The sequence below is a fragment of the Clostridium ganghwense genome (assembly GCF_026735165.1).
In the GTDB taxonomy this organism is placed as follows: domain Bacteria; phylum Bacillota; class Clostridia; order Clostridiales; family Clostridiaceae; genus Clostridium_H; species Clostridium_H ganghwense.
The window spans coordinates 634,384-692,054 of the sequence record NZ_JAPQES010000001.1 but is presented as its reverse complement, the minus strand read 5'-3'; the positions used below and the strand labels follow the sequence as shown (position 1 = coordinate 692,054).

At 28.9% G+C, this 57,671-nt stretch carries 47 protein-coding genes, 3 riboswitches and 1 other annotated feature (2 of these 51 only partly in view); of the genes, 42 read left to right on the top strand and 5 right to left on the bottom strand.

Translation table 11 applies throughout. The features are described 5' to 3' along the window. From OXH55_RS03020 to OXH55_RS02935, 18 genes are all read left to right on the top strand, one after another. Positions 1–213, top strand: partial view of a flavodoxin gene (locus tag OXH55_RS03020; RefSeq protein ID WP_268047991.1) — the final stretch only. 219 nt of this gene lie to the left of the window's left edge; only the last 213 of its 432 coding nucleotides appear in the window; its start codon lies off the left edge, out of view; its stop codon occupies positions 211–213. Positions 214–393: 180 nt separating this feature from the next. Continuing rightward, positions 394–1,005 carry a DUF3793 family protein gene (locus OXH55_RS03015; protein ID WP_268047990.1) on the top strand — a complete coding sequence of 204 codons (612 nt, stop codon included), beginning with the start codon at positions 394–396 and terminating at the stop codon, positions 1,003–1,005. A 148-nt stretch (positions 1,006–1,153) separates the two neighbouring features. Beyond that, on the top strand, positions 1,154–1,378 hold the full coding sequence (locus OXH55_RS03010; protein ID WP_268047989.1) for a FeoA family protein: 225 nt from the start codon (positions 1,154–1,156) through the stop codon (positions 1,376–1,378). Positions 1,379–1,395: 17 nt separating this feature from the next. Next, on the top strand, positions 1,396–1,623 hold the full coding sequence (locus OXH55_RS03005) for a FeoA family protein (protein WP_268047988.1): 228 nt from the start codon (positions 1,396–1,398) through the stop codon (positions 1,621–1,623). Between the two features lie 118 nt (positions 1,624–1,741). Next, the gene (gene feoB / locus OXH55_RS03000) at positions 1,742–3,760 is read left to right on the top strand and encodes a ferrous iron transport protein B (RefSeq protein WP_268047987.1); all 2,019 of its coding nucleotides are present in this window, start codon (positions 1,742–1,744) and stop codon (positions 3,758–3,760) included. Positions 3,761–3,875: 115 nt separating this feature from the next. Next, on the top strand, positions 3,876–4,169 hold the full coding sequence (locus OXH55_RS02995; protein WP_268047986.1) for a DUF2325 domain-containing protein: 294 nt from the start codon (positions 3,876–3,878) through the stop codon (positions 4,167–4,169). 240 nt (positions 4,170–4,409) lie between these two features. Continuing rightward, positions 4,410–5,150 (top strand): elongation factor P 5-aminopentanone reductase, encoded by a 741-nt coding sequence (ymfI, locus tag OXH55_RS02990; RefSeq protein ID WP_268047985.1) that lies wholly within the window; start codon positions 4,410–4,412, stop codon positions 5,148–5,150. A gap of 65 nt (positions 5,151–5,215) precedes the next feature. After that, the gene (locus OXH55_RS02985; protein ID WP_268047984.1) at positions 5,216–6,859 is read left to right on the top strand and encodes a methyl-accepting chemotaxis protein; all 1,644 of its coding nucleotides are present in this window, start codon (positions 5,216–5,218) and stop codon (positions 6,857–6,859) included. Positions 6,860–7,061: 202 nt separating this feature from the next. Continuing rightward, positions 7,062–8,006 carry a ComEC/Rec2 family competence protein gene (locus OXH55_RS02980; RefSeq protein WP_268047983.1) on the top strand — a complete coding sequence of 315 codons (945 nt, stop codon included), beginning with the start codon at positions 7,062–7,064 and terminating at the stop codon, positions 8,004–8,006. Between the two features lie 158 nt (positions 8,007–8,164). Continuing rightward, a complete protein-coding gene (locus OXH55_RS02975) occupies positions 8,165–8,326 on the top strand; it encodes a zinc-ribbon domain-containing protein (protein WP_268047982.1) in 162 nt (53 codons plus the stop codon). A 567-nt stretch (positions 8,327–8,893) separates the two neighbouring features. Beyond that, a complete protein-coding gene (locus OXH55_RS02970; protein WP_268047981.1) occupies positions 8,894–10,624 on the top strand; it encodes a [Fe-Fe] hydrogenase large subunit C-terminal domain-containing protein in 1,731 nt (576 codons plus the stop codon). A 41-nt stretch (positions 10,625–10,665) separates the two neighbouring features. After that, positions 10,666–10,920, top strand: a complete 255-nt coding sequence (locus OXH55_RS02965; RefSeq protein ID WP_268047980.1) for a (2Fe-2S) ferredoxin domain-containing protein — start codon at positions 10,666–10,668, stop codon at positions 10,918–10,920. 34 nt (positions 10,921–10,954) lie between these two features. Beyond that, a complete protein-coding gene (locus OXH55_RS20090) occupies positions 10,955–12,691 on the top strand; it encodes a [Fe-Fe] hydrogenase large subunit C-terminal domain-containing protein (RefSeq protein ID WP_268047979.1) in 1,737 nt (578 codons plus the stop codon). Further along, on the top strand, positions 12,688–13,860 hold the full coding sequence (locus tag OXH55_RS02955) for a SpoIIE family protein phosphatase (RefSeq protein ID WP_268047978.1): 1,173 nt from the start codon (positions 12,688–12,690) through the stop codon (positions 13,858–13,860). Before OXH55_RS20090 ends, OXH55_RS02955 begins: the two co-directional genes overlap by 4 nt. Positions 13,861–13,951: 91 nt before the next feature. After that, positions 13,952–14,060, top strand: a riboswitch (SAM riboswitch). A 104-nt stretch (positions 14,061–14,164) separates the two neighbouring features. Next, the gene (gene metF / locus OXH55_RS02950; RefSeq protein WP_268047977.1) at positions 14,165–15,064 is read left to right on the top strand and encodes a methylenetetrahydrofolate reductase [NAD(P)H]; all 900 of its coding nucleotides are present in this window, start codon (positions 14,165–14,167) and stop codon (positions 15,062–15,064) included. A 31-nt stretch (positions 15,065–15,095) separates the two neighbouring features. Then, positions 15,096–15,551, top strand: coding sequence for an S-ribosylhomocysteine lyase (locus OXH55_RS02945; protein ID WP_268047976.1), 456 nt, complete (start codon positions 15,096–15,098; stop codon positions 15,549–15,551). Positions 15,552–15,589: 38 nt separating this feature from the next. Continuing rightward, positions 15,590–16,258 (top strand): methionine synthase, encoded by a 669-nt coding sequence (locus OXH55_RS02940; protein WP_268047975.1) that lies wholly within the window; start codon positions 15,590–15,592, stop codon positions 16,256–16,258. After that, positions 16,248–18,626, top strand: coding sequence for a homocysteine S-methyltransferase family protein (locus OXH55_RS02935; protein WP_268047974.1), 2,379 nt, complete (start codon positions 16,248–16,250; stop codon positions 18,624–18,626). Before OXH55_RS02940 ends, OXH55_RS02935 begins: the two co-directional genes overlap by 11 nt. 59 nt (positions 18,627–18,685) lie before the next feature. On the opposite strand, the gene OXH55_RS02930 is transcribed toward OXH55_RS02935, so the two are convergent. Then, positions 18,686–20,779 (bottom strand): M1 family metallopeptidase, encoded by a 2,094-nt coding sequence (locus OXH55_RS02930; protein ID WP_268047973.1) that lies wholly within the window; start codon positions 20,777–20,779, stop codon positions 18,686–18,688. 315 nt (positions 20,780–21,094) lie between these two features. Here OXH55_RS02930 and OXH55_RS02925 point away from each other — a divergent pair, with 315 nt between their 5' ends. Continuing rightward, positions 21,095–22,840: a glycoside hydrolase family protein gene (locus OXH55_RS02925; RefSeq protein WP_268047972.1), complete on the top strand. Its 1,746-nt coding sequence runs from the start codon at positions 21,095–21,097 to the stop codon at positions 22,838–22,840. Positions 22,841–22,946: 106 nt separating this feature from the next. Here OXH55_RS02925 and OXH55_RS02920 read toward each other — a convergent pair whose 3' ends face one another. The 3 genes from OXH55_RS02920 to OXH55_RS02910 all read right to left on the bottom strand — a co-directional run bounded on the left by OXH55_RS02920 (position 22,947) and on the right by OXH55_RS02910 (position 27,110). Then, positions 22,947–24,683: an NADH-dependent [FeFe] hydrogenase, group A6 gene (locus tag OXH55_RS02920; protein ID WP_268047971.1), complete on the bottom strand. Its 1,737-nt coding sequence runs from the start codon at positions 24,681–24,683 to the stop codon at positions 22,947–22,949. Between the two features lie 39 nt (positions 24,684–24,722). Continuing rightward, complete coding sequence (locus OXH55_RS02915; protein WP_418921825.1) at positions 24,723–26,552, bottom strand: NADH-ubiquinone oxidoreductase-F iron-sulfur binding region domain-containing protein; 1,830 nt, start codon at positions 26,550–26,552, stop codon at positions 24,723–24,725. A 69-nt stretch (positions 26,553–26,621) separates the two neighbouring features. Next, entirely contained in the window at positions 26,622–27,110 is a 489-nt protein-coding gene (locus tag OXH55_RS02910) for an NADH-quinone oxidoreductase subunit NuoE family protein (RefSeq protein WP_268047970.1), read from the bottom strand. 576 nt (positions 27,111–27,686) lie between these two features. On the opposite strand from OXH55_RS02910, the gene OXH55_RS02905 reads away from it, so the two are divergent. The 18 genes from OXH55_RS02905 (at position 27,687) to OXH55_RS02820 (ending at position 51,905) form a co-directional block, all read left to right on the top strand. After that, a complete protein-coding gene (locus OXH55_RS02905; RefSeq protein ID WP_268047969.1) occupies positions 27,687–28,733 on the top strand; it encodes a glycoside hydrolase family 65 protein in 1,047 nt (348 codons plus the stop codon). A 201-nt stretch (positions 28,734–28,934) separates the two neighbouring features. After that, positions 28,935–29,318 carry a hypothetical protein gene (locus OXH55_RS02900; protein WP_268047968.1) on the top strand — a complete coding sequence of 128 codons (384 nt, stop codon included), beginning with the start codon at positions 28,935–28,937 and terminating at the stop codon, positions 29,316–29,318. Between the two features lie 123 nt (positions 29,319–29,441). Beyond that, positions 29,442–30,284: a patatin-like phospholipase family protein gene (locus OXH55_RS02895; RefSeq protein ID WP_268047967.1), complete on the top strand. Its 843-nt coding sequence runs from the start codon at positions 29,442–29,444 to the stop codon at positions 30,282–30,284. A gap of 148 nt (positions 30,285–30,432) precedes the next feature. Then, positions 30,433–30,723, top strand: a complete 291-nt coding sequence (locus tag OXH55_RS02890; protein ID WP_268047966.1) for a hypothetical protein — start codon at positions 30,433–30,435, stop codon at positions 30,721–30,723. A 628-nt stretch (positions 30,724–31,351) separates the two neighbouring features. Beyond that, a complete protein-coding gene (locus OXH55_RS02885) occupies positions 31,352–32,047 on the top strand; it encodes a radical SAM protein (RefSeq protein WP_268049010.1) in 696 nt (231 codons plus the stop codon). After that, positions 32,048–32,545 carry a QueT transporter family protein gene (locus tag OXH55_RS02880; RefSeq protein ID WP_268047965.1) on the top strand — a complete coding sequence of 166 codons (498 nt, stop codon included), beginning with the start codon at positions 32,048–32,050 and terminating at the stop codon, positions 32,543–32,545. A 143-nt stretch (positions 32,546–32,688) separates the two neighbouring features. Next, entirely contained in the window at positions 32,689–35,181 is a 2,493-nt protein-coding gene (locus tag OXH55_RS02875) for a bifunctional diguanylate cyclase/phosphodiesterase (RefSeq protein WP_268047964.1), read from the top strand. A 191-nt stretch (positions 35,182–35,372) separates the two neighbouring features. Further along, positions 35,373–36,206: a 5'-methylthioadenosine/S-adenosylhomocysteine nucleosidase family protein gene (locus tag OXH55_RS02870; protein ID WP_268047963.1), complete on the top strand. Its 834-nt coding sequence runs from the start codon at positions 35,373–35,375 to the stop codon at positions 36,204–36,206. After that, positions 36,172–37,182, top strand: a complete 1,011-nt coding sequence (locus tag OXH55_RS02865) for an SPL family radical SAM protein (protein WP_268047962.1) — start codon at positions 36,172–36,174, stop codon at positions 37,180–37,182. The genes OXH55_RS02870 and OXH55_RS02865 overlap by 35 nt, the downstream gene beginning before the upstream one ends. A 15-nt stretch (positions 37,183–37,197) precedes the next feature. Beyond that, positions 37,198–37,890 (top strand): SDR family oxidoreductase, encoded by a 693-nt coding sequence (locus OXH55_RS02860; protein ID WP_268047961.1) that lies wholly within the window; start codon positions 37,198–37,200, stop codon positions 37,888–37,890. 88 nt (positions 37,891–37,978) lie between these two features. Continuing rightward, positions 37,979–40,279, top strand: coding sequence for an ATP-dependent Clp protease ATP-binding subunit (locus tag OXH55_RS02855; protein ID WP_268047960.1), 2,301 nt, complete (start codon positions 37,979–37,981; stop codon positions 40,277–40,279). Positions 40,280–40,478: 199 nt separating this feature from the next. After that, positions 40,479–41,432 (top strand): carbohydrate kinase family protein, encoded by a 954-nt coding sequence (locus OXH55_RS02850; RefSeq protein ID WP_268047959.1) that lies wholly within the window; start codon positions 40,479–40,481, stop codon positions 41,430–41,432. Between the two features lie 289 nt (positions 41,433–41,721). Next, on the top strand, positions 41,722–42,288 hold the full coding sequence (locus OXH55_RS02845) for a helix-turn-helix domain-containing protein (RefSeq protein WP_268049009.1): 567 nt from the start codon (positions 41,722–41,724) through the stop codon (positions 42,286–42,288). 12 nt (positions 42,289–42,300) lie between these two features. Next, positions 42,301–43,407, top strand: a complete 1,107-nt coding sequence (eutH, locus tag OXH55_RS02840; RefSeq protein WP_268047958.1) for an ethanolamine utilization protein EutH — start codon at positions 42,301–42,303, stop codon at positions 43,405–43,407. 75 nt (positions 43,408–43,482) lie between these two features. Further along, positions 43,483–45,264: an aminopeptidase P family protein gene (locus tag OXH55_RS02835; protein ID WP_268047957.1), complete on the top strand. Its 1,782-nt coding sequence runs from the start codon at positions 43,483–43,485 to the stop codon at positions 45,262–45,264. A gap of 274 nt (positions 45,265–45,538) precedes the next feature. Then, positions 45,539–46,324 (top strand): Na-translocating system protein MpsC family protein, encoded by a 786-nt coding sequence (locus OXH55_RS02830; RefSeq protein ID WP_268047956.1) that lies wholly within the window; start codon positions 45,539–45,541, stop codon positions 46,322–46,324. Positions 46,325–46,664: 340 nt separating this feature from the next. Continuing rightward, positions 46,665–46,748: riboswitch (cyclic di-GMP riboswitch) on the top strand. A 144-nt stretch (positions 46,749–46,892) separates the two neighbouring features. Continuing rightward, a complete protein-coding gene (locus OXH55_RS02825; RefSeq protein ID WP_268047955.1) occupies positions 46,893–50,795 on the top strand; it encodes an SdrD B-like domain-containing protein in 3,903 nt (1,300 codons plus the stop codon). Between the two features lie 154 nt (positions 50,796–50,949). Beyond that, positions 50,950–51,034, top strand: a riboswitch (cyclic di-GMP riboswitch). A gap of 13 nt (positions 51,035–51,047) precedes the next feature. Continuing rightward, positions 51,048–51,905, top strand: coding sequence for a transglutaminase-like domain-containing protein (locus OXH55_RS02820; protein WP_268047954.1), 858 nt, complete (start codon positions 51,048–51,050; stop codon positions 51,903–51,905). Positions 51,906–51,944: 39 nt separating this feature from the next. On the opposite strand, the gene OXH55_RS02815 is transcribed toward OXH55_RS02820, so the two are convergent. Continuing rightward, the gene (locus tag OXH55_RS02815; protein ID WP_268047953.1) at positions 51,945–52,589 is read right to left on the bottom strand and encodes a class D sortase; all 645 of its coding nucleotides are present in this window, start codon (positions 52,587–52,589) and stop codon (positions 51,945–51,947) included. Between the two features lie 389 nt (positions 52,590–52,978). Here OXH55_RS02815 and OXH55_RS02810 point away from each other — a divergent pair, with 389 nt between their 5' ends. The 5 genes from OXH55_RS02810 to OXH55_RS02790 all read left to right on the top strand — a co-directional run. Continuing rightward, the gene (locus tag OXH55_RS02810) at positions 52,979–53,647 is read left to right on the top strand and encodes a PspA/IM30 family protein (RefSeq protein ID WP_268047952.1); all 669 of its coding nucleotides are present in this window, start codon (positions 52,979–52,981) and stop codon (positions 53,645–53,647) included. Between the two features lie 57 nt (positions 53,648–53,704). Continuing rightward, complete coding sequence (locus OXH55_RS02805; RefSeq protein WP_268047951.1) at positions 53,705–54,367, top strand: DUF1292 domain-containing protein; 663 nt, start codon at positions 53,705–53,707, stop codon at positions 54,365–54,367. 18 nt (positions 54,368–54,385) lie between these two features. After that, complete coding sequence (locus OXH55_RS02800; RefSeq protein ID WP_268047950.1) at positions 54,386–55,105, top strand: hypothetical protein; 720 nt, start codon at positions 54,386–54,388, stop codon at positions 55,103–55,105. Between the two features lie 88 nt (positions 55,106–55,193). Further along, positions 55,194–55,417, top strand: a binding site (T-box leader). Between the two features lie 103 nt (positions 55,418–55,520). After that, positions 55,521–56,741, top strand: a complete 1,221-nt coding sequence (gene tyrS / locus OXH55_RS02795; RefSeq protein WP_268047949.1) for a tyrosine--tRNA ligase — start codon at positions 55,521–55,523, stop codon at positions 56,739–56,741. A gap of 269 nt (positions 56,742–57,010) precedes the next feature. Beyond that, positions 57,011–57,671: the beginning of a synaptonemal complex protein 1 gene (locus tag OXH55_RS02790; RefSeq protein ID WP_268047948.1), read on the top strand. It continues 1,040 nt past the right edge of the window; only the first 661 of its 1,701 coding nucleotides appear in the window; its start codon is at positions 57,011–57,013; its stop codon lies off the right edge, out of view.

Genomic DNA, 57,671 nt, shown 5'->3' with positions numbered 1-57,671 from the left:
GAGTCTATTGAATCAGTAGTTAAAGGTAAGAAACTAGCTTTATTTGGTTCTTATGGCTGGGGAGATGGAGAATGGATGAGAAATTGGGTTGAAAGAATGGAAAGTTGTGGAGCTCAATTGATTGACGATGAAGGATTAATGGCAAACTATGAACCAGATGAAGAAGTTCTTGGTAACTGCAAAGAACTTGGTGAAAGATTAGCAAGTGCATAATAATAACATAGTATATAGTATGGAGATTAATATAGGTGTGGAATTTTAAACATTAAAATTCCACACAGTTAAAAATTAATGATATTTTACTTTTGCAAAATTTTAATAAATTGATTTATAGATATACATAAAATATTTTCAAAATGAAGAAAAGTAAATGATTGAGGGAGGATGGATTTTATGAATGAAATTTTAATAAGAAAATTTATGAGCACAATAAATAACCAGGATGATAAAGATTATTTGATTTCAACAATAGTATATAGCTCAGCACCAACCATTGCAAAGGAAAAAGTATCTTCTCTCGTCATTTTTAACAATAGAAATGAAAGAAATTTATATAAATATTGGGAAAAATATAAAAAAGAAATAGAAATGAAGTTTCCACTAAAATTTTATGAACTTAAGAAGAATGATACAACTGTGGTTGTATTGTTTTATAATAAGAAAAAATTAGAAGGAATTTTATCACAGGAAAAAAATATTAATTTTTTAGAAAGATTTGGATATAAAAAAGATATGAATGCAGAAGAAAGCTTGAAATTACTAAGTAGTAGATATGAAAATGTTTGTCCTCACGAAATAGGTATCTTTCTAGGATATCCTATAGATGATGTTGTTGAATTTATAAATTGCCCTAATAAACAATGTCTCATGCTTGGATATTGGAAGGTATATCATAACCCTGAAAAAGCTAAGGATATATTTGAAAAATATGATATGGCTAAAGACAAAATGGTTAATTTGCTTATAGAAGGTATTGAACCTTATAGTGTTGTAAATAATTTTTAAAAATTTATTATTGACAAAGGCATTGAAAAAGAGTATCATTTACAATGAAGATGATAATGTTTATCATTTTCAAAAGAAAAAAGAAATCATTTGTATTTTATTAAGATTATTAAATGTTGTTCTGTTAATAGAGGGGGGACATGAATTTATGGCTAAAAGCTTAAATGAAGTTGGAGTAGGTTCTAAGACGAAAGTTACATCAATCTCAAAAGATAGTAATGTTAGAAGACGTTTGATGGATATGGGAATAATTCCAGGAATACAAGTTCAGATATCAGGAAAAGCACCGCTTGGAGATCCAATTGAAGTATTGATAAGAGGTTATAAACTTACACTTAGAAAAAATGAAGCTATGTGTATTACAGTAGAGTAGAATTAGGAGGGAGTATTATGCCAGCAATGCCTTTGATTTTTGTAAATAGAGGTGAAAAAGCTAGAGTAGAACAAATAAATGGCGGTGATACTTTTAGCAAAAAAATGATGGAAATGGGTTTTTACAAAGGAATGGAAATTGAAATTATAAGTAATGATAATGGGCCACTTATAATAGGATTAGATGGAAGTCGAATAGCTCTTGGAAGGGGTATGGCTCAAAGAATTATGGTTCAAGCTAGTTAATATTTAAAAAAAGTTAGTTAGCTTGAATTATAAAGAAAAATAATTTTTTTTGAGGAATTAATGATAATGAATATCATAATCATATAAAGAATTGGAATTAGTTGATAGGGGGAGAAGAATGAGTACAATAGCATTAGTAGGTAATCCTAATTGTGGAAAAACTACTTTATTTAATGCCTTGACAGGTTCAAGACAGCATGTTGGTAACTGGCCAGGAGTTACAGTAGAAAAAAAAGTTGGAAAATTAAAATACAAGGGTGAAGATCAAGAAATAGTTGACTTGCCAGGTACATACAGCCTTGGAGCATATTCGGAAGACGAAGTTGTTGCAAGAAACTTTATCATAAAGGATAAACCAGATGTAGTTATAAATGTAGTTGATGCAACAAATATTGAAAGAAATTTATATTTAACAACTCAGCTTCTTGAAATGGATGTAAAAGTAATTATTGCTTTAAATATGATGGATGAAGCTAAAGGTAGAAAAATATATATAGATGTAAAAAAATTATCAAAAGAATTAGGAGTACCAATTATTCCTATGGTTGCTACCAAAAAAGAAGGTATGGATAAGTTAATTGTGAAAATGGTGGAATATGCTAAAGTGGGAGAGGTTGAAAAAGTACAAATTACTTATGGAACAGAACTTCAAAAAGAAATTTCAATTTTAAAAGCAGCTATTGAAGAAAGTGCAGCTTCATTGCAATATCCATCAGAATGGACAGCTATAAAATTGTTAGAAAATGATGAGTATATGTTAAACAATGTAAAAGAAATTGGAAGCGTTAAAAAAATACTTTCTAAATTAGATACAAGCATTAAAAGCATAACAAAATCTCTAGGTTATGAACCAGAAATGGCAATTGTAGACAAGAGATATGAATTTATAGGAACAGTAGTAAATAAATCTGTAAAAAAGACAGAAAAATATGAAGAAACTAAGTCAGATAAGATTGATAAAATCGTTACTAATAAATGGTTAGGTATTCCTATATTTGGTTTAATAATGTATTTATTATATCAAGCAACTTTTGTTGGAGGACAATATTTATCAGATACATTAGATGAAGGAATGGGAAGTCTAGCTGAAACAGTAGGAAACATGCTTGCTAACTCTGGTGCTTCGGAGACGCTAACTTCATTTATAACTGATGGTCTTATAGGTGGTGTTGGTGCAGTTGTTGTATTTCTTCCAATAATAATGGTTATGTACTTTTTAATTGGTATATTAGAGGATAGTGGATATATGGCTAGAGCTGCTTATGTTATGGATAGAGTAATGAGAGCTTTAGGTCTTCATGGAAAAACTTTTGTATCAATGATAATTGGAAGTGGATGTAACGTTCCAGGAATTATGGCAGCAAGAACACTAGAAAGTAAAAAGGATAGAATGATAGCAATACTTATTAATCCTTTTGTTTCATGTGGTGCAAGATTACCTATATATTTGGTATTCACAGCAGCATTTTTCCCTAAAAAAGGTGGTACAGTGTTATTTGTTCTTTATGTAGTAGGAATTCTTGTTGCGTTATTAATGGGTAAAATATTTAGTAAAACTTTATTTAAAGGAGAGTCTTCTTATTTTGTAATGGAACTTCCTCCATATCGTATCCCATCTGCTAAAAATGCATTAATGCTTATGTGGGAAAAAGCAGGAGCATTTTTGAAAAAAGCAGGAATGATTATTTTCCCAGTTGTAACATTGCTTTGGATATTATCTGTACTTCCATTTGGTGTTGAACAGTATAGTGAAGCATCAATTTTAGGAAGATTAGGAGCAATGGTAGCACCAATATTTAAGCCAGCAGGATTTGGAACTTGGCAAGCAGGTGTAGGATTGTTTACAGGTATTGTAGCTAAAGAAGCAGTTGTTGCTACTCTTGGTATGGTATATGCTGGTGTTGAAGAAGGAGCTAAACTTACTACAGCAATACAAGGTGCATTTACTCCACTTACAGCATTTGCATTTATGATAATGACATTACTTTATACTCCATGTGCAGCTGCATTAGGAGCAATAAAAAGAGAAACAAATTCATATAAATGGACTTTATTTGCAGCAGCTTATACATTTGCAATAGGTTGGGTTGCAGCAGTGCTTGTGTTCCAAGTAGGAAGAATGCTTGGATTCCAATAAAAAAATAGAATAAAAATATAAGGATGGTCTACATGATCATCCTTATAAAATAAAGACAATTGATAATAATAATCAAATGAAAAATGAACATGAAATAAATCAGGAGGGGAAAGCAATGAGCGTTTTAGTTGTTGGCGGGGATAAATTAGGAAATATAAAGGATAATTTAAAGCAACGAGGATTTGAAGAAATAAGTCATTTATCAGGGCGTAAGAAAAGTCAAAAATCTATTAAGATACCTGAAAATACTGATATAGTTTTAGTGTTAACAGATTTTGTTAATCATCAAATAGCTAAAACTATAAAAAAACAAACAAAAGATCATAGTACTAAAATTTTATATGCTAAGAGATCATGGGTTCATATTGAAGAATCCTTAAAAAAATTTAATAATATGTCTTGTAATTAAATTAAAAGAACTTAAGTATAGATAACTTCTATCTTTAAGTTCTTTTTAATTTAATGTAATATGAATGTAATATTTTGTATTAAAATATGATGTAGAATATATTTTATAAGCATTAATAGATATGATGGATATGCTTAATAAGTAATTTTGTGGGGTAAAATGATTTTATTACCTTGATAAGAAAAGTGGTGAGTGATACAATTAAGGGTAGAGCGAAAAATTTATGAGGTGGGTGAAAAGGTGGATTTTCATGGAAAAATAGTATTAATTACAGGGGGAAGTAGAGGGATTGGAAAGAGTATAGCCTTAGAATTTGCAAAGCTTGGAGCTACTATAATTATTAATTATAAAAGTAATGATAAGGCAGCCGAAGAAACAATAGGTGCTATAAAAGCTTTAGGTGCTTATGCTTCAGCAATTAAAGGTGATATTAGTGACTATAACTTTGTTAAAAACATGACAGAAGATATAATAAATAGATTTGGAAAGATAGACATACTTGTAAATAATGCAGGAATATCTAAAATAGGACTTTTTATTGATATGCAGGAAGAAGATTTTGATAATATTATAGCAACAAACCTAAAGGGAGTATTTAATACTTGTCATAATGTTTCAAAATATATGATTAAGAATAAAAGAGGAAGTATAATCAATATTTCATCTATGTGGGGAGAAGTAGGAGCCTCTTGTGAAGTTTTATATTCTGCTTCAAAAGGCGGAGTAAATTCTTTTACAAAGGCACTAGGAAAAGAACTTGCCCCTTCTAGTATAAGAGTTAATGCAATACAACCAGGCGTTATAGACACTGAAATGAATAAGTGGTTAACTAAACAAGAAAAGGATAGTTTAATAGATGAAATACCTATGATGAAATTTGGGGAGGGAGAAGATGTAGCAAAACTTGTTACATTTTTAGCAAGCGATAATGCTAAGTATATAACAGCCCAAGTTATAACTGTTGACGGAGGATATATCTAAAGTAACAATTTAAAATTTAAATAAAAAATATAATTTATAATTAATTATATGAAGGGGAGTTTGCAATGTTAAATTCTTTTAAGAAAAAAATAACAGCTGGTTTTATTTTGGTAGCATTTATGTGTGTAATATTACTTACAGGAATTTCACTGTATGCTACAAATAAAGCATTAACAAATCAAATGGAAAAAACAGGACAAACTATTGGAACAATTGCTAGACATACTGTAAGTAAATTAAAAATTGATAAAACAAGTAAAATGAGTAAAATATTTAGTGAAATTCAAGAAGAAAGTAGTGATGACATCGTATATATATCTTTAGCGGATGAGAATACGAAACTATTAGCACATAGTGATTCTTCTAAAATAGGAACTACTGCTGTAAAAGATAAGATGTTTGATAGAGCGTTTAAGGGTGAAATAGTTGGTGGATATTATGAGAGGTCTAATGGAGAACATGTTTATAATGTTTCTATGCCTTTATATAATGGCGATAATGTTGTAGGAATAATTTCGGTGGGGATTTCTACCAAAGGAATGGAGGCAATTTTTAGCGACTATTTTAAATGGATATTAATTATTTCTTTTATAGTAATAGCTATAGCATTAGGAATAGCTTTAGTGATATCAAGAAATATAGTAAAACCAATGAATTTAATGGTTAAAAGAATGGAAAAGGTATCCGAAGGAGATTTTACTGTAGAGTTTCATGCTAAATCTAATGATGAAATTGGAAAACTTATGACTGCATTGGATTACGTGATGACTACATTAAGAGATGTTATAGGAAGGGTACAAACAGCAGCTGGTAATTTAGATAATGTTTCTCAAAACCTTAGTTCTTCAAGCGAAGAAATTACAGCTACTGGAGAAGAAGTATCAAGAAGTATTGAAGAAGTTGCAAAGGTTCAAACAGAACAATCAAGTACAATTAGCGATACTACTGAGTATGTAGAAAATTTTTCAGGACAATTAGATTTAATACATGACAGAATAAATAAGGTTTCAAAGAGCAGTAATAATGTTAAAGAGTCGGCTGATATAGGCTCAAAGGATCTTAAATCACTTGTTGCAGTAATTAATGATATGAGATCAGCTTTTGAATATTCTGCAGAAAAAATTACCTTCTTAGATAATAATGTAGGAAAGATAACAGAAGTAATGGATGTAATAAATGCAGTTGCAGAACAAACAAATCTTTTAGCATTAAATGCGGCTATTGAAGCAGCTAGAGCAGGAGAAGCCGGTAAAGGATTTTCAGTAGTGGCAGAAGAAATAAGAAAGCTTGCTGAACAAGTGCTAGATTCATCAAAAAGTATTACTGAATTAGTTCAAACCATAATGTCTAATACAAAAGAAGTATCACAGACTACTGAATTAGTATCAAATAAAATGAAAACAGAAATGAAGACTGTAGATACTACAGTAGAATCTTTTAAGAATATAGTTAAAGAGGTTGAAGAAACCTTACCATACATACAAAACGTGTATGAGGCTGTTGATAAGTCTATTGAAGAAAAGAATAAAATTGTTGAAACAATTGAAAATATAAATTGTGTTTCACAAGAGACTGCAGCAGCTACTGAGGAAATTGCTTCTTCAATTGAAACGCAATCAGCTTCTTTAGAAGAACTTTCAGCGTCAGCAGAAGAACTAACAAGTATGGCAGATGAATTTGCAGAAAAAGTTAGTAGGTTCAAGATATAGAATTTTTATTTGAAATAAGAAAATATAATACAGTAAAAGATGAAAAGCATGGGAGTATATAGAATATATATTCCTATGTTTTTTACTCTATATAAAAAATGTTCTCTAAGTAAATAAAATTAGCATGAAAGATAAAAGACAAATGAAGGAAGAATACGATATAATAACACTATAGACTAATAAATGTAGGAGGGAGCTAAAGATGAAACATTTTAAGAAAAATTTTAGAGCAAAAATAAACATAGGTATTATTATTTCATTATTAATAATGGCTATGTTAGCTTTATCTAGTTGCGGAAAAGCAGTTTCAAATCAAGCAAAAAATAATAATAAAACCAGAGAAACCAATAAAAACAATGAAGTGAGTTTAAATACTAATGGAAGTTTAAAAGTTCATTTTATAGATGTAGGACAAGCAGACAGCATTTTGATTACTGAAAATAATCACAATATGCTTATTGATGCAGGTAATAATGATGACAGTGAACTTGTTACAACATATCTAAAAAAACAAGGAATATCAAATCTAGATTATGTAGTAGGAACACATCCTCATGAGGATCATATAGGAGGACTTGATGCGGTAATAAATGAATTTAATATAGGAACTATATATATGCCTAAAAAAGTAGCTACAACTAAAACTTATAAGGATGTAATAAAAGCTATAAAGAACAAGAATATGAAAATAACTTTGCCAAAGAGAGGTAGTACATTTAAGTTAGGAGAGGCTACATGCACAATAGTAGCTCCAATAGAAAATAAGAAATATAAAGATACAAATGATTATTCTATTGTAATAAAATTAAGGTATAAAGATACAAGCTTTTTATTTACTGGAGATGCTGAAGGAGCTTCAGAAAAAGAAATATTAAAGGGTGGTTACGATATTAAAGTAGATGTATTGAAGGTAGGTCATCATGGAAGTAGAACTTCAACCATAGATGCATTCTTAAAGAAGGTATCACCTAAGTATGCAGTAATATCTTGTGGAAAAGAAAATAAGTATGGACATCCTCATAAAGAAACAATACAAAAGTTAAAAGATAAAAATATTCAATTATATAGAACTGATAAATCAGGTACAATAATTGCAATAAGTAATGGAAGTGAAATTAATTTTGATAAAAAACCTGTCGAAAAATAAATCTATAAATTTATTGAATATAGTATACTGATGTGTTAAACTAGATTGTATAGAAAATATGGCGATGAGGTATCATTACAAGGCATTTACATAAAATCTTTTTATAGTATAGTTATGATAAAGTAATCGCAAATTAGAAAAAAGAGGAGATTGTTATAATGGCAGACAAGACATTAGTTTGTAAAGATTGTGGAAATGAGTTCTTATTTACTGAAGGAGAACAGGCTTTTTACAAAGAAAAAGGATTCGAAAATGAACCTGTAAGATGCCCAGATTGCAGAAGAAAAAGAAAACAACAAAGAAATAACAATAGAAGATAATAAGAAAATAGATGACTGTTGTGTAGTATTACAACAGTCATTTTTAATTTTAGATTTTTAATTTTAGGGATATTTTTAGCAAAAAACAACAAAAAATAACTAGAGTACATTTATTTAATAAAATAATAAATGTACTCTAGTTATAAATCTGAGTAATTTCTATTTCCAATTTGTTAACTCCTCTTATAATTCAATTTTTTGGTGGTATCACCCCCATCTTTTTAAATCTTTCTAATATTTTTATAAATCTGCAACACCTCCACTGTATACTGTATTTGACTTAAGTTATTTTGTTTATGTATTTATAATACACCATAAATTGAAAGTTGTCAATATTCTGAAAAATAAAATTATAATTAAATTAGTAATAAATTCTATAAAAATAAACAATTAGAATTTATGGTGGTTTTCAATAGTGAAAAAAAAGCTTTATTGATTTATAATATGTATGTAAGATATTTGAAGATTAAGAATTTTAACAATGATATTTTAAGTACAAAAAAGTAAAGACTGGCAGTTAAAAATTAGATTAATAAAGAAAATTAAAAGTTTAGGAGAGGAAAAGTAATGAACTATATGAATTTTTCTAATGCTAGTTGTAAGAATTGTTATAAGTGTTTAAGATCATGTCCTGTTAAAGCAATAAGATTTAAAAATCAGCAGGCGGAAATAGTAGAAGAAAGGTGTATTGGATGTGGGCACTGTCTTGAAGTATGCCCTCAAAATGCTAGAGAAATTGTAAGTGATTTAGAAAAGGTAAAAAAGTTAATAGCTAGTGGTGAAAGGGGTATTGTAAGTATAGCACCCTCTTTTCCAGGATATTTTAATACTAAAGAAGGAAAAATAGTTGCTGCTTTAAAAAAATTAGGATTTTCTATTATTGAGGAGACTGCTATAGGGGCCGAAGCTGTATCTGATTTCTATAGAGAATATGTTGAAAATAATAAACTACAAAATTATATAACTACTTGTTGTCCATCAGCTAATTACTTGGTAGAAAAATATTTTTCAGAATTAGTTCCTTATATGATTCCAGCTGTTTCACCTATGATTGCTCATGGGAAAATATTAAAAAATGTTTATGGAAAGGATAGTTTTGTGGTATTTATAGGACCTTGTGTTGCAAAAAAAATTGAAGCAGAAGGTTTCAAAAATACTGAAGTTATAGATGCAGTGTTAACTTTTGAAGAGATAAATGAATGGATTTTAGAGTCTAAAATAGATATTGAAACACTTAAAGAAGAAGATATTAATAAGAGTGCATATAGAAGAGGGCAAAGTTACCCTGTAGGAGGGGGAATTATTCATGCTGTGAAAGATGAATTAGAAGAAAAACAACTTGAAGGAATTTCAGTAAGTGGAACAGAAGATTGCATTAATATATTAAAAAGTATGAAAAAAGGAACTTTAAAATCTGTGTTTCTTGAAATAAGTGTATGTAAAGGTAGTTGTATAGGTGGCCCTGATATGATTAATAATGATCAGGATTATTATGAAAAGTTACAAAAAGTAAAAGATTATATTAAAAGAAGAGAAAGTATTTCTGAAGATAAGAAAGATGACAAGTTTAAAGCTTTATCAAAAAATTTAAATTTAAATAGAAGCTTTAGGGATAAAAGTATGAAGATAGCTACCGTACATGAAGAAGAAATAAGAAAAATAATGAAGGAAATGGGTAAGGTTGAGCCTAAGGATGAATTAAATTGTGGAGTATGTGGTTATAATACTTGCAGAGAAAAAGCTGAGGCAATTTATGAAGGAATGGCTGAGACTGATATGTGTCTTCATTTTATGAGAAATAAAGCGGAGCGATTAACTAATGTGATTTTTGAAAATACTGCTAGTATTGTTATGTTATTAGATGAAGAATTAAATATTAAAGAAATTAATCCTGCTGCACAAGAAATTTTTATGGTAAAAGCTGAAAATATAAAGGGTAAACCATTATCTAGATTAATTAATGATGAAGATTTTAGGATAGTTAAGGAAACAGGACAGAGTATTATTGGTAAAAAGGTTGATTATCCTCAGTATAATGCTGTCTTTATAGAAAATATAGTATATCTTTCTAAACAAAATTTAGTTTTAGCTTCTATGATAAATATTATGGAGGCCGAAAAAAATAGAGAAGAGTTAGTTAGAGTTAAAGAAAATACTTTAAATGCAGCCCAAGAGGTAATAGAAAAACAGATGAGGGTTGCTCAAGAAATTGCAGGGTTACTTGGGGAAACTACTGCAGAGACAAAAGTTATATTAAATAAACTAAGAAAAGTTGTTGCAGGAGAAGATAAACATTAAGTAGATATTTATAATAGATAAAATTTTAGGAAAAGGTGATTATGGTGATAGATATTACAGTTTGTGTTGGAAGTACATGTTATCTTAAAGGTTCTTATAATATAATAAATAGACTTATGAAAATTATAGAAGAAAATAAACTTGAAGATAAGGTAGTTGTTAAAGGGGCTTGCTGTTTAGGAAACTGCTGCAAGCCAGTTTCTATTAAGATAAATGATGGACCTGTTCTTTCTGTTGATGAAAGTAGCTTAGAAACATTTTTCAAAGAAAATGTCATGAAGAGATTAGAAAAATGATAAAAGAAGTTAATTCATAAAGGAGGGATAGGTAGTGAATTACATAAGTTTTTCAAATGCTAGTTGTAAAAATTGTTATAAGTGCTTAAGAGCATGTCTAGTAAAAGCGATTAAATTTAAAAATGGACAAGCAAAAATTGTTCAAGAAAGATGTATAGCATGCGGACATTGTCTAGAGATTTGTCCTCAAAATGCAACAAAGGTTATAAGTGATTTAGATAGAGTTAAGGAAGCTATTTCTTCTAAAAAGAAGGTAGTTGTAAGTGTAACTCCATCTTTTGCAGGCTTTTTTAATGTTGAAGAAGAAAAGATAGCAGCTGCATTAAGAAAATTAGGTTTTTCATTTGTTGAAGAAAACGATTTAGGAACAGGTATTTTAGCTCATTATTATGAAAAGTATTTAAATGAGAATAAGCTTGAAAATTATATAACAACTTTTTGTCCTTCAGCAAATTCATTAATACAAAAATATTATCCAGAACTTATTAAGTACATGATTCCGGTGGTTTCCCCTATGATTGCTCAAGCTAAGGTACTAAAGAAGATATATGGAGAAGATAGCTTTGTTGTATTTATAGATCCATGTATTGCAAAAAAAATTGAAGCTAATGAGTTTGAAGGAGAAAAAATAATTGATGCAGTTTTAAACTTTAATGAAATTAATAAATGGATATATGGTTCAGGTATAAGATTAGATGAACTTAAAGCTGAAGAATTTGACAAAAATATGCCTAAGAATGGAAAGAGTTTTTTATTAGAAGGAGAAGTAATAAACTCAATTAAAAATACCATAGATAGAAAAGCTTTACATCCTATTACTATTAGTGGAACAGAGGATTGTATTGAAATATTAGATAGTATTCAAATGGGAGCTATTAAAGGGGTTTTTGTAGAGTTAAATATTTGTAAGGGTGGCTGCATTGGTGGCCATAATATGATGAAAAATAAAAAACAGTATTATAAAAGACTTCACAAGACTAAAGAATATATAAAAAACAAAGAGAAGAGTGAAAAAAGTAATATTATCAAAGAAACGGAACACATATTGGAAAGCATAGATTTTGGCAGAAAGTTCAAAGATAAAAGTTTTAAAAGACCTATTGCGACGAAACAGGATATTGAAAGAATCATGAAACAGATGGGTAAATTTGTTAAAGAAGATAAGCTTAATTGTGGAGTTTGTGGATATGATACTTGCATGGAAAAAGCTCAAGCTATTTTTGAAGGTATGGCTGAAACTGATATGTGTTTACACTTTATGAGAAGTAAAGCAGAAAGTTTGAGTGATGTAATAATTGATAATACAGCTAATAGTATAATTATGGTAGATGGAGATATAAATATTATAGAGATTAATCCTGCAGCTCAAGAAGTTTTTATGGTGAAGTCTGAAAATATTTTAGGTAAACCACTAAATTTACTGATTGATGACGCAGATTTTCGTAAAGTAAAAGAAACAGGAGAAAATATAATAGGTAAAAAAGTTGTTTACCCACAATATAATGCTGTGTTTATGGAGAATATAATATATCTACCTAAACAAAATTTAATTTTAGCTGCTATGACTAATATTATTGAAGAAGAGAAAAATAAAAGAGAATTGAATAGGGTTAAAAAAAATACCTTGAATGCTGCACAAGAAGTTATAGAAAAACAAATGAGAGTAGCACAAGAAATTGCAGGTGTTCTTGGTGAAACTACAGCGGAAACAAAGGTGCTTTTGAATAAATTAAGAAGAATTGTTGCAGGAGAGGAGGAGGAAATTGGTTGAGTTTATTTATAGATGTGGCTTATGATAGCTTAATAAAGCATGAAGAAGAACTCTGTGGTGATAATGTGGAAATAGTTAAATTAGAAGACAGTATTATTATAGTTATGGCAGATGGACTTGGAAGTGGAGTTAAAGCAAATATATTATCCACACTTACAACTAAAATTGCAGCTACTATGTTAAAAGAGGGAGAAGATATATACGAAACTGTGGATACAATAATAAATACTCTTCCTGTCTGTAAGGTTAGAAATATTGCTTATTCTACTTTTACTATTCTTAAAATATATAACGATGGTAGAGTTTTTGCTGCAGAATATGATAATCCTCCTTTATTTATAATTAGAAATAGTGAAAGTTTGAAAATACCTAAAAAGGAACTTGATATAAATGGAAAGAAAGTATATGTAAGTGATTTTATAGCTAGAAGAGGGGATGTACTTACTGCAGTTAGTGATGGAGTAATTCATGCGGGTATAGGTCAAGTACTAAATCTAGGATGGACATGGGATAAGGTAGAGAATTATTTGCAGAGAAGTTGCTGCAAAAAGAAATCTGCAAAAAACATTTCAAGAGATTTAGTAGAGGTATGTTGGGATTTATATGGCAAAAAACCAGGTGATGATACTACTGTAGTAGGAATAAAAATAAGAGACCCTGAGTATATAGATTTATTTACAGGACCACCTGTAAATACGGCAAACGATAGCTATGTAATAAAAAAATTTATGAATGGCAAGGGAAAGAAAATTATATGTGGTGGAACTGCAGCAAATATTGCATCAAGAGAGTTAAATAGAGAGATGAAGGTAAATATGGACATTCTTTATAAAGATGTCCCTCCTACATCAACTATGCAAGGAATAGATTTAATAACAGAGGGAGTTCTAACTTTAAGCAAGGCTGTAGAAAAATTAAAAAAAGGAATGGAATGTTACGATGATGGGGGTCTTATCTATAATATAAGGGAAAAAGATGGGGCATCTTTATTAATAAAAATGCTATTAGAGGATTGTACTCACTTAAATTTATGGATTGGTAAGGCAGTAAATTTGGCACACCAAAATCCTGATTTCCCAACGGATTTAAATATAAAACTTAATTTGGTAGAGGAATTATGTGAACTTATGAAAAAATTAGGGAAAAAAATAACAATTAATTATGTGTAAATATAAATTGAATTTAATAAATATAATATTAAAATATTGACACTATTAAGAAAAAAATATATAATTTGAACTAAATATTAAAATAGAATATTTCTTATCAAGAGAGGTGGAGGGACTGGCCCTATGAAGCCCGGCAACCAGTATGTGATTTAATACATACAATGGTGCTAAATCCTGCAGCAAAAGCTGGAAGATAAGGGTGTTGTAGGTAGAAACATAGACCTAAAGGATATCCTTTAGGTCTTATTTTTTTATTTAAAAAGTGGGGCATTAAATTAACTTCATAAATATAGGGGGCGAGTTTATGTATATAAAAGATATATTTTCAAAGAGGAAGCCAGTAATTTCATTTGAAATATTTCCACCTAGAAAGGCTTCATCTATAGATACTATCTATAGAACAATAGATGCGTTAGCACCGTTAAATCCAGATTATATAAGTGTAACCTATGGGGCTGGGGGAAACACAGCAGACAATAAAACAGTAGAGATAGCATCTATTATAAAAAATAAATATAATATAGAAGCATTAGCACACTTAACATGTATAACATCAACTAAAAGTGAAATTGACAATATATTAGAAAAATTTAAAAAAAATAACATTAACAATATATTGGCTCTTAGAGGAGATATTCCTCAAGATTCTAATTTTAAATTTCCAAATCCCCTTCATTTTGAACATGCTGTTGATTTGGTTAAATATATACAAAAATCTAATAATTTTTGTATAGGAGGGACATGTTATCCAGAAAGACATATTGAATGTGATAGTATGGAAGAAGATTTGATAAATCTTAAGGATAAGGTAAATTCGGGTACAAATTTTCTTATAAGTCAATTATTTTTTGATAATAATTTCTTTTACAATTTCAAATCAAAGACAGATAAATTAAACATAAATATTCCTATTGAAGCAGGTATTATGCCGGTTATAAATAAGAAACAGATAGAGAGAATAGTATCTTTATGTGGATCGAACATTCCAGAAAAATTTATTAAAATAATAGACAGATATGAAAATAATCCTGAAGCTTTAAAGGATGCGGGAATTGCTTATGCTACAGAACAGATAATTGATTTATTATCTTCTGGAGTTGAGGGTATTCATATTTATACTATGAATAATCCAGAAGTGGCAAAGAGAATAGTTAGAAATATATCATCCATTGTTTATGCGTTAAATCGTAATATTGCTATTTAATTACAATATAGAAATATAGGGGGAATTATAAATGCCAAGAGTAGAAAGTTTTCAGTTAGATCATAGAAAGGTAGCTGCACCATATGTAAGAAAGTGTTGTATTCTTAATGGCGAAAAAGGAGATGTAGTATCAAAGTTTGATTTAAGATTTGTTCAGCCAAATAAAGAAGCAATTCCAACTGCAGCATTACACGCTCTTGAACATTTACTTGCAGGATTTTTAAGAGGATATTTAGATAAAATAATAGATATATCACCTATGGGGTGTAGAACAGGATTCTATCTTATTATTTGGGGGGATGTTGAGCCTGGAACTGTAAAGGTTGCATTGGAGCTTTCTTTAAAACAAGTTTTAGAAGCGGAAGAAGTTCCTGCTGCTAATTATATTCAATGCGGTAATTACAGAGACTTATCTTTGTTTGGGGCAAAGGAATATGCAAAGTATGTACTTAGAAATGGATTTAGCACTAAGTTTTATAGAAAATAAAAAGAGCTTAATATTCTTAAAGGGAAGAAGATGATTACTTGCATATTGATAAAGAAGAAGTTTTAAGATATTTAGGATATAAAAATCAAAAATTAGAGAGGTCATTAGAATTACTAATAGATGAGTGTATAGAAGAAATAAAAAAATATATACCTTATAAATATACATTTAAAATATTTGATATTGAAAAAAATATAGAAGGAATAGAGTTATCAAATAGTAATTTAATTTTTAAAGGTAATGCTATAGAAAAGCATCTAAAAGATTCCCAAAGTTGTGCTGTAATGGCTGTAACTCTTGGAAATATAGTGGATACGAAAATAAGATACTATGAGAAAGTTAATTTAACAAAGGCTCTAATATTAGATGCTTGTGCAACTAGTGTGGTAGAGCTCATATGTGATGAAGTACAAGAAGTAATAAAAAAAGAAGCTGTAAAATTAGGACTCGGAATAACTTATAGATACAGTCCAGGATATGGAGATTTTTCAATAGACATTCAGAGTAAGATATTAGAAGCTTTAGAGGCTCATAAAAAAATAGGACTTTCAGCTACAGAAGATAGTATTTTAATACCTAGAAAATCAGTAACAGCAGTAATAGGATTTCAAAATAAAAATATTATAAGTGAACATCCAGGCTGTAAAATTTGCAGCAAATACGAGAATTGTGAATATAAGATAGGAGGTAATTACTGTGGAAATTAAGGATATACTTAAGAAAAAGTTTATATTTTTCGATGGAGCTATGGGTACAATGCTGCAGAAGAAAGGGCTTAAAGCAGGAGAGATTCCAGAAATTTATAACATATTACATCCAGAAATAATAAGAGATATTCATAAAAAATATATTGAAGCTGGTGTAGATATATTAACAACAAATACTTTTGGGGCTAATGAATTAAAACTTAAGGATACAGGGTATTCTGGTGAAGAAGTAATAAGTAAAGCTGTACATATTGCAAAAGAAGCTAAAGGAGATAGAAAAGGAAAATATGTAGCTTTAGATATAGGTCCTATTGGTCAGTTGTTAGAACCTAGTGGTACATTAAAGTTTGAAAGGGCTTATGAAATTTTTAAAAAACAGGTAAAAGCGGGAGTAGAGGCAGGATGCGATCTTATTTTAATAGAGACTATTTCAGATTTATATGAAGCAAAAGCAGCAGTAGTTGCAGCAAAAGAAAACTGTAACTTACCTGTATTTTGTACTATGACGTTTGGAGAGGATGGAAGAACTTTTACTGGAACAGATCCTCTTACTATGGTAATGGTTTTGCAAGGACTTGGAGTAGATGCACTTGGGGTAAATTGTTCTCTTGGTCCAAAGGAAATAATACCTATAGTAGAAAAAATTATAGAATATTCTTCAGTTCCAGTTATGGTACAGCCTAATGCGGGACTTCCAAGAGTTGAAGAAGGGGAAACTATATATGATATTAAGCCAGAGGAGTTTGCACAATATATAAAAAATATGGCTGAAAAAGGTGGGTCTATTTTTGGAGGATGCTGTGGAACAAACGATGAATTTATAAAGCAATTGATAATTAAATTAAAGGAATTAAAACCTTTAGGGATAAAGCAAAAGAGTATTACAGCAGCTTGTTCAGCTTCAAAAACTGTAATTTTAGGTCAGGGAGTAAAAGTTATAGGTGAGAGAATAAACCCAACAGGAAAGAAAAAATTTAAAGAAGCTCTAAGAAATAATAATATAGATTATATATTAACAGAAGGTATTAATCAGCAGGAATTAGGAGCGGATATGTTAGATGTAAATGTAGGATTACCAGAAATTGATGAGGAAGTAGTAATGAAAGAGGTAATTAAGGAAATACAATCTATTATAAATTTACCTCTTCAAATAGACAGTGCTAGTGCAAAAGTTATAGAAACCGCTGCTAGAATTTATAATGGAAAACCTATTATAAATTCAGTAAATGGAAAACAAAAGGTTATGGAAGAAATATTTCCTATTGTAAAAAAATATGGAGCTTGTGTTGTAGGGTTAACTTTAGATGAAAGTGGTATTCCAGCTAAAGCTGAAGATAGAGTTAAAATTGCTGAAAAAATTATTAAGACAGCTAAAGAATATGGAATAGGAAAAGAAGATATTTTAATTGATTGTTTAGTTTTAACTGTTTCAGCACAGCAAAGAGAGGTTATGGAAACAATAAAGGCCGTTAGGATAGTGAAAGAAAAATTTGGAGTTAAAACTTTGCTTGGAGTAAGTAATGTATCCTTTGGACTTCCTAATAGAGCTTTACTTAATAAAACATTTTTAGCAATGGCATTAAGTGAAGGATTAGATGCGCCTATAGTAAATCCTAATAACCAAGATGTTATGGATACTATAAATGCATTTAAAGTACTTGCCAATGAAGATAAAGAGGCAAAAGATTATGTGAAAACTTATTCTGATGTAAATGTAAAAAAAGAAGTTTCACAAAAAAGTAGTAATAAAAGTTTAAAAGAAATAATAGTAAGGGGAATAAAAGAGGAAGCAGTTGCAAAGACAAAAGAGCTTTTAAATATAAAGGATAGTATGGAAATAGTGGATGAGTATTTGATATCAGCTTTAGATATTGTAGGCAAGAAATATGAAAAAGGAGAAATATTTTTACCACAGCTTATACAATCGGCGGAAACAGTGCAAAGAGCCTTTGAAATCATAAAAGATAAAATATTTAAAGAAAATAAGGAGACAATTTCAAAAGGAAAGATTATTTTAGCTACAGTAAAAGGTGATATACATGATATAGGAAAAAACATTGTTAAAGTTATTCTTCAGAACTATGGTTTTGAAATTATAGATTTAGGAAAAGATGTTTCAGCAGAAGATATAGTGCAAACCGCAAAACAAGAAAATATAAAGCTTGTGGGACTTAGTGCCCTTATGACAACTACAGTAAAGAGTATGGAAGAAACAATAAAGGCTCTTAGACAAAATGATGTAGAATGTGAAGTTTTTGTTGGAGGAGCTGTACTTAATCAGGAATACGCAGATATGATAAATGCAGATTACTATGCAAAAGATGCTCAAGAAGCAGTTCGAATTGCAAGAAAAGTATTTCAAGGATAAAATTAAAGTAACCAGTAAAAGAGATTTTTTACTGGTTACTGGTATATAATTACTGATTTTTAAAGACTTCCAGAGAGCTTTTTCTTATTATTAATATTTATTGAGAATTGAGTTCTAGCATCATCAAAAATAGAAGTTTCAATTAAATTATCTAAATTTCCATTTTTACTCCAGAAAATAACTAATAGATTTTTATCTTTATTATAAGGGTTTTTAGCTACTAATCGTCCATTTACATTAGAATTACATATGTTTATATCTTTCATAGTTAAAGAGAATTTAGAAAGTGAAATTGGAAGTAATGAGTTTAATGAATTAAATGCTGAGTTATTCCAAGGATTACCTAATAGTATTAGGTTTTCATTTTGTATCTCTTTATCTGTTAAATCTTTATCGTATTTTACAATCAAATTCTCATCATTACCATTCAGTTCTTTATATTTATATTTCATGTTTTGTATAAAGTTGTTTATAGCTGCATCATCCTCTTTAGGTAAATCATGAGGTTTTACTATATAAATTTTTTCACCAAGAATTGCTTTAGCATCAATACTAAAAAGTGAAAGACCATATTTTTTTTCTTTGCTTAAAACTTCATTTTTATATAATTCTTTTTCAATTTTATTTCTTTCTTCATCTGAAAGAGATATATTTTTAGGAGTATAGTCTTTAGAAGTTACAGCTGAATACATAGCTTTTCTAACATCTTTACCTGCCACTTCTTCAATAACGTCTAAAAGATCTTTAATAGTTGCATTTTTATATTGGTATTTTTGGAAGTAAGTTTGAAGAATTTTCAAGAATTTTTCTTCTCCAACTCTTTGTCTCAAATCTTCAAAAAATAGAGGTCCTTTATTATATATTGTTCTGCTGTAATCCATCCATGAATCAAATTTATTAACACTTGTATTTAGTGCATGATTTTCTTGAAAACCAAAGTAATGATACATTCTGAATTTTAAAACAGTACCTGCATGACAATAGTCACCGTATTTTTTCTCAAAGAAGTAAGCAGTGGAGTATACAGTTAAAGATTCATCTAAGAAAGATTCTTTAAATTCATTGTTTCCAACTAGAGAAAACCACCATTGATGACCAGTTTCATGAACTGTAGATTCAATTTCAAAAGGCATGTATTCTGCATTTTCATAAGATATTTCAGGATTAAATCTATAGTTTCCCATTTGTATAAGTTGAGGATATTCCATAGCACCACCACTAAGGTAAGTTTCAACAACGTCAAATTCTTTAAATGGATATTTACCAAATTTGTTGCTAAAGAAATCTAGGGCATCTGCAGCTGTATCAAGAACTACAGAAGCTCTTTTTTTACATAAATCACTTTTTTCATCTTTTTCATCATAATAAAAGCTATTAACTTTTATTCCATTTATATCTTTAGATAGTACCTTGAATCTAGGACTCATTATAAATACAAAGTCTCTAACATTTTCTGCATTTATATTTATCGTTTTAGTTTTGTCGTTTATTACGTCTATACTTTTATCAATACCAGTAGAGGCTACTTGCATATCTTTAGAAACGTTTAGTGTAACATCATAATTTGAAGATTCTGCATAGTTAGATTCTCCAACTGGATGATAAGGATTTTCATCCCACTTATTAGCTTGGGAATCATAAATTGATAAAATAGGATACCAGTTAGTAAAAGAGTATATATCATTGAAATATCCCATACGGTCAGTTCCATGTGGAAGCTTTAAGGTAAATTCAATATATAGTTTAGCTTCTTCAGTATTTTGCAAAGCTTGATCAAGTTTAATTTTAAGTATTTGATTTTTCTGAGTAAAATCTACTTTTTTATTATTTACGAAAACTTTAGTTATAGTAATATCTCCTAGTTGCTCTTGTGATAATTCATCTGGTTGTCCACCAATTTGAGGTTTAGTTTCAGCTTTACCATAGGCATCTGGATAAAGGTGAAATACTATATCCTTTAAAGTAGTATTAGAGGTGTTTTTGAAAGATACAGTTTCATTAGCAGTTAGGATTTTTTTATTTTCATCAAATGTAGCATTAATTTTGTAACTGTTTGCTCCTTCTTGTGCAAAAGCCATTGGAAGTTTAACCAACAACATGAATAACAAAGTTACAATAAAACATGTAAATTTTTTTAGTTTAATGTTTTTCATAATATTTTGCTCTAAAAATTGAGCAATTCCCCCCTTTTTTCATAATATAAATTTATCTTTGTATAACTATGAATTAAATAGTTAAAACTATTTATATTTACAGTTAAATATTAGCATAATTGATTTCCTAATTATATATACAAGAGATAAATTTAATATAAATTTAAGAATAATACAAACGAAAATTATAATATATAATGAATTCAAAGTTATTTAAATGATGAGAATAATTGATAAAATGAAAGCTGAGTGTTATAATTTGAAAAAGGTTCATAATGTAAATTTAACTAAAAAAATGAATAAGGAGAGGATTGATTGAATAATAGGATAAAGAAATTATTTATATTATATTTTATTTCTTTTATGTTTCTATTTTCATCTAATGTATATGCTTGGGATGAAAAAGATGTACAAGAAAGTTTAGTGAATTTAAAATCAGGGGAAACTATAACAGCGGAATCAGGAAAAATTTATTTATTTAAGTGTGTACAAAAAATGGTTAATAATGAGAATGAAGAGGCTAATAGAGCAGGATGGGGAGCATCTGTATTTAAAGGTGATAATAAAGGAGTTATAATTGAAAGTACAGATAAATCACAAGAACTAGAGTTACCTTTAAAGTTAAATGGATGGTTTAAGATTGATATAGGTTATGCAGCAGGAACAGATAGCTTTATTGTAAAAGAAACAGAAAAGGATAATTCTTATAATTATGTGGAAAATAATGAAGCATATGATGCTCATAAATTATATGGAAATCAATATATATATGAGAAAAGAGCGCTTATATCAAATTTTAATGGAAATAGCATTAAAATTAGTCCGTACAATAATTACAGAGCAAGAATTGCATATATTAAATTAGTTGGACTAACTTCAGAGGAAATAGCTGCATATAATAAGTCAGATGAAGGTGCTAGTGGGAGAAGAATTATATATGATTTTGATGGATATTCTGATTTTTTTTCAGGAAGTTATCCCACTGTAGATAGTTTAAAGAAAAAAACTGTAGATGTTCTATCTAAAAAAAATGTTGGAGAGATAAATTGGTGTTTAGGAACTACGGGTATGTTAACTTATAATAGCAGATATGCTGGAAAAGCTTTTGAAGGAGTTGACAGATATGATAATCAACTTAGAGAAGGCGATAAACTTGCAAGAGAACAAATACTAAATATTTTAAAGACAGGCAAATCACCTTTAGAGGTTGTAGCAGATGAGGCAGAAAAAAAAGGTGTGAAAATAAATGCTTCATTACGTATGGATGCGTTTTATAATCCTAAAATATATGGCTTCCTAAATGGAGCAATGTACGATGAATATAAAGATTGTGTTCAAGAAGGTAGTTTTTCAATGAATTATACATATCCTAAATTTAGAGATTATATAAAAAATATATTAAGGGAAGCAGCTTCTTTTAAGAATGTAGATGGAATAACACTTGATTTTTGTAGATATCCTACAGTAATGGGAAGCCAAACTACTAAGATATATAAGAATTTTTATAGAGCTATTATTATGAATAAATTTATGAAAGAAGTAAGAGCTGAAATACCAAAAAATAAGAATATTACAGTGAGAATACCATATAAGAATCCACTTTCTTATGGGTTTGATGTTGAAACTTGGATTGAAAAAGGGTATATAGATAGATTAATTATTTCTAATATAAGTAAGGAGGATTTTTTCGATATAACTCCTTATGTAGAAATGGTAAAGGGTACAAAGGTTAAATTATATATTGGGATAGTTGCTGATGTTAAAGGACACGATTTAACAAAAGCTGAAGAGGAATTAATGAAAAAAGGACTTTATGTTCATGAAAGAGAGTATTTAAAGTTAGATCAATATTTATCAAGAGCTTATGATGTATATAAAAAAGGTGCTGATGGAGTATTTTTATTTAATACCTCATCTAACTTATTAATTGATACAAGTGCACCAACACAAGCTACATATTTAGGAGATAAGGTGCTTATACATAGGTGGTATAATTTTCAATATAATGAAGGTAACCCATTAAGAAAAGAGAAGGTTTTTATAACCAAGTTTAGTATATAAAGGATTTACAAGTTGATTAGGAATATAGTATTTTATCTAGTGAAAAAATAAAAAAGACCATAAATATGGAATTTTTCTATATTTATGGTCTTTTCTTTAACTTATTTTAACTTCTCTTTATATAGTGAGTATGAAGAAGGTTGTGTGCTTTTTCTCCATATGGTTCACCTAAGAATTCTTTATATAATTTATTGATGTAAGGATTATCATGAGATTTTCTTAACGCTTTATTTTTATCTTCTTTATAAAGAGCTTCAATTCTCTTTTCTAATACTTCGCTATTTGCTTGGCTATAAGGTTGTCCACCACCGCCTATACATCCACCAGGACAGGCCATGATTTCTATCATGTGATAGTTTGATTCACCAGATTGAATAGCTTTTAGAAGCTTACGAGCATTTCCAAGGCCATTTGCAATTGCTACTTTTACATCCATATCTTTTATCTTGATTGTAGATTCCTTTATTCCTTCAAGTCCACGTACATCTTTAAATTCTAAATTATGGATAGATTCTTTAGTTATCCATTCGTAAGCTGTACGTAATGCTGCTTCCATAACTCCACCAGATGCACCGAATATTACACCAGCACCTGTAGATTCGCCAAGAGGAGAATCAAAATCTTCATCTTTTAATGAAAGGAAGTGAATACCAGCTTCTTTTATCATTTTAGCAAGCTCTCTTGTACTTATAACAATATCTACATCTTGTATACCATTAGTATTCATTTCAGGCCTTGCAGCTTCATATTTTTTGGCAAGACAAGGCATAACTGAAACTACTACTATGTTTTCAGGGTCTATATTCATTTTTGCAGCAAAATAAGTTTTTGCTATTGCACCAAACATTTGTTGGGGAGATTTACAGGTAGATGGAATATCTAAAAGATCACTAAAATCATGTTCAATGAATTTAATCCATCCAGGACAGCAGCTAGTTAACATTGGAAGTCTTCCACCATGGTTAAGTCTGTGTAAAAATTCGCTAGCTTCTTCCATTATAGTTAAGTCTGCTGCAAAATCTGTATCAAATACCTTATCGAAGCCAAGGGCACGAAGAGCGGATACCATTTTTCCTGTTACAGGTGTACCAGGTTCAAGACCAAATTCTTCTCCAAGAGCAGCACGAATTGCAGGTGCAGTTTGTACAATAACTACTTTATCTTCATCATTTATTGCATCCCATACTTGTGAAACATAGTTAACTTCTGTTAAAGCACCAGTAGGACAGACTGCGACACATTGACCACAAAAAGTACATTTTGTTTCTGACATAGGAAGGTCAAAAGCAGGACTGACAGTAGTGTTAAAGCCTCTATTCATAGCAGATAATACACCTACAGTTTGGATTTCACTACAGACTGTTTCACAGCGTCTGCAAAGTATACATTTATCCATGTCTCTTATTATTGAATGACTTGAATTATCTTTAGGGAATGTTGTTTTTTCACCTTGATATTTTATTTCACGTATACCTAAGTCAGCAGCTAGTTTTTGAAGTTCGCAAGATGTATTTTTTTCACATAATAAACAATCTTGAGGGTGATTTGAAAGCATAAGTTCTACAATATTTCTGCGTGCTTTAATAGCTCTTATAGAGTTGGTTTTTATAACCATTCCTTCACTAACAGGAGTTGAACAAGATGGAGCTAAGTTACGTCTTCCTTCTACTTCAACAACACAAACTCTACAAGAACCAGGATGATTCACAGTTTTATTATCGTGTAGTTTTAAATGACATAATGCAGGTATATCAATATTAAGTGTTTTTGCGGCTTCTAAAATAGTTGTACCTTCTTCTACTTGAACTTGTCTATTATTTATAGTTAGAGTTACTAGACTCAAATCTTACACCTCTTCCTTTAGAATATTACTACAAATTTATTATTTTTTTATTATTGCACCAACTGGACATGCACTGTAGCATTGACCACATTTAATACATTTTTCTTGGTCAATAATGTGTTTTTCTTTAACTTTTCCGCTAATACATGACACAGGACATTGTCTTGCGCATTTAGTACATCCTATACAGCTGCTTGTGATCTCATATCTAAGAAGATCACCACAAACTCCAGCAGGACAACGTTTTTCGTATATATGAGCTTCGTATTCATCCATGAAATATTTCATAGTACTTAGAACGGGATTTGGGGCAGTTTGTCCAAGTCCGCAAAGAGAAGTATCTTTTATTGTTTCACTTAATTCTTTTAAATTTTCTAAATCTTGTTTTGTTCCTTTGCCAACTGTTATTTTTTCAAGAGTTTCAAGTAAGCGCTTATTTCCTATACGGCAAGGAGTACACTTTCCACAGGATTCTTCAACAGTAAAATCAAGATAGAATTTAGCAATATCAACCATACAGTTATCTTCATCCATAACAATCATACCACCTGAACCCATCATGGAGCCTATAGATGATAAGGATTCATAATCTATAGGGATGTCTAGAAATTGTTCTGGTATACATCCACCAGAAGGTCCGCCAGTTTGCACTGATTTAAATTTACGGCCATTTTTAATTCCGCCGCCAATTTCATAGATAATTTCTCTGAGAGTTGTACCCATAGGAACTTCTACAAGTCCTACGTTATTTATTTTTCCGGCTAACGCAAATACCTTAGTTCCTTTAGAAGTTTTAGTACCAATTGAGTTGTACCATTCTGAACCATTGTTAATGATAGCAGGTATATTAGCTAAAGTTTCAACGTTATTTACACAAGTAGGTTTGTTCCATAGTCCGCTTTCAGCAGGGAATGGAGGCTTGTTTGTAGGTTCACCTCTACATCCTTCAATAGAATGAATTAAAGCAGTTTCTTCTCCACATACGAAAGCTCCAGCACCATACTTTATTTTAACGTCAAAACTAAAATCAGTATCTAAAATATTATTTCCAAGAAGCCCGTATTCATGAGCTTGTTTTATAGCTAGTCTCAATCTTTCTATTGCAAGAGGATATTCTGCTCTTATATAAATACATCCTATTGAAGCACCAATAGAATATCCTGCTATTGCCATAGCTTCAAGTATGCTGTGCGGGTCTCCCTCTAGAATAGAACGATCCATGAAAGCACCAGGATCACCTTCGTCTGCATTACAAATTATATATTTTTGGTCGGCATTGAACATTTTAGCGAATGACCATTTCTTACCTGTTGGGAAACCGCCGCCCCCACGTCCGCGTAATCCAGAATCTGATATTAATTTAATAACTTCATCAGGAGTCATTTCTGTAAGAATTTTACCTAGTGCAAGATAGCCTTCTTCTGCTATATATTCTTTAATATTTTCAGGATTTATTAGACCACAATTTCTAAGAGCAATTCTTTTTTGTTTTTTATAGAATGACATTTCATTTTGTTTCTTTACTTTTTCTTTAATAGTAGGTTCTATATATAGAAGTCTTTCAACTACTTCACCTTTAAGTAAATGTTTTTGGATTATGTCTTCAGCATCTTCTGGCGATACATGAACATAAAAAACATTATCAGGAGCAACTTTTACTATAGGTCCTTTTTCACAGAAACCAAAGCAACCAGTTATAGAAATATGTACTTGTTTCGATAGACCAGCTTTTTCTACTTCTGCTTTTAAATTTTCTAATATTTCATCACTTTTAGAGGATTTACAACCTGTACCTCCGCAGATTAATATATCTCTTTTTAAGTTAGTGTTTTCATTACATATTTTAATATCTTCAGATAATTTACGGATATCTACTAATTCCTTATATTCATTACGAAGTGTTTTAAGATCTGTAATAGAATTAATTTTACTCAAGGTTTATCCCTCCAATTCTGCATATTCTTCTAATACTTTACTAACCATATCTGTTGTAAAATGACCATAAACTTTGTTATTTATTGTAACTACGGGAGCAAGTCCACAAGCACCTACACATCTTAGAACATCAACAGTGAATTTTGAATCAGATGTAGTTTCACCAGCTTTTATATTTAATTGTTTTTCAAATTCTTTTAATACGTCTCCAGCTCCCTTTACAAAACAGGCTGTTCCCATACATATGCTTATTACATATTTACCTCTTGGTTCTGTAGTAAAGTAAGAATAGAAACTTACAACACCACATACTTTTGAAACATTAATATCTAATTTGTTAGCTACAAATCTTTGAACTTCCTCAGGAAGGTAACCAAATAATCCTTGAGCTTTATGAAGCACTTCTATTAATGCACCTTGCTTGTCCTCAAGATTATTAATAAAAATCTCTAATTCTTGGAATTTTTCCTTAGCTAAATTATTAGTGCACACTAATCTTAAACCTCCTTAAGTAAAAATAAATTTTGATAAAAATTAACTTAATAAAATAAAAAAATATTGGTAAAACATATAAAATATTAAAATAACTCCGAAGTTATGAAAGATTCGGAAAATTATAAATGTGATATGAGTGTTAGAGTTATTTCAAATATTCTAATATATGTTTTCAAAACAAATACTTACATAAAATTAATTATACTAAATTTTTTGAAAAATATAAGACTTTTCGATGAAAAGTGCACAGGCAAATTTTACAAAAAACTTCCTGAAGTGGGTAAATAAAAGAAAAAAGCGTTCGACAAAAAACGACAAAACAATTTTAACTTCATTCCACATAACTATCACTTATATTAATATTCTATTTATTAGGATAAAAATCCTTTTATTTTTAATAATTAAGAGGATGCTGTGTGGGAGATATTCATTTAATTAAAATTTGAAAAGCTCATGTAAATAGTATATAATTCATGGTAAATAAAGGAAAATAAAATGGAATTATATATAGTTTTATATTACGAGTATTTTGCAGCAAACGATTACAAGATAATATAAAAAGGGGGAATGTCTATGGTAAAGAAAAAGTTAGGAACCAATAATATTATATTAGATAAGTGGAGAATTATTGAAAAAGAGTTCAATCTTAAAGATAAGTTACTAGATGAAACTATATTTTATGTTGGAAATGGTTATATAGGAATGAAAGGAAGCTTTGAAGAAGGGGATTATGATAAAGCAATAAATTCTTTAAATGGTACTTATATTAACGGATTTTATGAGTTAAAGCCCATTTTAAATGAAGAAGAAGCTTGTGCTTATGAAAGAAATAATGAAACTATGCTTAATGTAACTAATGCAAAAATTATAAGATTATATATTGAAGATGAAGAGTTGAATATGTTAAATGGTATTTTAATGGAATATAATAGAATTCTTGACTTTAAGGAAGGAATTTTACATAGGCATTTAATTTGGCAATCACCAAAAGGAAAAAGAGTAGAAGTGAATATTAAAAGGATGATTTCTTTTAGTAATAAACATTTGGCTGCTATTTCTTATGAGGTAATTCCTCTTAATTTCTCTGGGAAAGTTAGAATTGTATCTGCTTTAGAGGGACAAGGTATGCAAAGAGCAGATTCAGCTTTAGAGGAAAAAAACTTAAAAGTATTAAAAAGTCAAATAAGAGAAAGTTTTGGAGCAATAACTTCACAAACAACTAATACAAAGTTTGTATTAGTTTGTGGTATGGAAAATCAACTTCTAGGCAAAAGTGATTTTAAAATGGAAACTAGAGAAGATAAAGGAAAAGTGGAAGTTATATATACAATAGATGGAAAAGTAAATAAAAGAATAGAACTTAATAAATACATAACATATTTTACTTCAAAGGAGTATTCAAAGGAAAAATTATATATAAAGACGGAGAATGCTTTACAGAAAGCTAAGAGAGATGGATTTGAAAAAATAGAAGAATTACAAAAAGAATTTTTACAGGAATTTTGGAATAAAAATGATATAAAAGTAAAAGAAGAGGAATTACTTAACCAAGCAATAAGATTTAATGAGTTTAGTTTATTACAATCTAATGGAAAAGCGTATGCTGCATTAATGAAATAAATAAAAAAGTATCTCATGTGTTTTATATGAGATACTTTTTTATTAGTAGTTAACATATATTAAAGTATTGAAAGTATAAGTATATTAATGAAATTTACTTTTTATTACAAGAAATTCAGAATACAGAGTAAAAAACAGTATCAAAATTTAAATAAAATCATATTGTATTAATGTATCAGTAAAAATATGGAGGTATATGAATTGTATAACAATATGGAAGAAAATTATGAAATGATACCTTTTGAAATACCAAATTACATGTATACGCCAAGGATGATAGAACCTATTGTAGAAGATTTATCATTTATGACTAGGAGTAGTGAGGAAGAAGAAACAAAGGTTAGAGAAAAAGATAAAAAATATAAAGACAAAGATTATTATGATAATGACTATAAAGATAAAGATTATTACGATAAAGATTATCCTAAATATGATTACAGAGATATCCAAAGAATATGTAGAATGATAGAGAGATATAATCCTGGAATTATTAGAACTATGGTAAGATATGGTATGCCATATCCAGTAGCAAGAAGATTATGTAGAAGGATTGTAAGACTTACTCTTAGATATTATTATTATTAAAAAATGGAGTGCATTTATGTGTTTTCATAAATGTACTTTATTTTTCGTAAAAGTTAAAGTTGAAAATTATTCCATTGAATAGTTATAATTATATATATAATAATTTAAGGAAGGGTAAAGTATATGAATGTAGGACTTGTATTAGAAGGTGGAGGAATGAGAGGTCTTTATACTGCTGGTATATTGGACTTTTTTATGGAAAAAAACTTATATTTTCCCTATGTAATTGGGGTATCAGCTGGAGCTTGTAATGCAGCATCTTATATTTCCAGACAAAAAGGAAGAAATAAAAGAATAAATATTGATTACATAAATAATCCTAAATATCTAAGCTATAGAAATTTAATAATAGAGAGAAGTGTTTTTGGTATGGAGTTTTTATTTAATGAAATACCAAATAAATTAGATCCTTTTGATTTTGAAGCATTTAATAAATCACACCAGAGATTTATTATTGGTACAACTGATTGTGAAACAGGAAGACCTTTGTATTTTGATAAGAATAAATGTAAAGACATATTAAAGGTTATAAGAGCCTCTAGCAGTATTCCTTTATTAGCACCTATAGTTGAACTTGAGAACAAAAAATTATTAGATGGTGGGGTTTCGGACTCTATACCTGTAAAAAAAGCAATAGAAGATGGAATGAAAAGAAACATAGTAGTTTTAACTAGAAATAAGGAATATAGAAAAAAGCCTCATAAATTTAAAATGTTCATAAAAAGAACCTATAGTCAGTATCCAAATTTAGTGGATACAATTTTTAATCGTTTTAAAATTTATAATGATACTTTAGACTATATTGAAAAATTAGAAGAAGAAAAAAAGATATTTGTTATTAGACCTAGCGAATCTTTAAACGTGGATAGATTAGAAAAAAATCCTGAAAAATTAAGAGCGTTATATGATATGGGATATAGAGATGCCAAACAGTTATATACTAGAATGAAAGAGTGGATTGGTTAGGGATGTGAAGAAATAAAATAGTAAGCTTTAGCTTGCTATTTTATATTTAAACTTTCGTAATATTAAGAAAATTCTTGACTATATGGTAAATATTACTTATTATTGTAATATAAGGTTTGTGATTAATTAAAGTTAAGGGGGTTTGGTTATGAATGAATTATTAGCAAGTGTAAGAGATGTTAAAGAAAAGGCTAAAAAAGCAAGAAGAGTTGGCAAGCTACCTGGAATACTTTATGGAGGAAAAAGAGGAAATATTCCTTTCTACATTATGGCAAACGAATTTCAAAAATACATAGCAAGAAAAGGAGAGCGCAGTATAGTATATATTAATCTTAATGGTGAAAAGATTAAGGCGCGTATAATAGGAGTACAGAGACATTTAGCTGGGAATCAAGTTATAAGTGTAGATTTAAAAGAATTATCAGAAGATGTTGCTTAAAATATATTTAAATACAGCCTTTTAAAAATTAAAGGCTGTGTTTTTTTATTTTGTGATAAGTATGTCAAAAATGTATTTGATTATCTTTTCTCTTTAAAATAAAGAGTATAAGTGATATAATTAGAAAGCAAGTTTTAAATTTAAAATAAATTATATAAAAGACAGTTCGAAAGCCTCCTGTCTGTAAATAAAACTAAGGCATAACAATCAAAGTATATTGAAAGTAACTATACTGTATTTTTAGTATAGTTTTTTTATGGAGCGTAGATTGATATGACTGCCTTAGGTTTTAAAGGCAGTTTTTTTATTTACTAGGAAATTATAAAATTTTATAATTTCCAACCTTAAGTATCCTAATAAAGTATATATTGCGTAAAAGGCATTTGAACAAACTTTAGAAAGTCTTATTTATTTTCGTGATATATGCGTAAAGAAAGACATATGTTTGAGCGATAGCGAGTTTATGTTTTTTAGCATGTATCTAAGAAAATAAATTAGACTTTCTTAGTGAAGTGAAGCGCCTTTATAGCAATATATACCTTTGTTACGTTTAGAATCAATTTATAAATCTGTGAAATTTTTTACTTTAGACTTATCAATAAAAATGAAGGAGGAATGATGGATGGATATTGAAAGATATAGTGAAGTTAAAGGAAAAAATCAAAGAGAAATAGTTTTATTAAAAGCTTTTCCTTGTAAATGGGGAAGATGCACTTTTTGCGATTATATTTCAGATAATTGTTTAGATGAAAAGAAAATGGTTAAGTTAAATAGAGAAATTTTAAGTAAAGTTACTGGAAAGTATAAGGTTCTAGAAGTTATAAATTCTGGAAGTTGTTTTGAACTTCCAAAGGAGACTTTAGAATACATCAAGGAAATAGTAGAAGAAAAAGGAATCCAAAAATTATTTTTTGAAAGCCATTGGATATATAAGAATAGGTTGGATGAAATGAGAGGTCTTTTTAATGTGCCTATAATATTCAAATGTGGAATAGAAACCTTTGATGATTATTTTAGAAATGAAGTTTTAAAAAAAGGCGCTAAATTTTCAGGACCAGAAGAAGTAGCCGAATTTTTTAAATCTATCTGTCTTATGGTTGGTATAAAAGGTCAAACAAAAGATATGATAAAAAAAGATATGCATTATTTAACAAAGTATTTTGAAAGAGGATGTATAAATGTTTATATAGAAAACACCACTCCCTTAAAAAGAGATGAAAAACTAATCAAATGGTTTAAAGATGAGTATTCAGAGTTAGATAAGAATGAAAATATAGAGATTTTATGGAATAATACAGATTTTGGAGTTGGAGGAGAAGTTTAAATGAATAGAAACATTAAAACAGAAATTTTAGTTAAAAGTGCTGTAGTAGCTGGTCTTTATGCAGTTCTCACAATGACACTGGGTTTTATGAGTTATGGACCAATTCAATTTAGAATAGCAGAAGTTATGACATTGCTTGCATTTATAGATCCTTTATATATACCAGGATTAGTTTTAGGATGTGCTATTTCAAATATAACTAGTACCATAGGAATTATAGATATAATTGTAGGAAGCTTTGCAACACTTATTACTGTATATTTAATTAGTAAAACAAAAAATTTATTTATAGCCTCTCTATGGCCTACAATAAATAGTGTTTTTGTAGGAGCAGAATTATATTATGTTTTAGGTTTACCATTTTGGTTATCTACATTACAGGTAGCGATAGGAGAATTTGTAGTAGTAACTCTTATAGGGTATCCATTATTTAAGTACGGAATATTAAATAATAAAAATATTGTTAATACTTTAAAAATTAATAAAACAAATCAATAAAAGAAATTAATTTAAAAGCACTCTTTTAATAGTAAAAGGGTGCTTTTTAATAGTTTTTACACTATTTTAACAAAATTATATTGAATTAGTTAGCATATAAAAGTATACTAAATATTACAATTATATGGAAATGGAGGTGTTTTATGAAAACATATAATGCTGTTTATAAAGATTTCCATACCTTAAGCAATTATGTTTTAGAAAATAATATAAAAGATCATGATAATATTCTTATTCAGGTTTTTTGTGGAGTAATTAATAAGGAATACATTTATAAAATAAAAAATGATATACTAAATATTCTTCCACAGGCAAAAATTATAGGAGTGACTTCTCCAGCAGAGATTTTCAACGGAAATAGTATAATTGACAGCTGTATAGTTTCTATAACTGTTTTTAATAGTACAGAGATAAACACTTATGCTATAAGTAAAGATAAGTTATCAGACTTTCAGTGTGGAAAGACTTTAGCTCAAAAGCTTGTAAAGGAAAACACAAAAGTTTTAATTATTTTTGGAGATGGAAATAGCCTTGACGGTGAGAAATTTTTGGAAGGTATAAATTCTGTATCAAAAGATATTATTGTTGCAGGAGGTCTTGGAGGAAATATTGAAAATAAATCAGAAGCTTATGTGTTTAATGAAAGTGAAATATTAAAAGATGGTGCAGTTGGAGCATCCTTAAGTGGAAAAGAATTATATGTGCATGTGGACAATAATTTCAATTGGATACCAATAGGTAAGGAACATACAATAACAAAGATAAAGGAAAATATAAAGGAAAATATTATTGAAACTATCGATGATATTCCTGCTAGAGAATTCTATGAAAAATATATTGGGAGTGAAAATATAAATAAAATATCAGAGGTAGGTATACAATTTCCAATAATGGTTAAAAGAAATGGTAAGTATGTTTCAAGACCTATAAAAGGTTTAAGTGAAAATGATGGCATTAATGTTATTGCTAGTATAAAAAAAGGTGAAAAAATAAGGTTGGGATATGGTAATTTTAATTATATTCTAAAATCATCTAAAAAAATATTTGAAAATATTGAAACTAAACCAATAGAAACAGTATTTATATATTCGTGTATTGCAAGAAAGTTATTTTTGAAATCATACGTTGATATGGAGATGAATGCTTTAAGTAAGGATATATCTGTAAGTGGATTTTTTACTTTTGGTGAATTTCATTATTTAGGTAATTCGAATGTTTTCTGTACTGAAACAATGACATTATTAGGACTTTCTGAGGAGAAAAATTCACGTATTGGAATAGATAAAAGTTTTGATAAACTATTTAAACGATATGAATCTGGTGAAAATTTTGCTTTATACAATTTAATCAAAGTAACAGGAGACGAACTTAATGAACTTAATAAGACATTAGAAGAAAAAGTGGAAGAAAATACAAGAGAACTGAAAGAACAATACTATACTGATCAATTAACAAAGTTACCTAATAGAAATAGATTAGCCATAGATATTTTTAAAAATAATTATACAAAGCTAGCATTAATTGATGTGAATTCTTTCACAGAGTTGAATGATTTTTATGGAAATAGAGTAGGAGATGTTATACTTATTCAATTAGCAAAAGTAATAGAATATTTTGCTAAGGAAAATGGATTTAAGGCATATAGGATAAATTCTAATGCTTATGCTCTAGCAAGTAGTGACAAGATAAAAGATATAAGGTTTATAGAAGCTATGCTAAAGCTTCAAAAAAATATAAAACAACAGTGTTTCTTTTATAGGCAACACAAATTCTTTATAAATGTAATTATAGGCATAGCTATAGAGGATACTCAACTTATTGAAAAAGCAGATATGGCACTTAATTATGCACAAAAACATCAAAAGAACTTCCAAGTATATGATGATAATTTAAACATTTTAAAGTCTTATGAAAATAATCTAATATGGACAAAAAAAATAAGTGATGCTGTGGAGAATGATAGAATAGTACCTTATTTCCAGCCTATATTCAATAATACTACTGGGAGAATAGAAAAATTTGAATCATTAATTCGTATGATAGATGAGGACGGACAAGTTATATCTCCATATTACTTTCTTGATATTGCTAAAAAAGCTCTAATTTATAATGAACTTACTAGAATAATGATATCCAAGACCTTTAAAGTATTTAAGAATACTCACTATGAATTTTCAATTAATTTATCAGTAGAAGATATATTAGATATGCAAACAAGAGGGTTTATCATTGAAAAATTAAGCACTTCACGAATAGCGAGCCAGATTATATTTGAAATTGTAGAATCAGAAGGTATTGAGAACTTTCATGAAGTTATGGAGTTTATAAATGAAGTGAAAAGCTACGGTGCTAAAGTGGCTATAGATGATTTCGGTACAGGTTATTCAAACTTTAGTTATCTTTTGAAGCTAAATGTGGATTATATAAAAATAGATGGTTCTATAATAAAGAATGTAAATAAAGATAAATCAGCAGAAGTAGTAGCAGAAACTATTGTTAATTTTGCACGAAAATTAGGTATAAATACAGTGGCTGAATTTGTTTCAGATAAAGATATATACAAAAAAATAAATGATATGGGTATAGATTTTTCACAAGGATATTATTTTTCTGAACCTAAGCAATATATAAAATAAAGTTTACTAAGTATCCTATACGATATTTAAGATATGAATAAAAAATTAAATTTTAAACCTTATCCATTATTTGGTTGAATGATTAAAAATTTAGTAATATTATAGTAAGTAGAAAGAGTATCCTCAAAAATGAAGATACTCTTTATTTAATTTAAATATAAAAAATATAAAATAAGAAAGGACAATTAAAAATGATTTACATATGTGCTGCAATGTATTGTGAGGTTAGTCCGTTTATATCTTATTTAGGATTGAAAAAGGATAATGAGGTTACTAGCTTTCAAGTTTTTAAAAATGATGAAACTGTGCTTATTATTAGTGGTGTAGGTTCAGTAGCATCAGCTATTGCTACTACATATATGCTTACTAAATACAAAGCAGAACCTTATGATTTATTTATTAATATAGGGATTTGTGGAACTAAAAAACAAGAAATAGAGATAGGAAATACTATATTGTGTCATAAAATTATTAATCACGATACAAAAAAGAAATTTTATCCGGATATATTATTTAAACATCCTTTTGAAGAAGGAGTTCTAGAAACATTTTCTACAATAATAAATAGAGAAATGTACTGTGAATTTGAAGGAGATTTAGTAGATATGGAGGGGGCAGGAGCTTATGCAGCTGCAGCTATATTTTTACCTCCTCATCAGATTAACTGTATAAAAATTGTTTCTGATTTTTTAGAAGGAGATAAGGTAACATCGAAAAAGGTATCGGAATTAGTAGGAGATAATGTGCCTTTAATTAGTAAATGGATGAAAGAAAGGCAAAAATCTTGTTGTCAACCTAGTAAGATATTTACGGAAGAAGAAGTGAATTTTCTAAAAAAAATTAGTAATAACTTAAGACTTACTGAATCAATGTATCATCAATTAAATCAGTTAAGTAAGCACTATAAAATTCGTTTTGGAAACATATTAGAGGTTTCAAAGCCTTTTTTACATATTCAATGCAAATCTAAAAATGAGGGGAAGAGGTATTTTGCAAAACTCAAAGAACAGCTTATGGAATTCTAATTTTTCACACATTTATGTAGAAAAAAGTGCATTAAACCATCCAAATACAGAAAAAATCTTAGCCTACTTTAAGAATACAGTTGTGGTTGAAATTGATCATTATAAAGAAGTGTTTTGTCGAGGGCATCAGAGTTTTAATATGCAAAAGAGAAGTACAAAATTAATTTTAGCTACTAAAAAAGACAATTTGATTTATGAAGGGGCAGATGTTTGTGAAAATTTTGGTAATGCACATTTTTACTATACTTCTTCTATGATGAATTGTATTTATAATTGTGAATATTGTTATCTTCAGGGAATGTATCCATCAGCAAATATTGTTATATTTGTTAATATAGAAGATATTTTTAATGAAGTAGAGAAACTATTAGAAAAACACCCTGTATATCTTTGTGTTTCTTATGATTCAGATTTACTTGCTTTTGAAGGCATTACTTCTTTTGCAACTTCATGGATGAAATTTGCAAATAAGCATCCGGATTTAAAGATAGAACTTAGAACTAAAAGTGCAAATTTTAAGGCAATTAGAGATATAGATCCTTTAGATAATACAATTCTGGCCTGGACATTATCGCCTTCTAAGGTTATTAGTAAATACGAGGAAAAAACGCCTTCTTCAAAATTAAGATTAGAAAGTATTAGAGATGCTGTAGAAAAAGGGTGGACGGTAAGAATTTGCTTTGATCCTTTACTATATACAAAAGATTGGAAAAAAGAATACAAGAAATTAGTAGAAGAAACCTTTAAGGTTCTGCCAGCGGAAAAAATTTATGATATAAGTATTGGTGTTTTTAGGGTGGCAAAGGATTATCTTAAAAAAATGCAAAAGGAAAGAACTCATTCATTGCTACTTTCTTATCCTTTTGAATGTAAAAATGGTGTTTGTAGTTATTCAGAAAAACAAACAAGGGAAATGATAGATTTTGTATATAAAGAGGTCTGCAAGTTTATGCCAAAGAAGAAAATATACATTTAAGGAAGGAAAGTATATATGAAAACAGCTATTGTTACAGGAGCATCTTCAGGAATTGGGTTTGAAATTACTAGAAAACTTTTAAAAATAGGATATAAGGTTTATGGGATAGGAAGAAACTTTTCTAAGATTAATTTGGAAAATAATAATTTTATAAAAGTTTCTTGTGATTTAACTAAAATTCATGATTTAACTCAAAAAATAAAAGAGATTAGAAAAAATGAAGAAGTATATATTCTTGTTAATAATGCAGGAGTAGGGTATTTTGGACCTCATGAGGAATTAAATCCTCAAAAGATTCATGCTATGGTTGCAACGAACTTAGAAGCGCCATTAGTACTTATACAATTACTTCTTAGAGATTTAAAAAAGAATGTAGGATATATTATTAATATTTCTTCTATAACCGCTAAAAAGTCCAGTACATATGGTTGTGCTTATGCGGCCACAAAAGCAGGAATTACCCATTTTGCAGAGAGTCTATTTGATGAGACGAGGAAAACTGGTGTAAAAGTGGTGACTATTCATCCAGATATGACAAAGACAGCTTTTTATGATGATTTAAACTTTAGAGAGGGTGATATAGAAGAGAGTTATATAACACCTCAGTGTGTGGCAGAAGCAGTAGAAATGATTTTATCTCAAAGGCAGGGTACTGTAGTTACAGATATCACACTTCGTCCCCAAAGACATATGATTAGAAGAAAGTAGGATTAATAAAATAATAATAGGTAAAAATATGTTATACTGTAATTACAACAATGTGATGTTAACATATAAAAGTATGGAGATGGTTTATATGAAGATGTGTTCTGTATGCAAAAAAAATGTAGCAATTATATTTACATCAAAAATTGAAAATGGAAAATCTGAAATGATAGGATTATGTATAGAATGTGCAAAAAAGATGGGATTTACTGCTATTGATCAACTTATGAATCAAGCTGGAATGACTCAGGAAGATATGGGGAATTTAACTGAACAAATGAATGATATGCTTAAAGATATAAATCTTGAAGATGCTTTTGGAGATTCTGAAGAAAATTTATTTATGAACTTATTTAATGGTTCATTTCCAACAACAGAAGATGGAAATAATAAAGAAGATAAATTAGAATATAATCTAGAAGATAAAGAAAAGTCTTCTAATGTAAAAGATCAATCAAAGGTTAAGTCTAAAAGTAAAATATTTGGAAATAAGAAAAAGAATTTAGAAAAGTATGGAGTTAATCTAACAGAAAAGGCAAAGAATGATGAAGTAGACAAGATAATTGGAAGAAATAGAGAAATAGATAGAGTGGTACAAATTCTAAATAGGCGAACTAAAAATAATCCTATATTGATTGGTGAGCCTGGAGTTGGAAAAACAGCTCTTGCAGAAGGATTAGCTGTACGTATTGCTGAAAAGCAGGTTCCGGCCAAATTGTTTAATGCTGAAATTTATCTGTTAGATTTAACTGCTGTTGTAGCAGGTACGCAATTTAGAGGACAGTTTGAAGGGCGTATGAAATCTATTATAAAAGAAGCGCAAGAAAGTGAAAATGTAATTTTAGTTATTGATGAAGTGCATAATATTATGGGAGCAGGTGAGGTACAAGGAGGCGCTATGAATGCAGCTAATATTTTAAAACCTGCACTTGCTAGAGGAGAAATACAGGTAATTGGTGCAACTACTCTTGAAGAATACAGAAAACATATTGAAAAAGATTCTGCATTAGAGAGGAGATTTCAACCTGTATTAGTTGAAGAACCTACGGCTGAGGAAACCATAGAAATTTTAAAAGGTATAAGAAATTATTATGAAGAGTATCATAAAGTGAAAATATCTGATGAAGTAATTGAAGAGGCTGTAAATCTATCAGAAAGATATATTACTGATAGATATTTGCCTGATAAAGCAATAGATGTAATTGATGAAGCTGGTTCAAGAGCAAATTTAAAAAATCAAGGGCTTATAGAGCTGGAATCTTTAAGAGAAGAGTTGGAAAAACTCCAAGATGACAAACAAGCGGCATCTGATAGTAAGAATTATGAAAAAGCTGCAGAATATAAAGTGCAGGAATGCCAAATTGAAGGGAAAATTAAAGAAATTGAGAAAAAATGCAATGAGGTACAAATTACTACTCAAGATATTGCATTTGTTATAGAGGCTTGGACAAAAATTCCTGTGCAAAAAATTACGGAAAAGGAAGCTCAAAAGCTGTTAAATTTAGAAGAAAAATTGCATAAACGAATTATTGGTCAGCATGAAGCTATTGTAAGCTTATCAAGAACAATAAGACGTAATCGTTCAGGATTCCGAAAAAAGAGAAAACCTTCCTCATTTATTTTTATTGGTCCTACAGGGGTGGGAAAGACAGAATTAGTAAAGACAGTAGCGTGTGAACTTTTCGGAAGTGAAGATGCTATGATTCGTGTAGATATGTCTGAGTATATGGAAAAGCATACTGTTTCTAAGTTGATTGGAGCGCCTCCAGGATATGTAGGATATGATCAAGGAGGACAGTTAACGGAAAAAGTAAGAAGGAAACCTTATTCTGTTATTCTTTTGGATGAAATTGAAAAAGCACATCCAGATGTATTTAATATGCTGCTTCAAATTCTTGAAGATGGAAGACTAACAGATAGTCAAGGTAGAACTACTTTCTTTGAAAATACAGTCATTATTATGACATCTAATGCAGGTACTCATTTCAAATCAAATGGTATTGGTTTTGCAAAGGCTGAATATAATATTTTAGAAAATCGTGTAAAAGATGCATTAAAAGAAATCTTTAGACCTGAATTTTTAAATAGAGTAGACGAAACTATTATCTTTACGGAACTTAATAAGGAAGAACTTCGTCAAATTATTGACTTGATGATTAAAGAAGTAGTTGATGAAGCACAAGAAAAAAGAATAAACCTTGAAATTTCTAATGAGGTAAAAGATTTTATATTAGAAAAGGGATATGATAAGAAATATGGTGCTAGACCTTTGAGAAGAACTATTCAGAAATACATTGAAGATGAAATTGCTGAGCAGTATCTCCAAAATAAATTTAGAGAAGGTTCTCAAATAAATGTAAAATTGAAAGATGGAAAAATAATATTACAATAGAAAAAATGTAGATTTAAATTTAATATTTTAAATATTAGCCTTTAGTAAAATCCACCTATTATTTTTATAATAAATAGGTGGATTTTTTATGGTTATATTTACCATGTTATATAGAACAGAAAAACTTAATATATAGCACTACTAAAAATATAAAAATATGATAAAATAGTATGGTTGATGATTAGGAGGAGAGACAAGCATGCGTATTAAAAATGAACCATATATTTTAGTTTTCGGAGCTTCAATTGTTGATATTTTTGGTTTTAGTAGTTCTAATTATAGACCTTATAATTCTACACCAGGCAATATAAAAATGTCTTTTGGGGGAGTGTGTAGAAATATTGCAGAGAATATGGCACGTGTAGGGGTAAATACAAAATTTATTTCTGTTTTAGGAAATGATGAAAAAGGCCGCAGCATGTTAGACCATTCTAAGCTTATTGGATATGATATGCAAGAGTCTTTAATTTTAGAAAATGGAAGTACACCAACATATATGGCTATTTTGGATGAAAATGGCGAAATGGTTTCTGCTATTGTTGATATGAAAAGTATTGATGAAATTGATTTTGAATTTATTGATTTAAAAGCAGATATTATAAAAAATTCTCAATTTACATTTTTAGATGCAGATAATGCTGCAAATTTGGAATATATTTTAACTAAGTTTAAGGGTGAAACAAAGTTTATTTTAGATCCTGTTTCAGCTGCTAAAGCAGAAACTATAAAACATCTAATCAAGCATTTTCACACAATCAAACCTAATAGACATGAAGCAGAAGTTCTAGCTGGATTTGAAATAAATACAGATGAAGACTTAAAAAAAGCTGGGGAATACTTTCTGTCGCTAGGTATAAAAAATGTGTTTATAAGTTTAGATGAGGATGGAATTTATTATTCTAATGGAGTAAAAACAGGTAGAATTAAGGCAAATGATGTAACTGTTAAGAATGTAACGGGAGCTGGCGATTCTTTTGTTGCAGGCTTAGGTTATGCTTATACGAAAAAGCTTCCCATACAAGAAACTGTTAAATTTGCAGTTGCAATGTCAATTATTACAATATCTCATGAAGAAACAATTCATCCTGATATGAGCTATGAGTTGGTTGAAAAAACTATTGAATCTATTAATTGGACAGAAATTAAATACTAAAAAATATTTTTTGAAACATAAATGATTATCGGAATAATTTAATAATATACATATAGAGATTTAAAAATAAGCAATATTTAAGTGAGTTTTAAAGCTGGCAGCTAAGTATAATCTGTCAGTTTTTTATTATATGTAAAATAATATTTAAATGAGTAAAAATGATGTACACAAATAATTAATTATATTATAATGAAATATATCATTTATTATTTCATGCACAAATAATTATTTTTTAAATTATGAAAAATTATTAGAGGAATTTCATATAAAAATAAAAAGGAGGATAATCATTACAATGGATATAGGTACAAGAATTAAAGAACTTAGAACAAAGAAAAAACTTACATTAAAAGATTTAAGTGAAAAGACTAATCTTTCTATTGGATTTTTATCTCAATTAGAACGGGGATTGACAACGATAGCAATAGATTGTTTGGAAAATATTGCTGAAATATTAGGAGTAGACTTAGGATATTTCTTTACTATGTCTAAGAAAAGTAATGGTTATATTCTGCGTGGTCATGAACGAGAAATTATTCGTATTGAAGAATCTAAATTTATTCATTATCAGTTGTCTAATGATTTAAAAAATAAAAATATTTTACCGAGATTAATCGAAATTCTACCTAGTAAGGAGGAAGAAGAAATTGTTCCTTATCAGCATCAAGGAGAAGAATTTGTATATGTATTAGAAGGAATTTTGACTATATATATAGGTAATGAAAGGCATGAGTTATTTCCTGGAGATACAGCACATTTCAAATCAGATATTGTACATAACTGGGCTAATTATACAAATAAAATTGTGAAATTACTTGTAGTTAGTACCCCGAATAATTTTAAAGTAATTAATTAAAGGAGAAGTGGTATGAATAAAGTCATTTTATATATTATCATTTTCTTTGCTGTATTAGGGAGTATAGATAAGATTATTGGAAACAAATTTGGATTAGGAAAAAAATTCGATGAAGGATTTATGGCTATGGGAAATTTAGCATTGGGAATTATAGGAATATACTCTATGGCTCCTATATTGGCTAATGGATTATTATCTATAATAGCACCAATATTTAAAGTAATTGGGGTAGATCCTTCTATATCTGTAGGGAGTTTATTGGCTTGTGATATGGGAGGATATAGTTCAGCAATGGAAATTGCCAAGACAAGAGAATTAGGAATGTTTTCAGGATTACTGATAGCTTCTATGTTGGGAGCTACAATTGTATATACAATCCCAATTGCTATTGGAGTTATTGAAAAAGAAGATCATCCATTTTTTATAAAAGGCATATTAGCTGGCATAATTACAATTCCTATAGGAGCACTTATAGGTGGTATTTTATCAGGAATGAATATTTTAGTTATTATTAAAAATCTTATTCCTATCATAATTTTTTCGATTATTTTAGCAATAGGGTTAATTAAACAACCTGAAAAAATCATGAAAAGTTTTGCTTATTTCAATAAAATTATAGCCATTCTTGGTACAATAGGATTGATTGCTGGAATTTTTCAAAGATTAACAGGAATTACTTTAATTCATGGAATGAAACCATTACAAGAAGGATTAAGTATTGTAGTAAATATTTCCATTTTCTTGGCGGGGGCATATCCTATGATGTTTATAATTACAAAATTATTTACAAAGCCTTTATCTAAGGTAGGTGAAAAAGTGGGTATAGAAGAAAATGCCGTAATAGGACTAATTATTTCACTTGCTAATAATATTCCAGCCTTTGTTATGCTAAAAGATATGGATAAAAGGGGAAAAGTTATATGTTCTGCCTTTGCTGTTAGTGGAGCTTTTTCTTTTGGAGGACAAATGGGATTTGTAGCAAGTGTTGAAAGCTCTATGATAGTACCAGTTATGATTGGAAAATTAACAGCAGGAATTAGTGGGGTTATTTTGGCTTATTTTCTAACAGGAGAAGAGGTTAAAGATTCTAGTTGTGTGATGGCAAAAAATACACAATAAATTTGCTAAAAATATTATCCATATGGATTTTAAAAGATTATAAATATAAAATTAAAAAAGTTAAGGGGGAAAAGTATGTTAGTAGATGAAAAACTAAAATTGTTAAGAAAACAAATGAAAGATAAAGGTATAGATGCTTATATTATACCTAGTTCTGATGCACACCAAAGTGAATACGTTGCAGAACATTGGAGATCAAGAGCTTGGATTTCTGGATTTACTGGTTCAGCAGGAACAGTTGTTATAACAACTGAGAAAAGTGGATTATGGACAGATGGGAGATATTTTCTTCAAGCAGAAAAACAGTTAGAAGGAACTGAAATAAAACTATTTAAGATGAGACAGCCCAATGTTCCAACATACATAGAATGGCTTGAAAGCGTACTTCCAGAAGGTGCTTGTGTAGGGTTTGATGATAAGGTGTTTTCATGGACACAAGTAAAAGAATTAGAAGAAAGTTTTGCACAAAAAGAAATAAAGATAAACGGAGAATTTGATTTAGTTGATGTTATTTGGGAAGACAGACAAGATATTCCTATAAGTAAAGTATATATTCATGATACAAAATATGCAGGAAAAAGTATTAAGGAAAAATTGGATTTAGTAAGAGGAGAAATGAAGAAAAAAGGAGCGCAGTATTATTTGTTAAGTTCATTAGATGATATTGCATGGCTTTTTAATATTAGAGGAAATGATGTAAAAAATAATCCTGTTGTTATTTCATATGCACTAATTTCAGAAGAAAAGGCAATGATTTTCGTAGATCAAAGAAAAGTTACAAAAGAAGTTATTGAAACTTTGAAGAATAACGGTGTTGATTTAAAAGGGTATTATGAAGTAAAAGATATATTATTAACAGGTTTAAAAGAAGGAAGTGGTGTCTTCTTTGATCCAAGTAAAACTAGTAGATGGTTATATAATTCTATTCCATCAGGTTGTGAAAAAATAGAGGGAAAAGATATTACTACACAATTAAAAGCAATAAAAAATGAAGTGGAAATTGAAAATTTGAAAAATTGTCAAGTAAAAGACGGTGTAGCTATGGTGAAATTCCTTCATTGGTTAGATGAAAATGTGGAAAAAGAAGAGATTACAGAAATTTCAGCTACAGAAAAATTAGAAGCTTTTAGAAGAGAACAAGATAAATTTATAGAAACTAGCTTTGATACTATTGGAGGATATAAAGAGCATGCAGCTATGATGCATTATAGTGCAACAGAGAAAACAAAATATACTTTAAAAGCAGAAGGTATGTTCTTAGTTGATTCAGGTGGACAATATTTAGATGGTACAACAGACATTACAAGAACTATTATTTTAGGACCAATTAGTGAGGAAGAAAAACATGATTTTACTTTAGTATTAAAAGGGCATATAGCTTTAAGTCGAATAAAGTTTTTATACGGAGCTACAGGGTCTAATTTGGATATTTTAGCTAGACAACCTTTATGGGAAGAGGGAATTGATTATAAATGTGGAACAGGACATGGAGTTGGATTTTTACTTAATGTTCATGAAGGACCTCAAAGATTTAGCCAAGATTATAATGATACAAAATTAGAAAAAGGTATGATTATTACAAATGAACCTGGAATCTATAAAGAAGGAAAGCATGGAATAAGAACAGAAAATGTTTTATTGGTAGTAGAGGATGAACAAACAGAATTTGGTCAATTTATGAGGTTTGAAGGTATATCATATTGTCCTATTGATTTAGAGGGTATTGATATAGATATGCTTAATGATAAGGAAAAGACATGGCTTAATGAGTATCATAAAAAGATATATAACTTACTATCAACATACCTAAATGAAGATGAAAGAAAATGGTTAAAAAGAAAAACTAGAGAAATATAAGAAATTCACAAGTCAATATGAATTTTTGAACAATTTGGAATAGAGGTAGAAATACCTCTATTTTTCTTTAATTAAATTTAAAAGATATAGACTTAAGAAATGTAAAGTTCTATTAAAATGAAAAAAATAATATTAAAATTTCTAAGATAAAAGGGAAAAATATGAAAAAAACTACAGAATTCAACAAAAAAATGTTGAATGTTCATATTAATATAGTATAATAGTTATAAACATACGTGTATATTCACTTAGGCTAATAGGTGGGTGATATAAAATGAAAGAATTTGAAAAAAGTATATTACAAAGTATGACGATTTTGTATGTAGAAGATGAACCAGTTACAAGAAAAGTAACTACTGAGGCTATTAAAAAGATTGTAGGAAAATTATATACTGCAGATAATGGAAAAGATGGAATACGTAAGTTTGAAATGTATCAGCCGGATATAGTGATTACAGATTTAGTTATGGAAGATATGACTGGTATTGAAATGTCAGAAGAAATTAGAAAAAAAGAGAATGATTGTTCTATTATTGTTACTTCTGCTTTAGATGATGCAAAAAGTATTTTGAAGACTGTAGATGTAGGAATTGAAAAATATATTATTAAACCCATAGATATAGAGGAATTAGTAGAAGTATTATTACGTATTGGGAAGAAACGATTACGTTTACAAACAGAAAACTATATTGCTACTGGTGGAAATTTGTTAACTAAAGAACAAAAAAGATATTTAGAAAAGATGATGCGTAATCTCTGTGGGATTTATTTAAAAGATATTACAGGAAAGGGAGCTAGGACAATCCAAGTACTGGTAAAAGGAAATCAGATTGAAATTAAGGCGATTGGATGTTTAACAGTAATGGAAGAAAATTTAATTGACAATGGGTATGACTATAAAATGATAGATTTTAATCGAAACTTTTTATATAAAGCAACACAAAAAGATATTGAAAAGAAATTTTCAACTCTTTGTAATACTCGAGTGTATCTACAAAAAATTGAATCAAATTCAGAAGAAGGATATGATAAATTTATTTTTTCTTTTCAAAAAGGATGAAAATTATAAAAAACTAAATTGAAAAACATATATAATATAGAAATACGACATGAAATTTTAAAATTTGACAATGCACAACAAATGTTTTATAATTTGATTAAAGATATTTTAAAAAGCTTCGGAAGAAATGAGTTAAGTAGCTTCTGAGGTATAGTATTATGAATGAGTAATTAATAAAATTAAATATATAAGTAGAAAGCAATTGAAGATAACAATCTGTGATTGTGTAAGCTTTAACTGCTCTACAATAAAAGGTATTTATTTCTTGATCGTTAGAGATATTATGTACCTTATATTGTGGAGCAGTTTTTATTTGTTTTAAAACTATATAATAACTTTTAACAATAGAGGAAACGATGAACTATGTACTGTATGTGGGCACTTGGTATATAGGGAGTTAGTAGTGCAACCGGCCATTTTTGTAAATGGTCGTTTTTTGTATCCTAAAATAGTAAAAAATAGATAGGTTTAATGAACTTAGAAGGGAGGTAAAAGTAATAGGAGCAAATAGTTTTAATCTTTTAAATTATAAATATTAAATAAAGAATGTATAGAAAGGAGAGAATGAATGATTAGATATATTGACAAGTGTAAAATATCTTTTATTATTATATTTTCACTAGTGATACAACTGATTATGCCTTGTTTTACTAGTACAGTATTTGCACAAGAGCTACAAGATCCTAACAGTTTATCAGTTAGTATAAAGAAAGAAATAATTACGGGTACAGAACCTTTTAATACAACGGGTAATGCCACGCCAGATTTTTGTCCACCAGGGGATGATTATAGTGTAAATGACAGTTATGTAAGAACTTTGGATACAGTAGGTTATACTATAGATTATTGGATAAATCCAGCAGGTTCAGTTGCAAAAGATTGTATTTTAACAGCAACTTTAACAGAGGTAAATGGAGAACCAGTTGCTATTTGGGATACAAATTTGGAAAATTTATATCCAGGCCTTACAATTTCTAATGAAGGACGAACATTTACATACAATTTAGGAGATAGGGATGGAGGAACTGCATATAGTTTTTCACCAACTGCTAAGGTTTTAGGAACAGCAGCAAATGGACAAACGTTTGAATTAGAGGTAAACTTTTCAGCTAGTAATGCTGCAGCTGCAAGTGCCAGTAGTGATAGTATAACAGTTTCTGCATTTCCAAAATTAGATTTAGCTTTGAATTGTTATGATACAAGACCAGCATTAGGACCATTTAATGAAATGGGACTTTTAGTGTATTCAACAATAGAAGTACTAATAAAAGATGGTAAAGGTAGTGAACATGTAAATGAAGATTTAAAGTTTGATGTTGACTTATCTCAGCTTAGAAGTCTTGGACTTCATCCTAGACTGTATGATTGGAAAAAAGCAGTTGCTCCAAATGGAGATAATGAAACCAATTATATCACACCATACGGACAAGGTGGAAAAGAGAATGGAGTAACAAATTCAGGTGATTTTACAGCAACACAATCTGCTCCAGGAGAAGATGTTAAGATAGCTATATCTGGTGCAGATTTGAGTGGTAACCATACTCCTAGTGAATATTCAAGTGGAGATGTAATATCTTTAGAAGATAAGTATGTAGTTTCAGGTTATTTGGTATTTTGGATACCAGCAGATGAGATACCAGTTGGTGAGACAGAGATTCAAATTTCTTATAAAAATTTTGATCCAAATGCAGTAAGTGGTCAATCAAACTTTGGAGATGGCAAAGAACCACTTGAAAACAATACAGATACTAAAAAAATTCTCAAACCAAGTGGCAATGCAGATTTCGCTTATGATGAGTATTATAATGATAAAAATGGACAGGCGCTTCCTGCTGAAGAAGGTGACATATGGGACTACAATGGAGTTCTTGTAGCAGGAGCAGAGTTTAGAACAAAAATAAGACTTGAAAATAGAGGTTTTATACCAGTCACAGATTTAATAGCAGTAAGTAAGTTTGATCCTAATTTGGTAGAATTAGTTGAAAAGTCTTCAGGAATAGCCCATGCTTTTGATTGGATTGAAGGAGTGTCTAATGATGATATTTTAGTTGAATATGGAGTAGGTGGAGCTAGTGGAGACTCTGGATATGACGATTGGACAGAACAAAGAGATTCAACTGGAGAAGATTCAGATTCAACTGGAGGATGGTATACAAATATAAATGATGCTCCAGGACCTATATCAAAGATACGTATAAGAATGAAGGATGGAAAAGCAGTTCCAGCTAAAACTTATATTGAATTAAAAGTATATATGAGGCTAAAAGATAAACCACTAGGAACTATAGTTCCAAGCTTTTTATCTATCAAGGCTAATGAGTTAAATAATGGGCAATGGAGACATTCGGCATATGATCCTGAAAATAATGCTAATAGAGATTATAAATCTGATAGACTTACCGTTACGGGAGCATTAGCTCGTACATCAATACAATCAGATAAGAATACTATTAGGGCAGGAGATACTGTTAAATATACTATTCAGTCCACTCTTACGGCAGACCCTCCAGGAAACTATGGAAATGCTCAAAATGCAAAGATAGTAGAGATATTACCCGCTGGTTTAACATATGTTGAAAGCTCAGCTAAAAAGGGAGATTCTACATTCGAGCCTTTAACTACTAAAAATGCAGATGGAACTACTACTTTAACATGGGATTTAGGAAATCTTCCAATTAATGAAGCTATTGATGATATAACATATGATGCAGTAAGTGATATAGATGTTAAAAATATGACAAGCTTAAACAATAAGGTAGTTATCAGTACATCAACAGATGTTAGTAGAGAATTATCTAGAACATCACAAAAAAGTATTACTATTAGTAATGATAGAGCTTGGGGAATCTATAAAACAGTAGATAAGGAATTAGTTGAAGTTGGAGAAGATTTATCTTATACACTGAAGTATTTCCAACTAACAGATAAGACTTTGAAAAATTTTGATTTTATAGAAATATTACCATACAAAGGTGATGGTAGAAGACCGAATACAAATTATACAGGGTCTTATAAATTAAAAAGTATTTCTGGAAGTAATGAAGAAACGTTTTTAGTTACAGATGCATCTCCAGAAAGTATAAGTTCAGATCCTAACATTGTAGGAGGAGTAAATTGGGTTGAAAGAGGAGTAATTCCAGATGAATCTGTAACTGCAATTAAAATTTCAGCAGCAGAATTTCCTCAAAATGAACCTACTAGATCAATAAATCTTGTTTTACAACCTAGTGGGAATAGAGGGGGAGATATATATACCAATAGATTTACTGGAAGAGTTAGTGAGATTGATGCACTTGTTGAATCAAATGATGTTTGTATTAAAGTAATAGATAGAGGTGGGAGTTCTATAGGAGATACTTTATGGAACGATAAAGATGAAGATCAAGTGCAGGATTTAGACGAAGAAGGTATTGCAAATGTTAAAGTAATTTTAATAGATAGCAAAGGAAGTAAAGTAGAAACAGTAACGGATGCAGATGGAAAATATATTTTTAATAATCTTTTATCAGGAAATTACACTGTGACTATTGATTCAGAAACATTACCAAGTGAAATGAAAGAAACCTTTGAATTAGATGGAACCTTAGATAATAGTGTAAGTGTAACAGTATCACAGGGACAAGCAAAAGATGATGTGGATTTTGGATATGTAAAAACAAAAGAATCAACAGAAGATAACAATAACAATGATAACAATGATGATAATAAAAAAACAGCATCAATCGGTGATACCGTATGGAATGATAAAGATAGAAATGGAATACAAGACTCAGATGAAATTGGCATATCAAATGTTAAAGTGATATTGACAGATAAATCTGGAATTAAAACAATAACACTAACAGATGATAACGGCAAATATGCTTTTGAAAATCTTGAATCAGGTGACTATACAGTAACTATAGATCCAGTAACATTACCAGAAGGACTAGAAGAAACCTTCGAGATAGATAGAACATTAGATAATAGTGTGAAGGTATCAGTATCAGAAGGACAAGTAAAAGATGATGTAGACTTTGGATGTGCGCAAAGGGTAAAACATAATCATAAAAATAAAAACAAAAATCATGATAAAAATGAAAATTATGATAAAGATAAAAATCATGATAAAGGTACTGATAATGTAAAACAACCATCAATTGGAGATGAATCTGGTAATAATCAAAAAGATGATACAGAAGTAGATATTGAAGATGAAGAAACACCATTGGGGACAGCTGAAAATGAAGAAGACATTCAAGATGAAGAAACTCCATTAGGTACGGCTGAAAATAAAGTAAATATTGAAAATGAAGAAATTCCATTATCACCGGCTAACATTAAAAAAAATAATACATCAAATAATGCAATTAATTTACCGAAAACAGGAACAGAAGATTTTAATTTATTGCTAATTGGTATATGCATGTTTGTAACAAGTATTTTATTCATAATAATTGATAGACGCAAAAGAAAATTTAATACTAAGTAAAATAATTTGATTAAAGGGTGTAATATTAGATTTTAATGTCTATTATTACACCTTTTGATTTAAACATAAATTTTGTAAAATTATGAAAAGTATTTACGAAATGATAAAAAATATGTATAATAAAATTAAATTAAAAGTAAGTTGAAAAACTTTCTACCGATAATAGCAAACTATACGAAAGTATAGGACGCAAAGCTATAGGGCCTTACATAATATATGTGTGGCAGCCAGTTACCGAAGGGGGAGTTATTTATGTTCAAAAAAATAGGATTATTTGTTTGTTTAACAGTCTTTTACTCTCTATTGTTTAACTATGATGTTGCTTTGAGTAAAATGTTATATGATGAAAATAATCAAGTAGAAAGCGCTAAAAACAAATTAATTAATGAACCGAAATTAGATGAAAGTGAAAAAAATAAAGGTTCTATAAAGATAAAATTTGCTAATACTAGTGGAAATAAGATGAAGATAGGTATAAAAAAAGATAGTAATAATTACTATTATAATTTCAAAGGAAATGCAAATTACGAAAGCTTTCCACTTCAATCAGGATCAGGAAAATATAAAGTAACTTTATTTGAAAATACAAGAGAAACTAAATATAAAAGTATTAAATCATGGACTATTAATGTGAAGCTAAAAGATGAAAATTCTGTTTACTTAAATTCTATTAAATTAGTAAATTGGAAGAATACAACTACTACTGTTAGTAAAGCTAAACAATTGACTAATGGATTAAAAAATGATGAAGATAAAGCTAAAGCTATCTATGACTATATTGTTAGTAATATCAAATATGATAGCAATAAAGCTAAAAATGTAAAGAATGGCTATGTACCTAATATTGATTCAGTAATAGATTCTAAGTTAGGTATATGTTATGATTTTGCTTCAACTTACGCTGGAATGTTAAGAAGTATAGGGATTCCTGCAAAACTTGTAATGGGTAATTCATCAAATGTTAAAGGATATCATGCATGGAATGAAGTTTTTATAAATGGTAGATGGGTTATTGTAGATACTTCTTACGATTCACAGGCTAAAGAAGCTAATGTAAAAGTTAGCATGTGTAAATCTTCTGTAAGTTATAAAAAAATAAAACAATATTAAAATAAGGAGCTGTTAAAGCTCCTTTTTATTTATACAAAATTAATTTACAATCAGTTCAGCAGTTACAATGAAGCGCTTTGGAGCTGATCCAATGTAATTAAAAGGATAGCATGTTACCAAAGTTAACATAGGTTCATCATAAGATTTCAGTATTTCAGGATCATTTGGAAGTGTAATTTTAGTATCTATAACTTTGTAAACAAGTTTACCTACAGAGGTTTCTATGAAAATTTTATCATCCAATTTAATATTCTTTAAGCCTTTAAAAGCACCATCTCTATGTCCGAATAAAAGACAATTGCCATTTTCACCAGGTAAAGATGTAGATGTATATAAACCAACCCCTTTTTCTAAATCAGAGTCAGAGGTTCCATAAATAATAGGAAGAATTTCTTTAGTACTTGTTATAGTTAGTTTACCAATAACTTCAGATTTCGTTGGTTCAGTTTTATATTGTACTGGAAGTAGCTTTTTATCTGTAACTAAATTATTTGTGTCAGAGGAATCTTTAAAGTTTATTAATTTAGAAGATTTTTTTGTAATCTCTTTATGCTCCCATATCTCAATACTTTTTTTTATTTCATTACTGCTGTGGGTAATCTTATATATAGAGATGCCTATAATAATCAAAGATAAGATAAAGATTAAAATAAAGATTTTGAACAAAGTAGAAGTTTTTTTCATATATTAAATCCTTTCCAACGCTATAATATTTAATTAATCAAAATTAGAATGAAATTTATAAAAATATTAATCTAAGTAAAAGAAATAATAGTTCTTAATTATATTATATAAGAAGCTTAAAATGAATGAAAGATTAGATATAAAAAAGTTCAAATTGTTACGGGAATTAATACATTTAATATTAAATAAAAGGTATTTTATAACTATATTTTTCACATAAAACACATAAAAAACATAAAAGTCAAATATTACTTTTATGTATACTTTTTAACATAGGGCAATTATAATATATATTGCATGCATATATATTATTTTGCATTTAATGTTAATTAAAGAATGTACAAAAAGTAAAAGTATATTCTTGTTAAAAATTTAAGGAGGGACTTATAATGGGTTTTTTTGAGAGAGTAAGTAATATAATCAAAGGAAAGGCAAATGCTACACTAGATAAAGTGGAAAATCCTATTGAACTTTTAGATTTAAAAATAAAAGAGATGGAACAGAATTTGAATAAGGCTAAATTGTCTTCTGCACAAGTATTAGGAAATTACCATGAGATAAAAAAGAAATTAGAAGAGGCTAAAAAAGAATCACAGGATTATGATGGAAAGATAAAATTAGCATTAACTAAAAATAATGAAGAATTAGCTAAAAAAGCTCTACAACGAAAATTAGATGCAGATAAAAGATGTCAAAGTTTAAAAAAATCTTATGAAGAGTCTAAAATTAAAGCTGAACAATTAAAGAAAAGATTAAGGGATTTAGAAGAAGAAATAGTAAAAACAAGACAATATAGAGATGAAGCAGCAGCAAGATTAAACAATGCAGAAGCAACACAAAAGGTAAATGAAATTTTAGCCAATGTTGATGCTGGAAATAACAGTATTAATATAGATAACATTGAAAGAAAAATTCAAAAGAAAGAATCCTTAGCTGAAGGTCTTGCTGAACTAAAAGATAATTCTTTATCTTTGGATGACGAGTTTGAAAAATTAGAAATGGATATGGACTTAGAAGCTGAATTGGCTAAATATAAGAATAATGAGGAAAATATCTAAGTAAAAGTGGGTATAAGAGGTATTGAATTATTCTTTATAAAAGGTAAGGTGGGTTAAATGGATAAATTAGAATTTTATTTGAATGAAGAAGAGAATAAATATGGAAAAGTATATACAGATATTAATTATGCAATAGATAATATTGCTGATTTTATATCAGATGAAAACTTAAAAAAAAGAAAATACGCATCTAAAGTTGATGTTATAAAAAAATATATAAAGTTATTGGAAGATACAAAAGTAAAGGTAAATAAAAAAGGAAGATTTAAAATATTTAATAATACAGACAAATATAAAACTGTTTTAGAAAATTACAAATACAAACATAGTAAGGATTTTCAGCAGTTGGACAATTGTTCAAAGTGTGCATGTTTAAATTGTGTTCAAGAATGTGAGTTTGATACCTGTTTAGGATGCAGAAACAATTCTAAAATAGTGTATTGCGATCATAAAAAAATAAATGTAACTAGGCATTCAAATTTTACTATAAATCTTGTGAATGACAATACTCAAGAAGAAAATACTTATGAAGTGTTAGTTACAATTCAAAATATAGAAGAAGATAAGAGATATATAATAATAAGAAATATCAGGGATTACGATGATAAGTATATTTTATATTATTACCCAGGAATTTCAGAAGATAATTATGGAGAAATCACTGATGCAGAGGAATTTGATTATATTGCAGAAATTTTTATTTCTTGTAATATAGAATAATATTAAAGGATTGATTGGATGAATAAAAATTTTAGAAAATATTTTCTTGCTATATTTTTTGTTTTGATTTTTTTGTTTTCTAATGTAATAGCTGACAGTATAAACTATTTTAATTCTGAATCAACCAATACAAATATAGTATATGCTTCTCCTAAAAGAAAATCTAGAAGTTCTTCAAAATCTAGAAGTTCATTTAGTAAAAGTAAAGCATCTTCAAGTGGACTTAAATCCAGTAGTTTTTCAAGTACTAAGAAGAGCAAGAGTCCAAGTAATGTAACAGATAAAAGTAAAGCATCTTCAAGTGGACTTAAATCCAGCAGTTTCTCAAGTACTAAGAAGAGCAAGAGTCCAAGTACTGTAACAGATAAAAGTAAGGCATCTTCAAGTGGACTTAAATCTAGTAGTTTTTCAAGTTCTAAGAAAACTAATAATACGAGTACTGTAACAGATAAAAGTAAATCATCCTCTAGTGGGCTTAAATCTAGCAGCTTTTCTAATTCTAAAAAAAGCCAGCAGAATTCAAGCAATTCTAACTCAGCAGTAAATAAATCAAGTGGGTCATCGACTTTTGACAGAAATTCAAATCCAGTTAAACGTATAAATAATAATAAGTCAATATATTCTTCTTCACGAAGCTATCATCATTTATCAGTAATTGATATTGTAATAACAATAATTGCGATTATATTAGTGCTTATACTAATTAAGAAGCTTATAAATAGAAGAAAGAGAAAGTAACAACTTAAGAATGTTGCTGAGCAATTTTCTTAAAAGGTGTTGCATTTATAAAAGATTATTTATATAATAGTATGTAAATTGTAATATGATAAAGATAATGATGGAAAGAAGTAGTTATGTAAATCATAAAGAGAGCTAGTGGCTGGTGTAAACTAGTTGAGGATCATAATGAAATACATTCTTGAATCTTATACTGAACAGCACGGCCAGCTTAGTAGGTTGTTACGGAAGTCCCTACGTTATAAGGGAAAGAGAGGAAATATTTTTAATATTTCAATTTGGGTGGTACCACGGAAAAGATTCGTCCCTTTATATTTTTATATAAAGGGATTTTTTATTTGTAAATATTTCTAAAAAAGTTTATTTGCTAGGGATAATTACTCAAACCTAGTTACTAAAAAAGGAGGAAACAAAAATGAAAAATGTATTTGATACTTTAGCTGAACGCGGATACATAAAACAAACAACACACGAAGAAGAAATAAGAGAATTATTAGGAAAAGAAAAAATAACATTTTATATAGGATTTGACCCAACAGCAGATAGTCTTCATGTAGGACATTTTATTGCAATGATGTTTATGTCTCATATGCAAAAGGCTGGACATAGACCAATAGCTTTAGTTGGTGGTGGAACAGCTATGATTGGTGATCCAAGTGGTAAGACTGATATGAGAAAGATGCTTACAAAAGAACAAATTCAACATAATGTAGATTCTATAAAAGGGCAGCTTTCAAGATTAATAGATTTTACTGATGATAAAGCTATATTAGTTAATAATGGTGATTGGCTTTTAAATCTTAATTATGTAGAGTTTTTAAGAGAAATTGGTGTACACTTCTCAGTTAATAGAATGCTTACAGCTGAGTGTTTTAAACAAAGATTAGAAAAAGGTTTATCATTCTTAGAATTTAACTATATGTTAATGCAGGGATATGATTTTTATGAATTAAATCAAAGATATGGCTGTGTAATGCAATTGGGTGGAGATGACCAATGGTCTAATATGATTGCAGGTATGGAGCTTATAAGAAGAAAAGAAAGAAAGTCAGCTTTTGCAATGACATGTACACTATTAACTAATAGTGAAGGTAAAAAAATGGGTAAAACAGAAAAAGGAGCATTATGGCTTGATCCTGAAAAAACTTCTCCATATGAGTTCTACCAATACTGGAGAAATGTAAATGATGCTGATGTAGAAAAATGTTTATCATTGCTTACTTTCGTACCAATGGATGAGGTTAAAAGACTTGCAGCACTTAAAGATGCAGCAATAAATGAAGCTAAAAAGATTTTAGCATTTGAAGTTACAAAGCTTGTTCATGGTGAAGAAGAAGCTAAAAAAGCTCAAGAAGCAGCAGAAGCCTTATTCGGAGGCGGTGTTGATATGAGTAATGTTCCAGCTGTTGAAATTACTAGTGATATGGTAGGAACTTCACTACTTGATATACTTTTAGGCGGAAAAGTAATTCCATCTAAAAAAGAAGGTAGAAGATTAATAGAGCAGGGTGGACTTTCTATAAATGATGAAAAAGTTCAAGAGGTAAATGCTGTTCTTTCAGAAGCTGATTTTAAAGATGGAATAGTACTTGTAAAGAAAGGTAAGAAAAAATATTATAAGATAGTATTGCAATAGAAAAATTATACAATTTAAACAACAAAAAATTAAAAATATATATAAATAAAAGAAAATGCTTGAAGTTGGGCATTTTCTTTTGTTTTTATCGTAAAATTTTTGTATAATAACGAGTAGAGTAAAAATTTAGTGTAGATTGAGAAAAAATTTACGATAATAATAAGTAAGATAATATATTTTTGTTTTAGATAATAAAAGAGGATTAGTATATAATCTTTACCTATATTAGTTATGTTTGTTTAACATCTATATTGAAAGGAGTGAAATTTATGGCTGGTATTTGGAATATAAATAGTGCTTATAATGTAAATTCTAAGAGGATTCATAAAAAACTATCTTTTGAAGTAGGAGAAAAATTCAAAGCAAGAATTATTAATTTTAATAAGAGTGATAGTGAGGCTATTTTAAAACTTTTAGATGGATGGCAATTTTCAGCACATATAAAAGAGTCAATAAATTTCACACCAAAGGGATTAATAGGGTTTGAAGTAGAAGGATATGAAGACGGAAAGCTTTTACTTAAGTTAATAAATGATGAAAATGAATCTGAAACTAAAAATTTACTTGGAGATACCTTGGAAAAACAGGGTATAAAGGTTGAAAAAGAAGATTACCCTCTTTTAGAAAAGATGATTAAGTATAAAATGCCTCTAACAAAAGATAATATTTCTAAGGTTAAGACGTTATTAGATTTCAAAGATAAAATTTTGCAAGATACTTCAGAAGAAGAGAGTTTTATTTTAAGATATGTAAATAATAAGGGTATTGATATAAATAGTCAAAAAGGTCAAAATATAAGAAATACATTAAAAGGTTTTTTTAAAGAATTTAAAAAATTAAGTACAGAGGAGTTATTTACTTTAATTGATAATAATATTGAATTAACAGAAGATAACATTAAAAGCTTTAATAAAATAGTTAAAGACTCTA

Coding starts and splice junctions, on each gene's coding strand:
- OXH55_RS03015 (WP_268047990.1), top strand. CDS start 394: ATGAATGAAATTTTAATAAGAAAATTTATGAGCACAATAAATAACCAG.
- OXH55_RS03010 (WP_268047989.1), top strand. CDS start 1,154: ATGGCTAAAAGCTTAAATGAAGTTGGAGTAGGTTCTAAGACGAAAGTT.
- OXH55_RS03005 (WP_268047988.1), top strand. CDS start 1,396: ATGCCAGCAATGCCTTTGATTTTTGTAAATAGAGGTGAAAAAGCTAGA.
- feoB (WP_268047987.1), top strand. CDS start 1,742: ATGAGTACAATAGCATTAGTAGGTAATCCTAATTGTGGAAAAACTACT.
- OXH55_RS02995 (WP_268047986.1), top strand. CDS start 3,876: ATGAGCGTTTTAGTTGTTGGCGGGGATAAATTAGGAAATATAAAGGAT.
- OXH55_RS02985 (WP_268047984.1), top strand. CDS start 5,216: ATGTTAAATTCTTTTAAGAAAAAAATAACAGCTGGTTTTATTTTGGTA.
- OXH55_RS02980 (WP_268047983.1), top strand. CDS start 7,062: ATGAAACATTTTAAGAAAAATTTTAGAGCAAAAATAAACATAGGTATT.
- OXH55_RS02975 (WP_268047982.1), top strand. CDS start 8,165: ATGGCAGACAAGACATTAGTTTGTAAAGATTGTGGAAATGAGTTCTTA.
- OXH55_RS02970 (WP_268047981.1), top strand. CDS start 8,894: ATGAACTATATGAATTTTTCTAATGCTAGTTGTAAGAATTGTTATAAG.
- OXH55_RS02965 (WP_268047980.1), top strand. CDS start 10,666: ATGGTGATAGATATTACAGTTTGTGTTGGAAGTACATGTTATCTTAAA.
- metF (WP_268047977.1), top strand. CDS start 14,165: ATGTATATAAAAGATATATTTTCAAAGAGGAAGCCAGTAATTTCATTT.
- OXH55_RS02945 (WP_268047976.1), top strand. CDS start 15,096: ATGCCAAGAGTAGAAAGTTTTCAGTTAGATCATAGAAAGGTAGCTGCA.
- OXH55_RS02930 (WP_268047973.1), bottom strand. CDS start 20,779: ATGAAAAACATTAAACTAAAAAAATTTACATGTTTTATTGTAACTTTG.
- OXH55_RS02905 (WP_268047969.1), top strand. CDS start 27,687: ATGGTAAAGAAAAAGTTAGGAACCAATAATATTATATTAGATAAGTGG.
- OXH55_RS02895 (WP_268047967.1), top strand. CDS start 29,442: ATGAATGTAGGACTTGTATTAGAAGGTGGAGGAATGAGAGGTCTTTAT.
- OXH55_RS02890 (WP_268047966.1), top strand. CDS start 30,433: ATGAATGAATTATTAGCAAGTGTAAGAGATGTTAAAGAAAAGGCTAAA.
- OXH55_RS02880 (WP_268047965.1), top strand. CDS start 32,048: ATGAATAGAAACATTAAAACAGAAATTTTAGTTAAAAGTGCTGTAGTA.
- OXH55_RS02875 (WP_268047964.1), top strand. CDS start 32,689: ATGAAAACATATAATGCTGTTTATAAAGATTTCCATACCTTAAGCAAT.
- OXH55_RS02870 (WP_268047963.1), top strand. CDS start 35,373: ATGATTTACATATGTGCTGCAATGTATTGTGAGGTTAGTCCGTTTATA.
- OXH55_RS02860 (WP_268047961.1), top strand. CDS start 37,198: ATGAAAACAGCTATTGTTACAGGAGCATCTTCAGGAATTGGGTTTGAA.
- OXH55_RS02855 (WP_268047960.1), top strand. CDS start 37,979: ATGAAGATGTGTTCTGTATGCAAAAAAAATGTAGCAATTATATTTACA.
- OXH55_RS02850 (WP_268047959.1), top strand. CDS start 40,479: ATGCGTATTAAAAATGAACCATATATTTTAGTTTTCGGAGCTTCAATT.
- eutH (WP_268047958.1), top strand. CDS start 42,301: ATGAATAAAGTCATTTTATATATTATCATTTTCTTTGCTGTATTAGGG.
- OXH55_RS02835 (WP_268047957.1), top strand. CDS start 43,483: ATGTTAGTAGATGAAAAACTAAAATTGTTAAGAAAACAAATGAAAGAT.
- OXH55_RS02830 (WP_268047956.1), top strand. CDS start 45,539: ATGAAAGAATTTGAAAAAAGTATATTACAAAGTATGACGATTTTGTAT.
- OXH55_RS02825 (WP_268047955.1), top strand. CDS start 46,893: ATGATTAGATATATTGACAAGTGTAAAATATCTTTTATTATTATATTT.
- OXH55_RS02820 (WP_268047954.1), top strand. CDS start 51,048: ATGTTCAAAAAAATAGGATTATTTGTTTGTTTAACAGTCTTTTACTCT.
- OXH55_RS02815 (WP_268047953.1), bottom strand. CDS start 52,589: ATGAAAAAAACTTCTACTTTGTTCAAAATCTTTATTTTAATCTTTATC.
- OXH55_RS02810 (WP_268047952.1), top strand. CDS start 52,979: ATGGGTTTTTTTGAGAGAGTAAGTAATATAATCAAAGGAAAGGCAAAT.
- OXH55_RS02805 (WP_268047951.1), top strand. CDS start 53,705: ATGGATAAATTAGAATTTTATTTGAATGAAGAAGAGAATAAATATGGA.
- OXH55_RS02800 (WP_268047950.1), top strand. CDS start 54,386: ATGAATAAAAATTTTAGAAAATATTTTCTTGCTATATTTTTTGTTTTG.
- tyrS (WP_268047949.1), top strand. CDS start 55,521: ATGAAAAATGTATTTGATACTTTAGCTGAACGCGGATACATAAAACAA.